This is a genomic window from Nocardia grenadensis (genome assembly GCF_050942415.1).
In the GTDB taxonomy this organism is placed as follows: domain Bacteria; phylum Actinomycetota; class Actinomycetes; order Mycobacteriales; family Mycobacteriaceae; genus Nocardia; species Nocardia grenadensis.
On the sequence record NZ_CP192054.1, the window covers coordinates 3,319,702 to 3,377,372 of the forward strand.

35 protein-coding genes and 4 pseudogenes (1 of these 39 running past the window's edge) are annotated in these 57,671 nt (G+C 69.7%); 17 read left to right on the plus strand and 22 right to left on the minus strand.

The annotated features are described in order from the left end of the window. Positions 1-25 precede the first annotated feature (25 nt). Positions 26-1,213, minus strand: a complete 1,188-nt coding sequence (locus tag ACQPYS_RS15180; RefSeq protein ID WP_157107088.1) for an alpha/beta hydrolase — start codon at positions 1,211-1,213, stop codon at positions 26-28. 207 nt (positions 1,214-1,420) lie between these two features. Here ACQPYS_RS15180 and ACQPYS_RS15185 point away from each other — a divergent pair, with 207 nt between their 5' ends. The 3 genes from ACQPYS_RS15185 (at position 1,421) to ACQPYS_RS15195 (ending at position 3,369) form a co-directional block, all read left to right on the plus strand. Beyond that, on the plus strand, positions 1,421-1,645 hold the full coding sequence (locus ACQPYS_RS15185; RefSeq protein WP_433489913.1) for a hypothetical protein: 225 nt from the start codon (positions 1,421-1,423) through the stop codon (positions 1,643-1,645). 71 nt (positions 1,646-1,716) lie between these two features. Beyond that, on the plus strand, positions 1,717-2,688 hold the full coding sequence (locus ACQPYS_RS15190) for a hypothetical protein (RefSeq protein ID WP_433489914.1): 972 nt from the start codon (positions 1,717-1,719) through the stop codon (positions 2,686-2,688). 288 nt (positions 2,689-2,976) lie between these two features. Further along, on the plus strand, positions 2,977-3,369 hold the full coding sequence (locus ACQPYS_RS15195; protein WP_431938092.1) for a hypothetical protein: 393 nt from the start codon (positions 2,977-2,979) through the stop codon (positions 3,367-3,369). 50 nt (positions 3,370-3,419) lie between these two features. Here ACQPYS_RS15195 and ACQPYS_RS15200 read toward each other — a convergent pair whose 3' ends face one another. Beyond that, positions 3,420-3,920 (minus strand): SRPBCC family protein, encoded by a 501-nt coding sequence (locus tag ACQPYS_RS15200; RefSeq protein ID WP_433493049.1) that lies wholly within the window; start codon positions 3,918-3,920, stop codon positions 3,420-3,422. Positions 3,921-4,044: 124 nt separating this feature from the next. Further along, positions 4,045-4,317: a hypothetical protein gene (locus ACQPYS_RS15205; protein WP_433489915.1), complete on the minus strand. Its 273-nt coding sequence runs from the start codon at positions 4,315-4,317 to the stop codon at positions 4,045-4,047. Between the two features lie 354 nt (positions 4,318-4,671). Here ACQPYS_RS15205 and ACQPYS_RS15210 point away from each other — a divergent pair, with 354 nt between their 5' ends. From ACQPYS_RS15210 to ACQPYS_RS15220, 3 genes are read left to right on the plus strand one after another with little or no spacing between them, the layout of a single operon-like run. Continuing rightward, the gene (locus ACQPYS_RS15210; RefSeq protein WP_433489916.1) at positions 4,672-5,544 is read left to right on the plus strand and encodes a MetQ/NlpA family ABC transporter substrate-binding protein; all 873 of its coding nucleotides are present in this window, start codon (positions 4,672-4,674) and stop codon (positions 5,542-5,544) included. Continuing rightward, complete coding sequence (locus ACQPYS_RS15215; protein WP_433489917.1) at positions 5,541-6,566, plus strand: methionine ABC transporter ATP-binding protein; 1,026 nt, start codon at positions 5,541-5,543, stop codon at positions 6,564-6,566. Before ACQPYS_RS15210 ends, ACQPYS_RS15215 begins: the two co-directional genes overlap by 4 nt. An 11-nt stretch (positions 6,567-6,577) precedes the next feature. After that, the gene (locus tag ACQPYS_RS15220; RefSeq protein WP_433489918.1) at positions 6,578-7,240 is read left to right on the plus strand and encodes a methionine ABC transporter permease; all 663 of its coding nucleotides are present in this window, start codon (positions 6,578-6,580) and stop codon (positions 7,238-7,240) included. A gap of 35 nt (positions 7,241-7,275) precedes the next feature. Here the strand turns inward: ACQPYS_RS15220 and ACQPYS_RS15225 are convergent, their stop codons facing one another. Together ACQPYS_RS15225 and ACQPYS_RS15230 are read right to left on the minus strand one after the other, a co-directional pair. After that, a complete protein-coding gene (locus ACQPYS_RS15225; RefSeq protein WP_433489919.1) occupies positions 7,276-7,650 on the minus strand; it encodes a hypothetical protein in 375 nt (124 codons plus the stop codon). Positions 7,651-7,829: 179 nt separating this feature from the next. Next, a complete protein-coding gene (locus tag ACQPYS_RS15230) occupies positions 7,830-8,249 on the minus strand; it encodes an ATP-binding protein (RefSeq protein ID WP_063034617.1) in 420 nt (139 codons plus the stop codon). A gap of 386 nt (positions 8,250-8,635) precedes the next feature. Here ACQPYS_RS15230 and ACQPYS_RS15235 point away from each other — a divergent pair, with 386 nt between their 5' ends. Then, positions 8,636-9,004, plus strand: coding sequence for an STAS domain-containing protein (locus tag ACQPYS_RS15235; protein WP_431938085.1), 369 nt, complete (start codon positions 8,636-8,638; stop codon positions 9,002-9,004). 22 nt (positions 9,005-9,026) lie between these two features. Here the strand turns inward: ACQPYS_RS15235 and ACQPYS_RS15240 are convergent, their stop codons facing one another. From ACQPYS_RS15240 to ACQPYS_RS15250, 3 genes are all read right to left on the minus strand, one after another. Continuing rightward, positions 9,027-9,470 carry a response regulator gene (locus tag ACQPYS_RS15240; protein WP_063034619.1) on the minus strand — a complete coding sequence of 148 codons (444 nt, stop codon included), beginning with the start codon at positions 9,468-9,470 and terminating at the stop codon, positions 9,027-9,029. Next, positions 9,467-11,035: a sensor histidine kinase gene (locus tag ACQPYS_RS15245; RefSeq protein ID WP_433493050.1), complete on the minus strand. Its 1,569-nt coding sequence runs from the start codon at positions 11,033-11,035 to the stop codon at positions 9,467-9,469. The genes ACQPYS_RS15240 and ACQPYS_RS15245 overlap by 4 nt, the downstream gene beginning before the upstream one ends. 68 nt (positions 11,036-11,103) lie before the next feature. Then, positions 11,104-12,345: a PP2C family protein-serine/threonine phosphatase gene (locus ACQPYS_RS15250; RefSeq protein WP_433489920.1), complete on the minus strand. Its 1,242-nt coding sequence runs from the start codon at positions 12,343-12,345 to the stop codon at positions 11,104-11,106. Positions 12,346-13,045: 700 nt separating this feature from the next. On the opposite strand from ACQPYS_RS15250, the pseudogene ACQPYS_RS15255 reads away from it, so the two are divergent. After that, positions 13,046-13,526 (plus strand): annotated as a pseudogene (locus ACQPYS_RS15255) (beta-class carbonic anhydrase). A 52-nt stretch (positions 13,527-13,578) separates the two neighbouring features. Here ACQPYS_RS15255 and ACQPYS_RS15260 read toward each other — a convergent pair. Continuing rightward, positions 13,579-14,493 carry a DUF5995 family protein gene (locus tag ACQPYS_RS15260; RefSeq protein ID WP_063034621.1) on the minus strand — a complete coding sequence of 305 codons (915 nt, stop codon included), beginning with the start codon at positions 14,491-14,493 and terminating at the stop codon, positions 13,579-13,581. A 216-nt stretch (positions 14,494-14,709) separates the two neighbouring features. On the opposite strand from ACQPYS_RS15260, the pseudogene ACQPYS_RS15265 reads away from it, so the two are divergent. Further along, a pseudogene (locus ACQPYS_RS15265) lies at positions 14,710-15,050 on the plus strand (cupin domain-containing protein). Positions 15,051-15,059: 9 nt separating this feature from the next. On the opposite strand, the gene ACQPYS_RS15270 reads toward ACQPYS_RS15265, so the two are convergent. Together ACQPYS_RS15270 and ACQPYS_RS15275 are read right to left on the minus strand one after the other, a co-directional pair. Then, entirely contained in the window at positions 15,060-15,941 is an 882-nt protein-coding gene (locus tag ACQPYS_RS15270) for an LLM class flavin-dependent oxidoreductase (protein WP_433489921.1), read from the minus strand. Between the two features lie 81 nt (positions 15,942-16,022). Beyond that, entirely contained in the window at positions 16,023-16,337 is a 315-nt protein-coding gene (locus ACQPYS_RS15275; protein ID WP_433489922.1) for a hypothetical protein, read from the minus strand. 325 nt (positions 16,338-16,662) lie between these two features. On the opposite strand from ACQPYS_RS15275, the gene ACQPYS_RS15280 reads away from it, so the two are divergent. Then, complete coding sequence (locus ACQPYS_RS15280; RefSeq protein ID WP_433489923.1) at positions 16,663-17,745, plus strand: fatty acid desaturase family protein; 1,083 nt, start codon at positions 16,663-16,665, stop codon at positions 17,743-17,745. Between the two features lie 42 nt (positions 17,746-17,787). Here ACQPYS_RS15280 and ACQPYS_RS15285 read toward each other — a convergent pair whose 3' ends face one another. From ACQPYS_RS15285 to ACQPYS_RS15300, 4 genes and pseudogenes are all read right to left on the minus strand, one after another. Next, complete coding sequence (locus tag ACQPYS_RS15285; protein ID WP_433489924.1) at positions 17,788-19,020, minus strand: cytochrome P450; 1,233 nt, start codon at positions 19,018-19,020, stop codon at positions 17,788-17,790. A gap of 96 nt (positions 19,021-19,116) precedes the next feature. Next, entirely contained in the window at positions 19,117-20,796 is a 1,680-nt protein-coding gene (ilvD, locus tag ACQPYS_RS15290; RefSeq protein WP_063034625.1) for a dihydroxy-acid dehydratase, read from the minus strand. A 125-nt stretch (positions 20,797-20,921) separates the two neighbouring features. Further along, positions 20,922-21,116, minus strand: a complete 195-nt coding sequence (locus tag ACQPYS_RS15295) for a hypothetical protein (RefSeq protein WP_433489925.1) — start codon at positions 21,114-21,116, stop codon at positions 20,922-20,924. 12 nt (positions 21,117-21,128) lie between these two features. Next, positions 21,129-21,248, minus strand: a pseudogene (locus ACQPYS_RS15300) (hypothetical protein); the annotation flags it as partial. A 156-nt stretch (positions 21,249-21,404) separates the two neighbouring features. Between ACQPYS_RS15300 and ACQPYS_RS15305 the strand changes: the two are divergent. Beyond that, positions 21,405-21,908 (plus strand): phosphotransferase-like protein, encoded by a 504-nt coding sequence (locus ACQPYS_RS15305; protein WP_433493051.1) that lies wholly within the window; start codon positions 21,405-21,407, stop codon positions 21,906-21,908. Positions 21,909-21,917: 9 nt separating this feature from the next. Here the strand turns inward: ACQPYS_RS15305 and ACQPYS_RS15310 are convergent, their stop codons facing one another. Together ACQPYS_RS15310 and ACQPYS_RS15315 are read right to left on the minus strand one after the other, a co-directional pair. Beyond that, positions 21,918-22,691 carry a thioesterase II family protein gene (locus tag ACQPYS_RS15310; protein ID WP_084480312.1) on the minus strand — a complete coding sequence of 258 codons (774 nt, stop codon included), beginning with the start codon at positions 22,689-22,691 and terminating at the stop codon, positions 21,918-21,920. Positions 22,692-22,867: 176 nt separating this feature from the next. After that, positions 22,868-23,407, minus strand: coding sequence for a YceI family protein (locus ACQPYS_RS15315; RefSeq protein ID WP_433489926.1), 540 nt, complete (start codon positions 23,405-23,407; stop codon positions 22,868-22,870). 101 nt (positions 23,408-23,508) lie between these two features. Between ACQPYS_RS15315 and ACQPYS_RS15320 the strand changes: the two genes are divergently transcribed. From ACQPYS_RS15320 to ACQPYS_RS15330, 3 genes and pseudogenes are all read left to right on the plus strand, one after another. After that, a complete protein-coding gene (locus ACQPYS_RS15320) occupies positions 23,509-24,345 on the plus strand; it encodes a helix-turn-helix transcriptional regulator (protein ID WP_433489927.1) in 837 nt (278 codons plus the stop codon). 191 nt (positions 24,346-24,536) lie between these two features. Continuing rightward, positions 24,537-24,947 (plus strand): annotated as a pseudogene (locus ACQPYS_RS15325) (helicase); the annotation flags it as partial. 219 nt (positions 24,948-25,166) lie between these two features. Continuing rightward, the gene (locus ACQPYS_RS15330; protein WP_433489928.1) at positions 25,167-25,805 is read left to right on the plus strand and encodes an HD domain-containing protein; all 639 of its coding nucleotides are present in this window, start codon (positions 25,167-25,169) and stop codon (positions 25,803-25,805) included. A gap of 12 nt (positions 25,806-25,817) precedes the next feature. Here the strand turns inward: ACQPYS_RS15330 and ACQPYS_RS15335 are convergent, their stop codons facing one another. After that, complete coding sequence (locus tag ACQPYS_RS15335) at positions 25,818-26,468, minus strand: class I SAM-dependent methyltransferase (protein ID WP_433489929.1); 651 nt, start codon at positions 26,466-26,468, stop codon at positions 25,818-25,820. A gap of 167 nt (positions 26,469-26,635) precedes the next feature. Here ACQPYS_RS15335 and ACQPYS_RS15340 point away from each other — a divergent pair, with 167 nt between their 5' ends. Continuing rightward, entirely contained in the window at positions 26,636-29,896 is a 3,261-nt protein-coding gene (locus ACQPYS_RS15340; protein WP_433493052.1) for an arabinosyltransferase domain-containing protein, read from the plus strand. Positions 29,897-30,326: 430 nt separating this feature from the next. On the opposite strand, the gene ACQPYS_RS15345 is transcribed toward ACQPYS_RS15340, so the two are convergent. The 3 genes from ACQPYS_RS15345 to ACQPYS_RS15355 are packed head-to-tail and all read right to left on the minus strand — an operon-like array spanning position 30,327 to position 55,835. Further along, a complete protein-coding gene (locus ACQPYS_RS15345) occupies positions 30,327-30,563 on the minus strand; it encodes an MbtH family protein (RefSeq protein ID WP_431938070.1) in 237 nt (78 codons plus the stop codon). Positions 30,564-30,615: 52 nt separating this feature from the next. Continuing rightward, positions 30,616-31,398, minus strand: coding sequence for an FkbM family methyltransferase (locus ACQPYS_RS15350; protein WP_431938069.1), 783 nt, complete (start codon positions 31,396-31,398; stop codon positions 30,616-30,618). Then, on the minus strand, positions 31,392-55,835 hold the full coding sequence (locus tag ACQPYS_RS15355; RefSeq protein WP_433489930.1) for a non-ribosomal peptide synthase/polyketide synthase: 24,444 nt from the start codon (positions 55,833-55,835) through the stop codon (positions 31,392-31,394). The genes ACQPYS_RS15350 and ACQPYS_RS15355 overlap by 7 nt, the downstream gene beginning before the upstream one ends. A gap of 525 nt (positions 55,836-56,360) precedes the next feature. Here ACQPYS_RS15355 and ACQPYS_RS15360 point away from each other — a divergent pair. Further along, positions 56,361-57,059: a YczE/YyaS/YitT family protein gene (locus tag ACQPYS_RS15360; protein WP_433493053.1), complete on the plus strand. Its 699-nt coding sequence runs from the start codon at positions 56,361-56,363 to the stop codon at positions 57,057-57,059. 26 nt (positions 57,060-57,085) lie between these two features. Here the strand turns inward: ACQPYS_RS15360 and ACQPYS_RS15365 are convergent, their stop codons facing one another. Continuing rightward, positions 57,086-57,259, minus strand: a complete 174-nt coding sequence (locus tag ACQPYS_RS15365; RefSeq protein ID WP_431938465.1) for a CsbD family protein — start codon at positions 57,257-57,259, stop codon at positions 57,086-57,088. A gap of 340 nt (positions 57,260-57,599) precedes the next feature. On the opposite strand from ACQPYS_RS15365, the gene ACQPYS_RS15370 reads away from it, so the two are divergent. Next, a protein-coding gene (locus tag ACQPYS_RS15370; RefSeq protein WP_433493054.1) for an acyl-CoA thioesterase crosses the window boundary here: on the plus strand, positions 57,600-57,671 show its 5' portion. The gene runs 903 nt beyond the window's last position; the window shows 72 of its 975 coding nt (coding positions 1-72); its start codon is at positions 57,600-57,602; the stop codon falls past the right edge of the window.

Here is a 57,671-nt window from a genome sequence, read left to right on the forward strand (position 1 = left end):
CACCGCCCGCCCCGAACCACCCGGTTCAGGCGGGCGGTTGCGTTTTCCGGAACCAGTCGAGAATCCGCGGGAGGGCCTCCCGGATGGTGGCGCCGTGGTCGATATCGCCGAGGTCGATCAGTTCGGCGGAGGCACCCAGTTCGGCTTTGGTACAGCGCAGTGAGTTCTCGAAGGGGACACTGCGGTCCCCGGGGGCGGCGAACAACCGGACCGGTACCTTCGCGGTCCAATCGCACACGGTATCGCTGTCGGCCATGGCTCGCAGGGCGGCGCCGGTGGGGTTACGTGCCAGTTCCAGGTATTGCGGGGTCAGCAATTTCTGCGGGGTGTCCGGAAGCCCGGAGGACACGGCCAGCAGATCATGACGGCCGTCGAAGAGTCCGTCGATCCGCTGCGCGTAGGGCTGCTGGAACACCTCGGCCGGATCGTCGTAGAGGTGGTAGATCCGGTTCATCGCGGTGATCCAGTAGCCCAGGTACAGCACCGCCCGCCGACCCTCCACCCGGCCGTCCAGCGCGGCCGGGGCCTGGACCTCCTGTACGGCGTAGGCGCCGCTCACCGCGGCGACCGCGGCCGGGGCGAAACCCTCGACCGCTCCGTCGTTCAGCTCCCGGGCGAGCGCCAGGGCAGCTTGGGCGCCCTGGGAGAACCCGGTTACCAGCACGCCCGGGTCCAGATCGCGGCCCTGGTCGGCGAGTAGCGAACGGGTCGCCGAGAGCAGATCCGCCGAGGCGGAGGCCTCGGTGGGGGCGTGAGCGTAGGGATGGAAACCGGGGCCCTCCCCGAGACCCAGATAGTCCGGGGCGACCGCCGCGTAGCCGGCGGCGGCGAACTGGACGGTGCGGGCCCGTTCGGTCTCGCCGTCCGCCGACGGTGCTTCGTCGCGGCGCACCGTGGTTCCGTGCGCGTAGGAAACCACACGCAACCGCCGCACACCGGTATCCGGGACCACCACCAGTCCGCTGGCGGTGATGGGCGTCCCGTCGGCCGCGACTGTTTCGTACACGACCCGGTGGGCACGGACACCGTTCGCCCCGGCCACCGGGTATTCCCACTCGGCGAGATAGTCATCGGTCTCGGCGGCGGTCATCTCGAAGACGGGCGCCACCGAGACGACGCGGCCGCGCTCGGGCCGGTCGGCATCGTCACGCGCGCCGCACGCGGCCACGAGCAGGCACAGCGCACTCGCCATCGACACAAGCGCCCGGCGCATCGTCACCTTCGTTCTCCCGGCTGTGGTCCCGACCCGATCGGGCCTCACCGTAGCCGATCATCCGGTGGCCGGCCCGAGGCCGGGCGAGCATCGCGGACCGGCCGGCCCGCGCTCGGCGGAGCCCTGCGGGTTCGTGCGCCGCGGACAACGGCCGGGCGCTCGGATCCGGGACGAAACAACTCCGGGACCACCGACGATGACAGAGACGTGAACCCCGAAGTACTACCGCCGGCCGAGCGGCGGGACATGGTGCGACGCCTGATCGCGCTCTGTCATACCGTCAACGATCTCGTCGAGATCACCGCAGCCCCGGCAGCCGACGGCGGGCCGGACCCGGTGGCGCTCCATGAGCACGCCCAGCTGATCCAGACCGTGGTCCGCGATGTCGTGGTCGATCTGGTGGCGAACGGCCGCCAGTCGGACGCCGCCTGAACAGAAATCGCACCGGCCACCGCCGATTCGCGGCATGTTCCCAGTGGTGGACGCAGAATTACACTGGGTTGATGGTCAAACCGAGCCCGTGGGGAGCGAGCGGAGGTGACGGCGACACCGCGTCGAATACGGTTCGCACCGCGACAGCGGAGCCGGGCCCGTCTGCATCCGCCGGTGCCCGATCGGAGGTCTGGGAACGACGCCGGACCCTCGCCCGGTCCGGACTGCGGCGCGTGGCCGAACACGCCGAGGATATCCGCACCGCGCCGGCGATGAGCGGCAAATGGGGATATGTGATCACCGCCCTGGGCGGCGTCATCGTCTTCATCCTCATGTTCAAGCACTGGATGGTCGCGCACGGACCGGACGGTATGGCCGCGGCGACGCCGTTCGGCCAAGTCGACTCGACCACTCGGTATCTGACGGTCTGGTCCGCGCAGGGCACACCACCCGCCGCGGATCTCACCGGTTCGTGGGCGGTCGCCTCGAGCAGCATGATCGCGCTGACCATCGCCGCGATCGCCATCCATATCGCGACCAACTCCGAACGTTTCGCCCGTATCGCCACCGGCGGGGCGGTGCTCACCGCGCTGCTGGTGATCGCGAACATGCTCTATCTGACCGCCCGGCAGAAACAGCTCAAGACTATGACGATCCGCCGCTGGGACCTCGGTGGTCAGGTGGGTTCCTGGATCAACTGGGCTGTCAACGACGGGTCGAAACCGGTCGCCGGTCTGAACGAAGTGGAGTACGTCGCCAGCGGTACCATCACCACCGCCGCCATCGCGGCGGTGATCATCGCGGTGGGATCGGCGGTGATCGCCGTCGCGACCATGCCGCGTACCGCCACCGGGCCGCGGATGCCCTGGCGGGTCACCGTATCCCGCGAGACGGCGTCGAATTATACGGCCGAGCCCGCGGCGACTCCCCCGGCCGCTCCGGCGGCGGAACCCGCCCCTGCGTCCCCTCCGGTCTCGAGTGCGGCCCCGGACATCGGGCCCGATCCGAGCACTGCCGCAGATCCCGGGCCCGCCAAGAGTTGACGCGGGTCCGGCGCCGGTCGGTCCTCGGCTCCGGATCGATGTGGCCGTCGGCGGTCCGGGTACGACCGGCGCGGCCGTCCTGGATGGCCGGGCGCCTCGGCCGTGTACAGCGCACGCATCGCCGTCTCCACTGCTCGTATCACGCAGGGCTGTCGATACCGCGGCAGCGAATGCCCCGAGACCGTGCGCCGTGTAGTGTCGCGCGCGGTGCCGGATCAGCTGCGGCACAGGGGAAACTCCTGAGTATTATCCGGCGGCCCCCAGTCGGCTCGAGCGATCGCGAGGCATATGTTCCCTGACCAGATCTCCACCCATTACCCCGTCTCCCCCATCCCCGACGACGTCTACGGCCGTGGGGCGCCCATTCCCGCGCCCCGGGAGCCCGATCTGGTGATCACGGCACTGCTGTGGTTCCTGCTCGCGACGCTGGCGATCGTCTCGGTGGTGATCTCCCCCTGGTTCCTGCTCGCCACTGGGGTGTGCGAAGGGCGTGCGGACTGCAGCGCCGATCCGAGCACGGGTAACTGGATCATCGTCCTCGGCGGCTGCTTCGGCTTCCTGATCGGCGCGGCCACCACTATCAATGCCGCGCGTAGCGGCCGGGCACTGTACCCCGGCGCACTGCTCGGTTTGGTCCTGGTACTCGCCGCCTGGCTGGCGGGTTCACTGTTGATGGGCTGAGCGGGCGCCGAGCCGCGGGCACCGGAAAGCGATGCCCGCGGCTCGACCGCTCACGATGGCGCGGTCGCGAAGCGCTGATCGGTATAGCGGCGCAGGTTCCCCAGGAAACGCCGGAACGCCAGATGCATCACCGGGGTGGCCAGGAACGCGGTGAACCGGGCGGGACCGGCCAGCCGCTGGGCCAGCGTCCAGGTGAGCCGGCAACCCTCGGGGGTCTCCACGATGCGGTAATCCTCGGCGAACGCCGCCAGCGTACCGGTGGAGCTGCTGTTGAAACGGAATGCCATCCGGGTGTTCGGCTCCCAGACCAGGAACTCCTCGTCGCCGACGATCCCGCCACGCATATCGACCACCCGGGTGGTACCGACGCCCCGGGGTTCGGGAGTGGTCCAGGTGACCTTGGTGATCACGCTCGCCCAGTGCGGCCAGGATTCGGCGTCGGCCAGCACCTCGAACAGTTGGGCCGGTGTGATCGCGAGATCCACACTGTTGCTGAACCGCAAGGGAGCGTTGTCGATGAATTCCAGACCGACGCGCTCACACGGATGCAGGGGGCTCATCGCCGGCCACCGCCGTTTCCACCCACCTGTTCCCGGTTGCTCATGCGCAGGATCCTCTCGTCGGTTGATACAGCCGCGCCCTCCCGGCTGTACACCGATGGTTACACCTGTCCAGTCATCTGTCCATAGCGTGGGGCTCGGAAGTGGCAATCGAACTTGCTATGACCACACCCCCGCCGGTGACCAGCTCCCGATCCACCTCCGCGGTGATCTCCGCGCTGAGCCGGGTGTTGTCGCCCGCGGCCGGGAAGCCCTGGAGCAGGACCCGGCCCGCGCCCACACCGACGAACGCCGGCTGAGCCGGATGCACCGAGGCCGATCCGGGTACCGCCACGACCTGTCCGGCCAGGCCGGCGGGCACCAGCGGCCCGGTCGGGAACTGTGCCATGGAGCCCGGCGTGACCCAAGAAATCGGTGGCGGCCAGATTCTCGAAACTCGCCCCTACCGCATCGACTTCCGGTGGTCACCCGCGGCGGGCCGCCGGTGGGTGGGCCGAAGAACTCGCCGCGGTCCGGGCCGTCCCGGAACGTGGCTTCCAGTTCGACGGGGGTGGCCCGCAGTACGGCCGAATCGTCGTACTCGAAGATTCGACGTCACGACCTCGCATCCTGTGCAGAACCTGGCGGTCACCGCCGGCTCCGGCCAGGATTTCGTTCAGCACAATCCCAACCGTTGCCGGGCCCGGGTACCCGCCGCTTGGATGGTCGAGTCCATACGGCCACGAGCATTCGGGAGCAGGCGTTGAAATTCCCACGAGTACTGGCGATACCGGCGTTGACCATCGCTGCGGCACTCGCCCTCACCGGCTGCGGTGGGGGTGATGCCGGCTCCGCGGGTGTGGTGCGGATCGGTACCACCGAGAGCACTCCGGAATGGGACGTGTTCGAGCGGAAGGCCCGGAATGCGGGCATCACCCTGCAGATCACCAACTACTCCGACTACGCCCAGCCCAATATCGCCCTCGCGCAGGGGCAGATCGACGTCAATCTCTTCCAGCACCTGCAGTTCCTCGGCGAATACAATGTCGCCAACAATGCGGACCTGACCCCGATCGGGGCCACTCAGATCGTCCCGCTGGGCCTGTACTCGAAGAAACACCAGTCGGTCGCCGATATCCCCGCCGGCGGCCAGATCGCCATTCCCAACGACCCCTCCAACCAGGCGCGCGCACTGTTCGTCCTGGAGGCCGCAGGTCTGGTGAAACTGTCCTCCGACACCCGGGCGCCCTCCCCCGCCGATATCGACCGGGGTGCGTCCAAGGTGAAGGTGACCCCCGTCGACGCGGCGCAGACCGCGCTGTCACTGGCCTCGGTGGACGGCTCCATCATCAACAACACCTATCTCGAACGCTCCGGCGTCGATCCGCTCTCGGCCCTGTACAAGGACGATCCGACAAGTCCCGGGGCCGAACCGTACATCAACGCATTCGTCACGCGGGCCGAGGACAAGTCCGACCCGACATACCAGCGGCTGGTCGAGATCTGGCACGATCCCGAGGTCCAGCGGGCGGTTTCCGAATCCTCCAAGAGCACCTCGGTGGAGGTCCGGCGCAGCGGTACCGAGCTCGAGCCCATTCTGCAGCGGGTCCAGCAGACGATCCGCGACGGGAAGTGAGCGAGGCGGCCGGTCCGGAGTCCGCGGTACCGGCGGTCGAATTCCGGTCGGTGACCAAGGTCTTCCGCACCGGCAAGCGCGCGGATACGGCACTGTCCGATATCGATCTCCGGATCGAGAAGGGCGAGATCTTCGGCGTAATCGGCTACTCGGGGGCCGGTAAAAGCACTCTCGTTCGGCTCATCAACGCCCTGGAGAAGCCCACCAGCGGCACCATCGAGATCTCCGGCACCCCGATCACCGGGGTGCCGGAGGCGCGGGTGCGGCAGCTCCGCCGCGATATCGGCATGGTCTTCCAGCAGTTCAATCTCTTCCGCTCCCGGACGGCGGCCGGGAACATCGAATACCCACTGAAGGTGGCGGGCTGGTCGCGCGCGAAACGCAAGGAGCGACTCGCCGAGCTGCTCGACTTCGTCGGATTGTCCGACAAGGCCCGCAGCTACCCCGACCAACTCTCGGGTGGACAGAAGCAGCGGGTGGGTATCGCACGGGCGCTGGCCACCTCGCCGTCGCTGTTGCTGGCGGACGAGGCCACCTCGGCGCTGGACCCGGAAACCACCGGTGAAGTGCTGCGCCTGCTGCGCAAGATCAACACCGAACTGGGGGTGACCATCGTGGTGATCACACACGAGATGGATGTGATCCGCGCGGTCGCCGATCGGGTCGCGGTGCTGGCCGAAGGCAGGATCGCGGAGCTGGCGAATACCTTCGACGTGTTCGCCGCCCCGCAGTCCGCGCCGACCCGATCGTTCGTCGACACGGTGTCGCACAATCGCCCCGCCCCCGACGAACTCCGCCGCCTCGACGAACTGCACCGGGGCCGGCTGGTGACCGTCGATATCGACGATGCGCGGGGTATCGGCCCCGCCCTCACCACCGCCGCGCAGGCGGGCGTGGGCTTCGAGGTGGTGTACGGCGGCGTGAGCACTCTCCAGGACAAGACCTTCGGCAGTATCACCCTCGCACTCGACGGCCCGGACGAAGCCGTCGACAAGGTGATCGCCCAACTCGACCAGCGGTAGCGAGGACCGATATGGACACCGATTGGGACAAACTGCGGCCGATCCTCACCGAGGCCGTGGGCACCACCCTCTACCTGGTGCTGCTCACCTTCGTGGTGGGCGGCTTCCTCGGGCTCATACTGGGCACCGCGCTGTACACCACCCGCAAGGGCGGACTGCTGGCCAACAGCCCGATCAACTGGGTCCTCAATGTGCTGGTCAATATCGTGCGCCCGATTCCGTTCATCATCCTGCTGGCCGCACTGGGCCCGGTCACGCTCGAAGTGGTGGGTACCACCATCGGCACCGAGGCGGCGGCCTTCGTGATGATCGTGGCCGCCTCTTTCGGGATCGCTCGGATTGTGGAACAGAACCTGGTCACGGTGGATCCCGGCGTGATCGAGGCGGCCCGCGCGATGGGCGCGGGACCACTGCGCATGATCCTTACGCTGCTCATTCCCGAAGCATTGGGCCCGCTGATCCTCGGCTACACCTTCGTCATCATCGCCATAGTGGACATGTCCGCCATGGCGGGCACGGTCGGTGGCGGCGGGCTCGGCGACTTCGCCCTGGTGTACGGATACCAGCGGTTCGACTGGGAGGTCACGTTGGTGGCGACCCTGATCATCATCGCCGGGGTGCAGGGCATCCAGTTCCTCGGCAATTGGACCGCCCGCAAGGTCCTGCGCCGCTGACCGGCTTCGACGCCCCGGTGCGCGCACGTCCGCACTCAGCGACGGACCGGCTGCGCACCGGCCGGGACGGTCTCCGCGACGGTGAGATCCGATGTATCGAGCCAGGTGCCCACTCGCGGCGTCGTCTCGCACAGCACGGTGTCGAGCCCGGAAACGGTGAACGCTCCATAGGCGTTCTCGGCCGGGCCCGCTTCCCGCGCGGCCACCGCGTCGGCCCGCGGTGCCGGCACGACGACATAGAGCGGATCGGTACGGATCCACCAGATCGTCCACGGCAGGAATTCGCCGAGTACGAAATCCTGGAGGCGCGCGGCGAACCCGGCACGGGTGTATTCATCGGAGGCGGCCGCCGCCGGACGGTGACGTAGCCGCAACTGGTCCAGGGTCTCCGATGTGGGATCGGCGGCCATCTCGGCGCGGCCAACCGACGGAAAGCGTCACCGCGGACGTGCGCCGAGCGCGGTAGCCGTCCGGCGAGCGCCTGGGTGACCGTGGACCCACCCGCGGCCTGGATACCGGTGATCGGATAGACGGCAGGCGAGTGGAGACCACGATCGCAGAGCGGCCGTCTCGACCGAGGTGGCCGGGTTCACCGGGGTAAGGGGATCCGCATCTCGACGGTCGTGCCGCTGGCGGAGATGATGACCTCCACCTCCGGAACCAGGGCGCGGATGATCGCCATCCCCCGGCCCCGGACCTGATCCGGGCCGGGATCGGGACTCTTCCAGCAGCCGTGATCGGCCACCGTGATGTGCAGGCTGCCGGCCTCCAGCTCGAAACGCAACCGGATGGTGCCGCCATCACCGCGGTGGCCGTGCTCGACCGCGTTCGCGCAGGCCTCCCCCACGGCGAGCAGCACATCATAGGTCTGATCTTCGCCGAGCGGGCAGTGCGCCAGCCACTCCTGTGTCCGGTGCCTGACCTCGGCCAACCTGTCGGCTTTCGCCGGAAACTGCAATTCCCATCGGGTCGGCGGACTGTCCAGCCCGGACGGGCGGGTCGTCGTCACCTGATCGCCTCCTGTAGGTCTCGCCGGACGGACGGCGTAGGCGGTACCGGGTCCGTGGCGTTCGGCTTGCTGTCCTGTCGGGACTCTGTGCTCACTGCTAGCCATACCCATTCGTCCCCGGAGCATTCGACCGGTCCCGCGGAGGGTTCACGAGCCCGACGCGGCAGCCGGTGCGTTGTGGATCATGCCCGGTGGTCACCCCTCCGCTCGGCTCAAACGTGGCATGGATTACGCAGTCGACGGTCCGGCCGGCGCCGGTGACTACTATTTCGCGATCGGGTAGATTTCGTTACGAAGTCTGTGCCGGCCCCGGTCGCGTTCCGCGCGGCGGGGCCTCGATACTGCAGAGGTGGAAAAGTGACGAAGTGCGAGCCGGAGGAGCAGCGATGAGCGGCGACAGCGCGCCCCGCCTGCTCGATGTAGCGGTGCGAGCGGAGGCCGGAACCGCGGTCGTCACGGTGCAGGGTGAGGTCGATATGGCGTCGGCGCCCCAGCTGCAGGCCGCTCTCGAAGACGCCCAGCGCGGCGGGGACCCACTGGTCGTGGACATGTCGGAGGTCGGTTTCCTCGGATCGGCCGGGTTGAGCGTACTGCTGGTGATCTCCGAGGCGGCCGAGCCCGGGGCCGGCCTGCGCGTGGTCGTCTCCGACGCCGTCCGCCGTCCCGTCGAACTCACCGGTCTCGACAAATTACTGTCGGTGCACGACTCGCTGGCGGACGCGCTCGCCGCGGGCACGAACCCCGCGGCGTCCTGAACCGCGGCCGGCTGCCCCGCGACTAACGGGCGCGGGGCAACCGGACCACCTGGACGAAGAAGTCGTCGATCTGCTTGATCGCCGCCACGAACTGGTCGAGATCGACCGGTTTGGTGACATAGGCGTTGGCGTGCAGCTTGTAGCTGCGCAGGATGTCCTCTTCGGCGGCGGAGGTCGTCAGGACGACCACCGGGATATGCGACAGGTCGGGATCGGCCTTGATCTTCTCCAGCACCTGCCGGCCATCGTATTTGGGCAGGTTCAGGTCGAGCAGGATCAGATCGGGGCGGGGAGCGTCGGTGTAGGGGCCGGCGCGATACAGGAAGTCCAGCGCCTCCTGCCCGTCGTGGGCCACGTGCAGCGTATTCCCGATCTTGTTGTCCTCGAATGCTTCCCTTGTCATCAGCTCGTCACCCGGGTCGTCCTCGACGAGGAGGATATCGATCGGCTGGCCGGGTACGGTCATACGGTTTCTCCTTCGGGTACGGGTTCCGTCGCAGCGGCGGGCACGGCCGGGGCTTCGGCGCCCGGATCGGTCTCGACGGTACGGAGGGTGAAGCAGATCCGGGTCCCCGCCGTGTTCTCGGTGTCGAGCCAGATGGTGCCGCCGTGGTATTCGACGATCTTCTTGCAGACCGCCAGACCGATACCGGTACCGCTGTATTCGTCGCGGGCGTGCAACCGCTGGAAGATGACGAACACCTTCTCCGCGAATTCGGGTGCGACGCCGATACCGTTGTCGGTGACCGAGAACAGCCCTAGCGCCGGATCGTCGGCGTAATTCCCGGCCTCGATGCGCACGACCGGTGCGTGGTCGGGCCGCCGGAACTTGACCGCATTGCTGATGAGGTTCTGCCACAGCATGGTCAGCAGGGTCGGCTCGCCCATGATCTCGGGAAGCTCGTCCGGACGCTCGACCACGGCGTCGGTCTCCTCGAGGGCGCCCGACAGATTGGCGAGTGCCTTGTCCAGCGGAACACCGAGCCGCACCGGCTGCGCACCCTCGCTGACCCGGCCCACCCGGGAGAAGGTGAGCAGGTCGTTGATGAGCACCTGCATCCGTTTGGCACCGTCGACGGCGAAGTCGATGTACTGCTTACCGCGCTCGTCGAGCTGGGAACCGTAACGTTTCTCCAGCAGCTGGCAGAACGAGGCGACCTTGCGCAGCGGCTCCTGCAGATCATGGGAGGCCACATAGGCGAACTGCTCCAGTTCGGCATTGGACCGGCGTAGTTCGTCGGCCTGCAGATCCAGTTCCGCCTTCTGCCGGCGCAGCAGGGTGCTCTGTGACTGCGAAGACCCCAGTTCGGCCACGATCCGGGTGCGCATATCCTCCACGGCCGCGGCGACCTGCACGATATCGGCCGGGCCGCGGCTGTCGATGTGACGGTCGAACTCGCCGTCGGCCACCCGCAGCGACGATTCGGTGAGGGCGGCCAGCGGGCGTACCACGAGTCGGCGCAGCAGCGCGGTCATCACGATCCCGGTCAACAGGAGGACGGTCACCATGCCGATCAGTACCACGTCGCGAATGGTGCGGGCGTGTTCCAGCGCTCGGGTGTCCGCGGCGACGGCGGCGGCCAGTCCGTCGTTCTGCACCGAGAACGCGATACGCAACCGATCGAAGACTCCTTTGGCGCGTACGGCCGTCTTCGCGGCCAGCGCCCTGGCCTTCTCCGGCGACGTACTGGCCGCGAGCGGGCCGGCGTACTCGCCGCGCCACTGCTGCGCTCCGCGTTCGATCACGTCGAGATCGGCGGTCAGGTCGGGCCGGTCGGCCAGCAGTTCACGCAGCCGCGCGGCCGCCCGGTCCTGCTCCCGGGCGCCCTCGACATAGGGCTCCAGGAACTGGGGGTCGGCGGAGATCGCATAACCACGCAGACCGGTTTCCTGGTTGATCAGCGCACTCTGCAACCGGTACGCCTCCGCGGACGCGGGCAGGGTCTGCCGGGCCAGCCGGTCGGTGGCATCGTTGGTGTTGGAGATGACCTGGGCACCCGCCACCGCACCGATCAGGACCACCAGGATCATCAATGCGAAGACCAGCTGAAACCACGCCTGCGCGGTCAGCCGGCCCACCACCCGGGAGTCGGCGTTCGTCACCGGAGTCCACCCTTTCGCCCATCGTTCCAGCACACATGAATGATGGCCAGGTCGTCGTCCAGACCGCCCGCCGGCCCGGCCAGTTCCTCGACCCGCCCGATCAGCTCGTCGACGAACGACTCGGGACGGCCCACCGGGACGGTCCGCGCGACCTCCAGCAGACCGGATTCCCCGAGCCGGGCGCCGTCGAGGCCGACCCGGCCCTCGAACAGACCGTCGGTGAACAGCATGAGTCCGGCGCCGACAGCCAACTCGATCTCCGTAGCCGGCCATTCGGCCCGGCCGGGCATAAAGCCCAGCGCAGCGCCGCCGGGAACCTCGAGCCAGCACAGGCCCCCCTCGCGGTGATGCAGCATGCCCGGATGCCCGGCGCGCCGCACCAGGACCCGCTTCGTCGACGGATCGAGCGTGAGACCGGTCGCGGTGGCGAAGGTCTGGCGGTCCGTCCGTTCGGCCAGCAGTACCTGCTCCAGTAGCCGCAACTGCCGCGAACCGGTCACACCGGACAGGACCAGGGTCCGCCAGGCCAGCCGCAGCGCGACACCGGTCGCGGCGGCGTCGGGTCCATGGCCGGAGACATCGCCGATGATGACGTGCACAATCCCGCCGGGATCCTGGACGACATCGTAGAAATCGCCGCCGAGCAGCGAATGGTCCCGGCCCGGGCGGTACCGCGCCACCACGTCCACCGCGCGGTCGGCACCGAGCAGCGGCGTCGGCAGCAGCCCTCGTTCGAGGCGGGCGTTCTCCTGGGCCCGCATCTGGCTGGCCTGCAGAGCCGCGCTGGTGCGTTCGGCCTGTTTACGTTGAATGGCATAGCGCACCGCGCGAGCGAACAATTCCGGCTCGACCCGGCCCTTGACCAGATAGTCCTGCGCTCCCGAGGCCAGGGCCGCCAGTCCCGTACTCTCCTCGTCGAGCCCGGTCATCACCACCACAGCGACGCGGTCGTTGTGCGCGCGGATCCGGGCCACCGCTTCCAGCCCCTGGGCGTCGGGCAGCCGCAGATCGAGCAGGACACAGTCGGGCACCTCGACGCTGAGCCGCGCGGCCGCCTCGGACAGAGTGCGCACCCATTCCAGGCGCATCCCGCGTTCGGCGTCGGCCACCAACTCCTCGACCAGCAGGGCGTCCCCGGGGTCGTCTTCCACCAGCAGCACGAGGGGTTCTCGCTCGAACCAGCCCGCATTGTCGGCCGGACCGAGATCCGCTCCGGCAATATCACCGCGCAAGGTCACCGCCGAACTCGCCAGCAGGCATCGACACCCAGCCTCCGATCACACAGGAAACGACGGCGACACAGCGCACGCTCGCAGACTCAGCGGCCGGTTGCTGGACCGAGAGGCAGTCACGATCGTAACGGATTGCCGTCCACCCCGGTAAACGGGCGGTGTCCGACGCCGCTCGTCCGGCCGGTGTCACCGGGCCCGGCCGGGGTGCGGGGTCCGCGGCCGCGGACCCCGGATACGGCGTCCTCCGCATGGAGGCGTGGGCACCCCAGAGATACCCGAGATTGCTTGCACGACAGTCTTTTACGGGCATGCGAAGCTTCGAAGGAGACCGCGGGACGAATCGGCATCGGCCTGCCCTCGGCGATACCCGGGGTGACCCGGGGCAATCGGGACCTGGGCCGCGCAGGGTGGATGCGCCCGGGTTCGCCGCACTCGGAGCCACCGATCGGCTCGTTTACGACAGCCGCGACCCACTGGTGACACCGGCGGTCGCCGCCGCGCACACCACCACCGCCGATCCGGGCGCGGCCACGTCGTTGTATGCCGGGCGCGCGGCACGAGTTCGGATCCGATGATCGGCGCCGCGCCAGGAGGTCGGGTGTGGCGCTGTAGCCGCCGGGCAGACCGCCGCCCGAGCGCGTTCAGCGCACCCGGCCGAGCGGGCATGCGGGGTGCGGTGAGCGGGCCGGGCACCGGTGGCCACGTACTGACGGTGACCGATGACTACCTGGCCAACAACGCGCGTTACGCGCAACAGTTCAGCGGTTCGCCCCCGCCGCCCAGTAAGCACGTCGCGGTGGTCGCCTGCATGGATGCCCGGCTGGACGTCTACCGGATTCTCGGCCTCCAGGAGGGCGAGGCGCATGTCATGTGGGCGGGGTGGTGACCGATGACGAGATACGCTCGCCGGCGATCAGTCAGCGGCTGCTGGGCACCACCGAAATCATCCTGATCCACCACACCGATTGCGGCATGCTCACCTTCACCGATGACGATTCACACGCGGCATCCAGGATGAGACCGGTATCAAACCCGCCTGGCCGGCCGAGGCCTTCTCCGATCTGAACGAGGATGTGCGGCAGTCGCTCCGGCGAATCGAGACCGGTCCGTTCATCACCAGGACCTCGTCACTGCGTGGTTTCGTCTTCGGTGTCGGCACCGGACGGCTCGACGAAGTCGGCGCCTGACCGCTACCGCTCCCGGCCGTGCCGCGTACCGATGATGTGCGCGGCACGGGCGTCACAAGGCGCCGTTCGCGGCGAGCACCTCGAACGCGGCGTCGGCGCTGCGCCACAACACGTCCATCTCCGCGCGTACCGCGGGTGCGGCCGCCGGATCCTGCAGCGCCAGACCGTTGCCGAAGATCACCACATTGGCGCCCAGATCGGCCAGCCGCAACAGCGGGCCGGTGGCCACGCCCGCGCCCAGTACGGCGTCGAGCCCCTCCCCCAGGAAGTAGAACCGCCACAGCGGACCCAGATCGCCGCCATATAGCTCTCGGGTGAGATCGACGATGAGCGACCCGTGGCTCGCGATCGCGTCGACGATCCGGAAGTAATCGGGCGCGTCGGTGGGGGTCGCACCGGTGGCGGCGACGGCATGGGACAGGTCGACGGTGAGGTGGGCGTTGTAGCCCGCCATCGCGACCCGGGCCGGCGACAGCTCGCAGCGGTGGGCGAGCCGGAAATAGTGGTTCCACTGGGGTTCGGTGGGTGCTCCGGTGAATTCCGCGTGCACATTGCGCAGGAATCGCAGCAGCAGATCGAGACTGATGCGATGCGCCCACTCCGGGTCGTCGAACGCGGCCGGATCACGTTGCAGCGGCATCACCGCGGCCTGTTCGACCGCGTCGAGCCCGAGGGCCAGCAGGCCCCGCCGATCCCGGTGCGCCACCAGGATCTCGGTGATCCGCCGGTGCCGCTCGACCGCCCGTTCCAGCCGGTCCAGCGACGAACCGGAGCTTTCGCCGTAATCCGTGGAGGTATCGGACAGTTCGACGATCTCGGTGAGTTCCGCGGCCGACAGCGCGGTACCACAGGCGGTATCGAGCTCGGATGCCGTGGCAGGCCCTCCACCGGCCAGCACGGCCACCTCCACCAGGAACACCGTAGCGAGGACGAGGTATCTCGACCGCACCCGACGCTGGCTGGGCATAGCTGCTTCGCTTTCGTTCGACGGACGATCGGGCCGTGAAATCCGGCAATCTGCGGTGGATCCGGAACAGCGGTGTTTCGGGTGAGCCGCCCTGCCGGGCGCGCGCTCGAGCCTAGCCCAGCCGCCGCCCCGATCCGCCCTCCCGCCCGTGGGAGCGGCCGGTCGGCCCGGCACCTGGCGTGTCAGCCGCGGAACGCGCGCCGGTAGGCCGCGGGCGTGGTGCCGAGTAGCGTGTGGAAGCGGCGCCGCAGGTACGCCTGGTCCACCCTGGCCGACGCACCCGTCCGGGAGCTGTTCCCGGTATCCGCCTGCGCTCACTGCGGGCCGGCCGCGACGGTGCCTCGGCCCATGTTCTCGAGATGGCACCCGGCCGCCGGTGGGAGTGCGTCGACGTGCACCGGCCCGGGCCGGAAGAAGTGTTCGTGGTGTCCGGCACCGCCAACGACGGAGTCCGTGACAACCCGGCCGGGTCGTTCATCCACGCACCGGCCGGGTCCTGGCATATATCGCAGCCCGTGACGGGTTGTGCGCTGTTCGTTCTCTGGCCCGAAGGCTGATGCGCCGCGTCAGCGGGAGGAGATCAGGTTCAGCGTCTCCTCCAGAACGGAGAGCGGAACCGCGCTCGGAACCAGGATGAACTCGTCCAACCCGGCTTCCTCGGCGGCGTCCAGCGTGCGGTGCAGTGCCGCGGCGTCGTAGGTCTTCATCGAGGACGCTGCTCCCGCGGCCGCCTCGCCGCCCAGGAAGCCCAGGTATTCCGCGGTGAAATCGCGGAGCACCTCGTCGGGTTCGGGCACACCGAGCGCGTAGAAGCATCCACTCACCAGACGCGGCGCGTTCCGGCCCGCCTCGGCCCAGGCGCGGCGCGCGGCCTCGGCGGACCAGCGGACCTCCGCGGGCACTCCGCCCACGCTGAACGCCACGACTCCGTCGGCCCACCGGGCGGCGCGCGCGAGCGATTTCGGGCCGAGGGCGCCGGCGAGCACGGGCGGTCCGCCGGTTTGCACGCACGGCGGCCCGAGCCGATCGCCTCCGGCGACGGCCGGTTCCCCGGCCCACAGCGCGCGCAACTCCGCGACCGCGCGATCCAGCCGATCGTGGCGGCGTTCGAAACCCGAGCCGAGGCTGCGATAGTCGTCGCCGCGGCCACCGACTCCCACGCCCAGGGCGAAGCGTCCCGCGGAGAGCACATCGATCGTCGCCGCCTGTTTGGCGACCAATGCCACCGGATGAGCCGGCAGCACCGACAGGTTGGCGAAGATCCGCACCCGTTCGGTGACCGCGGCGGCCGCGGCGAGAGTCGTCCACATCTCCTGATTGTGAAAGGTCATCCGCTCGCCGCACGAGATACTGGCGACGGGGCCTTGCTCGGCGAGCCGGCACCAATCGACGGTGGCCGCCCGGTCGTACCCGCGACACATGGTGGGTAGTGCGATCCCGATATCCATCGCCCCAGCATCGGGCAACCGAGCCCGCTTAGCAAGAACAGGTTCTAGTTTTTCCCGAGCCGGCGCCGAAGCCGGCCAGGGTCAGCCCCCACCGCCACCACAACCGCCACCTCCGCCACCGCCGCAGCCGCCGCCCCCACCGCAACCGCTGTCTCCGCCGCTGCCGCCGTCACCGCCACCACTGCCGAGGTACCACCCACCGGCCGCGGCCGTGCCGGTGACACCACGTCGGCGGGAGGAACGTAGCGGAGCCCGGCTCCGCCGGAACCTGCGCGCCGCGGACGTGATGGTGAGCACCACACCGACGGCGATGAACCAACCGCCGACCCCGAATCCGAAGAGGTCGGTCAGTACGAGGCCCACGAGAACCGTCGCGGCAGCCGATAAGAACAGCACAGTACCTCCCCGAGTGGTCGATCCACCTCAGAAGAGGCTACCCCGCAACAGCTCTCGGTGAACGTCTCCGGTGACCCGGAATTCCGTGGCGGCTTCCAGGCGAGCCGCCGGTGACCAGCACATCGGCCCGTCCGCCGGGCACCGGGCCGCCCCGGAGATACCCTCCTCCGCCCCGGCCGCGGACATCCCCACCCGATTACGCCCGCCGGACAACCGGACGCCCGGGACGCAGGTAGGGTGAACGCGACAGTCGGCAAGGACGGCGGGCTCGCGGTGCCGGTCCGTCGACCGGTGAAGCGACACCCGTGCACAGATCGGTGAGTACATGACGGCAAATGCCGCCACACATGTTGTTCCTGTCGACCGGATCGAGGTCTCCGCACCTCCCGAGGCGCCGGCCCGCCCCGCACGCCACAGCGATTACGCGGTACTGCTGCGGCAGGTGCGCGACGCAGGCCTGCTGGACCGGCACCCCCGCTACTACCTCTGGAAGGGCGGGGCCGCACTGCTGGCACTGGTCGGCGGGTGGACCGCGTTCGTCCTGGTCGGTGATTCGTGGTGGCAGCTGGCCACGGCCGCCTTCCTCGCCGCGCTCTTCGCTCAGTTCGCCTTCCTCGGCCACGATGCGGGGCATCGGCAGATCGCCGGCAGCCGCCGCGCCGACTACCTGCTCGGCGCGCTTTTCGGCAATCTCGCCATCGGCGTGAGCATCGGCTGGTGGACGAGCAATCACAACCGGCACCACGCGCATCCCAATACCGAAGACGCCGATCCCGACATCATGGGTGTGCTGGCCCATTCGACCGTCCGGGCGCGCGCCGGGCGCGGCCTGCGCCGGCTGATTTTCCGCTACCAGGGGTGGCTCTTCTTCCCGATGCTGCTCCTGGAAGGGCTCAGCCTGCACTTCTCGAGTGTCCGGGCGATCGTACGGCGCGATATCCCCCGGCGCGGCCTGGAGGCCGCGCTTCTGGCCGCGCACGCCGTGGGGTACCTGACCGTCGTCTTCCTGGTGCTCCCGCCACTGCACGCACTCGGTTTCATCGCCGTACAGCAGGGCCTGTTCGGGCTCTACATGGGCACCACGTTCGCACCCAACCACAAGGGTATGGCGGTACTCCCGGCCGGCGACACCACCGACTACCTGCGGCGCCAGGTTCTCACCTCTCGTAACGTCCGCGGCGGGGTCGTGATCGATACCGCCTTCGGCGGTCTCAACTACCAGATCGAACACCATCTGTTTCCCTCGATGCCGCGGCCGAACCTGCGGCGTGCCCAGCCGATCGTCGCGAAATACTGCGCGGATATCGGCGTGCCCTACTGCGAGACAGGTCTGTTCGATTCCTATGCCCGGGCTCTCGGGCATTTGCACACCGTCGGCCGGGCGGCCGGACCCGAGCGGTCCGGGTAGCCGGATCTCCCAGACGCGGCCGCTTCCGGCTCGTGGCGATCTTCAGCGAGACCGTGGTCCGGCGGTGACAGGCAGGGCGGTCAGGCCGTGTAGGGCGAGTCCTTTCCGCGCCACCGCCGGCCCCGCCTGGGTCAGCGCCGGAAACGCGCGCAGCAGCGCGGGGAAAGCGAGCTGGGCTTCCAGCCGGGCCAGCGGCGCCCCCAGGCAGTAGTGCACACCGCCGCCGAACGACAGCGGCGGTTCGCCCGCCCGGTCCAGGCGCAGTACGTCCGGTTCGGCGAAGACCTCGGGATCCCGATTGGCCGCGCCCAGCAGCAGGACGACCCGCTGTCCGGCGGGCAGTGTGAGACCACCGCTGTGCAGTTCCTCCGGCGCGGTGCGGGAGGTGAGCAGCTGCACCGGCGAGTCGTAGCGCAACAACTCCTCGGTCGCCGGACCGGCCAGCTCGGGGTTCTCCCGCAGCAATGCCGCCTGGTCCGGGTGTTCGAGCAGCGCGACCAGGCCGTTGGCGAGCAACCCGGTGGTGGTCTCGAACCCCGCGGCGAACAGCAGGGCCGCCATGGTGCTCAGTTCGTCGTCGTCCAAGCGCGCACCGTCGGCAGCCGGTACGGCCAGGGCCGACAGTAGATCGTCGCGTGGCTCCCGGCGCCGCCGCGCTGCCAGATCGCGCAGATAGTCACTGATTTCGGCGGCCGCGTCGTCGGCTCTGGCAACGCCCGGGCCGTCCAGTACATCGAGCACCCCCGTCCAGTCCCGCACCAGCGGCTGGAAGCGGAGCCGGTCGGCTTCGGGCACCCCGAGCAACTCACCGATCACCGTGACCGGCAACGGGAACGCGAAAGCGTCCACGAAATCCACCGCGCCGGGCCCGGCCAGATCGCCGAGCAACCGGTCGACGGTACGGGTGATCGCCCGGCGCAGCCCGGCCACTCGCCGCGCGGTGAAAGCGCCGGAGACCAATCTGCGCAGCCGGGTGTGATCGGGCGGATTGCGGACCAGCATGCTGGTGAACATCAGTCGCAGGCCCGGGTGTTCGCGCCAGTCGGCGAACCCGGCGGCGGCGAGTCCGTGTTCCGGCCGCTTCAGCAGCCGATGATCGCGCGCCAGGGTGGTGGCGAGCCGGTAACCGCTGACCACGAGTGTCCCGTCCGGAGTGTGGGCGGCGGGACCGAGTTCGCGCAGCTTCCGGTACAGCGGATACGGGTCGGCCTGTCCGGCCGGTGCGGTGAGCGCGGATATCAGTTCGCCTACTGTGCTCGCGATCTTCGTCGTCATGGTCACCCCCGGTTCGTGGTGTCTCGGAGCGTCCACGACGAGCCTACTCCCGAACGTGCTCCCCACACCCCGTCCACGGCCGAATCCCCCACGGAATCAATCGCATACGGCACCGTTCGAGGCCGAGCCCACCAGTCGCGCATACTTGGCGAGCACCCCCCGGGTGTAACGGGGTGGCAGTGGCGCCCAGCCTTCACCGCGGCCGGTGAGCGTCGCCGGATCCACGAGCAGGTCCAGGGTTCCCGCCCCGACGTCGAGCCGGATCCGGTCACCGTCCCGGACGAACGCGATCGGGCCGCCGTCGACCGCCTCCGGGGCGACATGGCCGACACACAGACCGGTGGTACCGCCGGAGAACCGTCCGTCGGTCAGCAGCAGGACATCCTTGCCGAGTCCGGCACCTTTGATCGCCGCCGTGATGGCCAGCATCTCCCGCATCCCGGGGCCGCCCTTGGGCCCCTCGTAGCGGATGACCACCACATCGCCGGCCGAGATGGTCCCGTCTTCCAGGGCGTCCATCGCGGCCCGTTCCCGGTCGAAAACCCGTGCGGTGCCCTCGAAGACATCGGATTCGAATCCTGCCGATTTGACCACGGCACCGCCGGGCGCGAGCGAACCCCGCAGGATCGTGATACCGCCGGTCGGATGGATGGGCGCCGACAGCGCGCGCACCACCTTGCCGTCCGGATCGGGCGGCGCGATATCGGCCAGGTTCTCAGCCACCGTCCGGCCCGTGACGGTGAGACAGTCACCGTGCAGGAGTCCGGCATCCAGTAGGGCTTTCATGAGCACGGGCACGCCGCCCACCCGGTCGATATCGGTCATCACATGCCGGCCGAACGGTTTCACATCGGCCAGATGCGGGACGCGGCGGCCGACCCGGGCGAAATCGTCGAGGCTCAGTGCCACGCCGGCCTCATGCGCGATCGCCAGCAGATGCAGTACGGCATTGGTGGATCCACCGAAGGCCATCACCACCGCGATGGCGTTCTCGAACGCCTCCTGGGTCAGGATATCGGAGGTGGTGATGCCGCGCCGGATCAGTTCGATCACGGCCTGCCCGCTGCGCCGGGCGTAGCCGTCACGCCGGCGGTCGGTGGCCGGCGGCGCCGCGCTGCCGGGCAGCGACATCCCCAGCGCTTCCGCCGCGCTGGCCATCGTATTCGCGGTGTACATTCCCCCGCAGGCGCCCTCACCGGGGCAGATGGCCCGCTCGATCGCGTCCACATCGGCCCGGCTCATGAGGCCGCGTGAACAGGCGCCCACCGCCTCGAAGGCGTCGATGATGGTCACCTCGCGTTCGCTACCGTCGGACAGTTTCGCGACACCGGGCAGGATGGAACCGGCATAGAGGAACACGCTCGCCAGGTTCAGCCGGGCCGCGGCCATGAGCATGCCGGGCAGCGATTTGTCGCAGCCGGCGAGCAGCACCGACCCGTCGAGCCGTTCGGCCTGCATCACGGTCTCCACGCTGTCGGCGATCACCTCTCGCGAGACCAGGGAGAAATGCATTCCCTCGTGCCCCATGGAGATACCGTCGGAGACCGAGATGGTGCCGAACTGCATCGGGAAACCACCCGCGGCGAATACGCCGTCCTTACATCCACCGGCGAGCCGGTCGAGCGACAGATTGCACGGCGTGATCTCGTTCCACGAGGAGGCCACGCCGATCTGGGCTTTGCCCCAGTCGTCGTCGCCCATACCGACCGCGCGCAGCATGCCGCGGGCCGCGGTCTTCTCCAGCCCGTCGGTGACATCGCGGCTGCGCGGTTTCATTTCGGGAGTATTCGGTTCGGAAGCCACGGGGCCATCATCCTCCTCCACCCCCGCAACACCGCCGGACCACGCCCGGCGACGGTCCGTCTTCCCCGCGCGGACGGCGTGGCGGCGCCCGACCGTCCTCATTCCGCGCCGGTGGCGGCAGTCGTCCCGGGCACGTTGATCAGGTCCGCGAACTCGTCGAGCAACTCGACCATCCGGCGGCGCCGATCCAGCGACAGGTGGGGTAGTTCGCTGTCCAGCGCGTGATCGATCGGCGCCCGCCCCCGGGCCCGGAAATCTTCTTCCACGCCCCCCGGCTCGACGGTGACCAGCACGCGCCGACCGTCGCGGGGGCCCGGCGCCGTGCTCAGTAGGCGCTGCTCACGGAACCGGGCGACGATCCGCGAGACCAGGCTCTGCGCAATGGCCGTCCGCTCGGTGATATCGCGGAAGTATCGCTTTCGGCCCGGAGACCGGGCCGCGAACTCTTCCGGAAGCCCCGCGGCCGCACGGTTACCGTTGTCCGGTGCACAGTCCCGAACTCCCCTGCCGGGTCATCTTCCTCAACGGAACATCGAGCCGGTAAGACGACGCTGGCCCAGGCCATCCAGGACGAGAGCCATATTCCGTTCGTCTACTGGGGAATCGACACCCTGTTCGGGTTGGTGCCGCCGAACTGGGGTGGTGGGCGGGACGGCCCGCGCAGCCGCGACGGATTCTGGTACGACCGCACGGGACACGACGCGCAGGGCCGGCCGGCGGTGGTCATCCGCTACGGCGACGTCGGACGCCGGATGTTGCGCTCGGCATGTGCCGCGGCCGCCGCGTTCGCCCACGGCGGTGACCATCTCGTCGTCGACGAGATGGTGCTGACCCCGGATCTGCTGTCGATATGGCTGGATGCCCTGTCCGGCTTGGATGTCCAGCTGGTCCGGGTCACCTGTCCGCCGGCTGTCGCCGACCGGCGGGAGCTGGCGCGCGGCCACCCGGCCGGATTGGCGCGGGGCCACCTGCCGACCGTCCATCAGCACGGCCACCCCTACGACACGGTGGTGGATACCACCGCGGGGACCCCCGCCGAACTGGCCCGGGCCGTGCTGCGCCGGGAGCGGACAGTACTCGGGTGACGCCGGTCCTCAGCTCGTCGGTGAGCCGCCGGACACGAGGACCGGGGTGATCAGGTCCGCTATCTCGCGTGCGTGCTCGTCGAGATAGAAATGGCCGCCCGGGAACAGCCGGACCGCGAAATCACCGCTCGTGTGCTCGCGCCACCGCGCCAGTTGCTCCGGGGTCGTCGTCGGATCGGAGCGCCCGAGCAGGGCGACGATATCGCAGCGCAGCCGCTCACCTTCCCGATACCGGTACGTTTCGACCGCTCGATAGTCGTTGCGCACCGCAGGCAGCACCATTTCGGCGAGCGCGGGCTCGTCGCGCAGGATGGTGACCGTGGCCGGGTCGTTCGCGAGGCGCTCGAGCTCGGCGATAAGTTCGGTATCGGTCCCGCGATGCAGGGTGCCCTGGTCGACGAACGCCGGGTCCGGGCGCCCGGAGACGAACAGCGCGGCAACCGGCCGCCCGCGCGCCTCCAGTCGCCGGGCCGTTTCGAACGCGACAGTGGCACCCATACTGTGTCCGAACAGCACCGGGCCCCCGGGCACGAGGGACTCGGTGGCCGCGGCGAGATGATCGGCCAGATCGCTGATCGAGGAAACGAACCCCTCACCGATCCGGTTCTGACGCCCCGGATACTGCGCCGCGTAGACCGACGGGCCGGGTCCGAAGCTCGCCGCGAGGTCACGGTAGCTCGTGGCCGAACCACCGCCCGGTGGGAAACAGACCAGCGCGGAATATCCGGTGCGGCCAGGCTTCAGTTCGCGCAGCCAGCGCTGCTGCTCGACATCATTCGGCACAGATATCTTCCTCCCGCTCGCCACCGCTGCCCGCCGACCTCGTCGACCCGGTCCGGTGTCGAGCGTCCCATAGTGGAAGAAATACGGGCACCGGCGGTGCGGAAGTCGTGACAGGGCCGGACGCCCGCTACGTCCGGCCCCACCGGCAGCGAATCGATACCGCGGCGGTGTCCGGCCTAGTTCGGCTCGATGAGCTGGATCTCGAGCTCGATCTTGACCGCATCGCTCAGCAGTCCGGGCGCCGGTTGCCCGACACCGAACTCGGTGCGCTTGATGGTGCCGGTCGCGGAGAAACCGGCGTGGCGTTCGCCGCCGGGACCGAAATCGCCGATCCCGCCCCACTCGACGTCCAGGGTGACCGGCCGGGTGACATCACCCAGAGTGACCTCGCCCACCATAGTGAACGATTCGGCGATACGGACCGGTTCGACGGCTCGGAAGGTCAGGGTCGGACGGTTGGCGAGATCGAGGAAATCGGCGGCGCGCACATGGGCGTCCCGGTCGGGGTTGCCGGTATCGAACGAGTCGAGGTGCACCGTCGCGCCGAGGGTCGCGGCGCCGGAGTCGTCCACGACGAACTCGGTCTCGAAGCGGGTGAAGCCTCCGCGCACCTTGGCGATACCGAGATGCCGCACGGTGAAGGCGACCGAGGAGTGCGCGGTGTCGAGCGCCCAGGCGCCGGGACGCAGCGTGGTGGTTTCCGGTGGTGTGGTCATACCATCGACCATCGCCGGACCGAGGTCCGGTTACCAGACCCCCGTTATCCTGGACCTGGCGCGGCGCGGCTACGCGGCCCGGAACAGGGCACGATGGTCCTATGACCCGAAGCGCATTCGCCGAGTTCCTGGCCAGACGCCGCGCGGAGCTGCGACCCAGCGATATCGGACTGCCCGCGGGCGGGCGCCGCCGTACCCCGGGGTTGCGGCGTGAGGAGGTGGCCGTCCGGGCGGGTGTCAGTGCCGACTACCTGGCCCGGCTCGAACAGGGCCGGGACACCAATCCCTCGATAGCGGTCGTGGAAGCGCTGGCCACCGCCCTGCTGCTCGACGAGCGGGAGCACAGCACCTTCGCCTGGCTCGCATTGACCAGCAGCAACGAGTCGCGCTGTCCGGAGCCCACGGATGAGCAGGACCGGGTACCCGAGACGATCGAGGCAGTGTTGCGGGCTCTGGCACCCACCGCGGCATTCGTCCTGGGCAGACGTCTCAATGTGCTGAGCTGGAACGCGGCCTGGGAGGACTTCGTCACTCCGCTGGGCCTGCTGGACGACCGGGGCGCGGTAAACCTCGCCCGTTACGTCTACGAGCATCCGATGGCACGAAGAACACTGCGCAACTGGGCCGAGGCCGCCGATACCTTCGCCGAGACGCTGCGCCGCTCGAGCCTGCGCTGGCCCGGCGATGTCGGCCTGCGGGAGACGATCGACATCCTGCACACAATTCCCGAGTTTGCGGCCCGCTGGCGTCCGCAAGGACCAGGGCATCCGGTGACGTCGACCCTGCGCTTCGACCACCCGCAACTGGGTGCGGTCGACGCACCATTCGAGACACTGGAGAGTGGCCAGGAGCAGAGCGTGGTGGTCTGGCTCGTGGCCCGCGTCCCCGTCGCCGATCGAACGCTGCGCCTGGTGCCACCGCAGGCCGCCGGGCAGTAGACCGCGGGGCGAGCGCACTCGGGCAGCCGGAAGCCGACCCCCGCGGAACGGCGAGGCGTGCGATATCGCCGGTACGTTCCCGATGCGGCGGATTCGATATTCGCCGCGCGGCCGGCGCTTCGGGGCCGCACCGTGGAAATCACCGATGACGTCGGCCACCGTAGGAGACGATATCGCACAGCTGGACCGAGCCACCGGAGTCGGTGCGCGCCTGTGGTGTCCGGCCGTGGTCCAGGCAGGTGACCGAGGAGGAGTTGCCGGACGCCGTGGCCGAGTTCACCGCAGCCGAAGCGGGCCGTGAAGGCACCAGCGTGGTGATCGGCCCGCCGGATGTGCCGGGTGCGGTCGCGGCGTCGGAAACCAAAGGCCTCGAGTTCGACGCCGTCCTGGTGGTGGAGCCGGAACGGATCCTCGCCGACGGACCGCGGGGCGCGGCCGAACTGTATGTGGCCCTCACCCGGGCCACCCAACGGCTCGGTGTCCTGCACCGGCAGCCGCTGCCGGCGGCGCTGCACGGGCTCACCGACGCCGGGACACCGGCCCCGGCCGGGGGACGGCCGGACGGTGCCCGGCGGTATCTCGACCCCGGAATTGAAATATAGTTCTCGCGAACTTCCGGCCACGCCGATCGGTCACAACTGCCCCGCCCCGCTCGCGATCTATGCTCGGTCCGCCCAGCGACCTGCCTCTTCTCCGAGAGCCGGGCAGTACGCACCCGCCGCGCGGAACCCCCGGTGGACCGAGGGACCGCCGGTGGCGCCGGCCTTCTCGACGCGTTCCGGGCAACGACAGCGATCACCTCGTGTACAGGAAGGATCGGAATGACCGAGTCCATCGCGGGAGTTGTGATACCCGACAGCCGGATGGTGGCCGAGGCCACCGAACTGGTGCGCGACAGCGCCCCGCCGCTACTGTTCCACCACTCCCGGCGCGTGTACCTGTTCGGAATGCTGTGGGGCCGTCGGCGCGGCCTCGATCCCGATCCCGAACTGCTCTACGTCGGCGCCCTCTTCCACGATCTGGGATTGACCGACGCCTATCGCACCACCCATCAGCGCTTCGAAGTCGACGGCGCGGACGAAGCGCGCCGTTTCCTCACCGCCCACGGCCTGGACACCGCAGCGGCTCAGCGGGTGTGGACGGCCATCGCCCTGCACACCACCCCCGGTATCCCCGAACATATGGAACCCGAGATCGCGCTGGTGAGCGCCGGTGTCGCCACCGATGTCCTCGGTATCGGCTACCACGACCTGGACCCCGACGAGATCCGCGCGGTGGTCGCGGCTCATCCACGGCCCGATTTCAAGAAGCAGATCCTGGCCGCCTTCGCCCATGGCTTCGCCGATCGACCCGACACCACCTTCGGCACCGTAAATGCCGATGTTCTCGCCCGTTTCCAGCCGGGCTTCACCCGCACCGATTTCGTGGACGTCATCGAAAACGGCCCCTGGGCCGAATAGCCGCCGCGTCGCTCATTCGCGGGCGGGGGCGTCGTAGACCAGACTGTAGCGCCAGAACAGGCGGCGCCTGATCCGCGCCCCGGGCAGTTCGGCGGCGACGGCGGCACGGATCTCGGCCAGGGTCTCCCGTGGATCGGCGGCAGGTGCCGACATATGCGGGGGCGGCGCCGTGGCGGGCGCCGGGTGCCGCATCATGCCCACCACGGGATTGGCCGCCACGGCAGGCAGGGCGGCGAAGCCGTCGACGAGACCCGCCGCGCGGAAACAGCCGACGACGACCAACCGCCCGCCCGGGGCGAGGCTCTCCCGCACCTCCCGCAGAGTGGGTGCCAGCGGAAGGTGGTGCAGCACAGCCACCAGGGTGACCGCGTCCCAGCGGCGACCCGGTTCACGCTCGGCGAAACCGGCTCGGACCACCCGCACCGCCGGGTCGCCGGCGAACCGGCGCGCCGCGATTTCGGCTGTCGCGGTATCGGGTTCGAGCGCGGTGACCGTGAGACCCCGATCCCGCAACCGGGCGGCGAGATTGCCGGTACCGCAGCCGATATCGAGCACCGTACGGGCTTTCGACGCGACCACCCGGTCGACGACCCAGCGGCCGTAATGGTCGTTGTGGCTCCACGGATGACGCCGGTTGAACCGGTCGAGTCGCGATATCGGCATTCCCGCATTCTGCCGCCCACGCTCGACCCGACACAGCCCGGAATCGCCGTCCTCGCTGTTCACACGGTCGCGAGAATTTCTCCACCTGAGCACGGGCTGAGAATCCCGCGCCCGATTCCTCCGGTTACGAATGCGTCACGATACGATCGCGCCCCGTGACGGACACCATGGTGCGGGCGGACGAGGCGCCCACGGGCGAGCAACCACCACCACCGCGGCCGGCACACGATAGACGGGCCAAGTGGATCGCCGTCATCGCCGGCCTGTTCGCGACAGTGCTCGCGGTGGCGGTACCGCTGCTGCCGGTACACGTGAACAAGACGACCATCGGCTGGCCGCAGCAGGGGTCGGCCCGCAGTATCACCGCGCCCCTGGTGTCCTACGCTCCGGTCACCTTCGATGTCACCGTGCCCGGCACGGCACTGGACCAGTTGGCCGATACCGGCGGGCTGGTCGCGGCGACCATGCCCGCGGGGGCACCCGACCTCGAGAAGTACGGATTCGTCGCGCGGGTACAACCGGCACGGGACGGCGAGCCGGCCCACCTCGAGGTGGTACTGCGCAGTCAGTCCATGTTCAGCGTGCCGCTCGACCGACTCCGCGACGCCACGCTCACGGTCCGATCCGACAGCGTCGCGACAACCGCCGAGCTCACCGGCACCGATACCGAACCGCTCCTCCTGGCCGGGGACTTCCGGCCGCAGGTGGTCGGCGTGTTCAGTGATCTGGTCACCCCGGCCGGTGCCGTGGTCGAGGTGGAGGTCGACAGCCGGTTCTCGGTCACCCCGACATTCACCAAACGCGCCGCGACCGTGCTGGCGGTGGTGCTGGCGGCGGTCGCCCTGGTCGCGCTGCTGAGGCTCGACCGGTCCGACGGACGCCGGATCCGCCGACTCGTGCCGCAGCGCTGGCGCACCTTCACCGGTATCGACGCGGGTGTCCTCACGACACTGGCGCTGTGGCATTTCATCGGCTCCACCACTTCCGACGACGGCTACCAATTCGGCATGGCCCGCACCTCGCTGGTCTCCGGCTATATGGCCAACTATTTCCGGTTCTTCGGCGTGCCGGAGAATCCGGTCGGTACGCCGCCCTACGACGTGATCGCGCAGCTGACCGAGATCAGTATCGCCAGTCCGTGGGTGCGCCTGCCCACCCTGCTGGCCGGGATCCTCGCGTGGCTCACCCTGAGCCGTGAGGTGATTCCCCGGCTCGGTGCCGGGCTGCGCCGCGACCGCATTGTGGTCGGCACCGGCGCGCTGGGCTTCCTCGCCATCTGGCTGCCCTACAACAACGGGCTGCGACCGGAACCGGTGATCGCGGTCGCCGTCCTGCTCACCTGGGTTTTCGTCGAACACGCCATCGCGAGCAGACGCCTGCTCCCGTATGCGATCGCGATCATGATCGCGGCGTTCAGTCTCACTGCCGCGCCATCGGGGGTGATCTGTTTCGCACCGCTGGCGGCCGGTGCGCGCTCGATGGTGCGATTCGGGATCCGGCGGGCCCGCGCACTGGCGGTGACCACCGCACGTCGCGGCCGGGATATCAATTGGCCCGCGCGCATTTCGGCCTACGGTGCGCTACTGGCCCCGCTGGCCGCGGCCGGCACCCTGGTACTCGTCTTCGCCTTCGGTGTCCAACCGCTGTCGGCGATGTTCGAGATGACCCGGGTGCACAACGCGGTCGGCCCGTCGGTGCCCTGGTTCGACGACTACCAGGCCTATCAGCGGCTGTTCACCGCCACCGCCGACGGCTCGATCGGACGCCGTTTCGGGGTCGTCGCGATGTGGCTCGGCCTGCTGGTGTGCGCCTTCGTGCTGCTGCGCAAGGGCGGGCGTATCCCATTCATCACCTCCGGCCCGACGAAACGCCTGCTCGGCATCACCTTCGGCGCGATGCTGCTGATGGCGACCGTACCCACGAAGTTCACCCACCACAACGGCGTGTTCGCCGGTCTCGCCGGCGCCGTCGCGGTGGTCACCGCGGTGGCGGTGGGCCCGAGAGTGATGCGGGCGCCGCGGTATCGTGCTCTCTTCGCCGCCATCGTGGCGGTAACGCTCGCGCAGATCTTCACCGGCGTCAACAAATGGTTCTACGCCTCCGGGCACGGTATTCCGTGGTGGGATACGGCTCCGGCGATCGGCGGCGTCGGGATGAGCGAGATATTCCTGATCGTCGCCGTGCTGTGCCTGGCACTCGCCGGGTGGTGGCATCTGCGGTCCCCGGAACCGGGTACTCCGCACCGGGTTTCGCCGCGGGCCTGGCGGTTGGTGAAGATCCCGCCGCTGACGGTGGCGGCGGCCGTGATCGTGATCTTCCAGGTGGGTTCATTCGCCACCGCCGCGGCCACCCAGTATCCGGCGTTCTCGCTGGCCCGCTCGAATGTCGATGCCGTACTGGGGAAGCCGTGCGGACTGGCCGACGATGTCTTGGTCGAATCCGACCCGAACACCTCGATGCTCCCGCCACTGACCGGTGACGCGGCCACGACGTTCGCGGCGGACGCCGAGGGCTTCGTTCCCGGCGGGGTCGCCGATGTCACGTCCGACGACGATCAACCCGCGGACGACAACAGCCTCGCCGCTGCCCTGAACGATACCTCCGACGGCACCTCGGTCACCCAGACCGGCGGCGCACCACTGCCGTTCGGCCTGGCGAACACCACCCCCGTACTCGGTACCGCCGGACAGCGGGCATCGGCCGAACTGACCACCGGCTGGTACCGTTTGCCCGACCCGGCCGACCGCGCCGGGATCATGGCGATCACCGCGGCGGGCCGCTTCCGGGCGATCACCCAGGACGGCGAGGTCATGCCGGGACAGCCCGTCGATATCGAGTACGGTGTCACCGATCCGGTGTCCGGAGCGCGTTCGCTCGGACAGGTGATGCCCATCGATATCGGACCGACTCCCTCGTGGCGTAATCTGCGCGTTCCGCTGGACGAGATCCCGGACCGGGCGGATGTGGTCCGGATCGTCGCCCAGGACCGGACACTCGATCCCGACCAGTGGATCGCGTTGACCCCGCCGCGGATTCCGCAGACACGCACGCTCGACGAGCTGATCGGCTCCGACCAGCCGGTGCTGCTCGACTGGGCGGTGGGATTGCAGTTTCCGTGCCAGCGTCCGTTCGATCACAAGAACGGTATCGCCCAGGCTCCCGGCTGGCGCATCCTGCCCGACCGTCCCGCCGCGAACACCACCAACCTCTGGCAGCGCCACGACGGTGGCGGACCGCTGGGCTGGAGTCGCCAGTTGCTGCGCTCACAGACCCTGGCCACCTATCTGAAAGACGACTGGAGTCACGATTGGGGGCAGTTACAGCGGCTCACGCCTGTGGACGCCTCGGCCCGTCCGGCCGCGCCGAGCGTGACCCGGCGAGAACATTCCGGGTTGTGGAGCCCCGGCCCCATCAACGTCACCTGGTAACCGGAGTCGCCGCGCCCAACGCGCGGGTCCGGCGCCGGCCGCCGGTATTCCCGGTGACGCTCCCCTGGTTATCGGAAGAAAACGCTTTGAACGAACCAGCGTTACTGCGCGGCCGGTGTACCACTGCAAGCCGAACTCACCGTCTCGCCGGAACATCTGTCCGCGGCGGTACTCGGCATACCGGCCGTCATGACATGGCTCGAGGCCGTTTCCGCGGCGACCCGGCACCGTCGAACTGCTGAATACGGCTCCGCCCGGCCCGATGTTCCGGGACTCGTTCACCGGACCCGGTTTCCGGCCGACCCGCCCCTCGGGTGGCGGCCGGAAACCGCGTCCCTGACGATCGACCGGCGGGGATTCGCGGGCGCGTCGCGCCGCCGGCTCTACGACCGGGGGTTCGGTGCCACGCGGTACGCCGGACCGGGCAGATTCACCGAACGGCGGCCGGTCCCTGATCGGCGGTGGCCGCCTCGCGCAAACTGCTGGGCCGCATATCCGTCCAGTTCCGCTCGACGTAGTCGATACAGGCCGACCGGCCGGCGTCGCCGAAGGCGATCCGCCACCCGTGCGGCACCTCGGCGAAAGCCGGCCACAGGGAATGCTGGTTCTCGTCGTTGACCAATACGAAGAAGCGGCCGTCCACGTCGTCGAACGGGTTCGCGCTCATATTCATTTCTCCCGGATCGTCGTTGTTGTCCTGCCGGCACCCCACGTGGGGATTACGCGGCTCGGCTCGCGTAGACCTCGTACAGATCGGTGCCGCGCAGGCTCGGATCCTGCCGGATCCAGGTGGTCAGCCCGTGAATACTCAGCAGCTCGCGGAACTCTGTCAGGCGCCCGGCGGTGTCGTGCACCTCCGCCACCACCGTGCGTATCCGCGGCCAGTCCCGCGCGGCGACGCCCCGCAGCACATCGAGTTCCGCTCGTTCCACATCGACCTTCAGCACCCCGATCTCGGCATCCGGCCCGTGTTCGTCCAGGATCGCCGATACCGTCGTCACTTCGACCTCGATCTGTTCGCCCTGATGCAGTCCGGCGGTGATGAGTTCGATCGCCTCGTCGTCGAGACCGCTGTTGCGCAGGAATACCCGGGTGGCCTCGTCGTCCTCGGCGCGATCGGCATACAGGCCCGAGTTGGCCGGAGCCTGCGGATACCAGGTGAGTGGAAGGATACCGGGCGCGGCGCCGACCGCGGTCCGCACGGCTACGGCGTGCGGGACATGGGCATTCAGATTGCTCTGCAAGCAGCGGAACGTCGCCGGTACGGGTTCGGCCGCGAGCACCCGGGCGCCGGGACAGATATCGGCGAACAGCATCGCGGCCAGCCCGATGTTCGCGCCGATATCGAGGACGAGGTCCCCCGGTCGTAGCCGGGCGGCGGCCTGCCGGTAGAAACCGGTCGCCGAGGTGATCTCACCCCAGAGGAATCGCGCCTCCGCCGGGCTCGGGCAGTCGACCACTCTGCCGTCGTCGAGTTTCAGCGTCTGTTGCGTGTTCAGCATTGCGCTACGGCCCTTTCTATTACCGCACCGACAACGGTCAGTGCCTCGGGATGGCTCAGCTCGAGGTGCCGGACATCGACCACCCGGTTGTGGATCTCCCCGGTCACATAGCGTCGCCACGAGCGGGCCAGCGCGTCGTGATCGGAGTGGTCCTTTCCGGCGGTGAAGAAGTACAGGTCGCCGTCGAAGACCCCCGGCCGGTACCGGTCGGCGATCCCTGCGGCGGTCTCGAAACTCGTCATGACGCGGTCCACCTGTTCGGCGGTGAACATCGCGGTGCCGAGTACTTGCTCTCGGACGACCGCCCAGGCCTGCTCGTGGGTGTCGGCACGGACGTCGTCGCCGAGATCGAACAGCTCACGCCAGCCGCCGAGCAGATCCGCCATCAACCGTCCCGGTGGCCCATCGCCGGCCGCCTCCGGCGCCGCGGCATCACCGGACAGCTCCACGGCGCTGTCCAGCAGCGCCAGCAGCCCGACTTCCGCGCCCGCGCGCCGGAGCCGGACCGCCACGGCATGCGCGATCTGCCCGCCGAGCGACCAGCCGAGCAGGTGGTATGGCCCGTCCGGCTGAACCCGGCGGATTTCGCTCACATAGCGGCCGGCCAGCTCGTCCACCGATTCCGCCGGCGGCTCACCGGCCACCACATGCGGATCCTGCAGACCGTAGACCGGACGCTCCGCGTGCACGTGCTCGACGAGACCGCCGTAGAACCAGGCCAGCCCACCCGCCGGATGCACACAGAACAGCGGCGGCTCGGAACCGCTCGCCCGCAGCGGCAGCAGCACCTGCAGACCCGATCCGCCCTCGGCCTCGTCGGCCCGGCGGGCCAAGGCCTCCGGTGTGGCGTCGTCGAACATCCACGGCAGCGCGATCGTCACCCCGCGCGCCTTCAGTTCGCGCACCACCATGGTGGCCAGCAGCGAGTTGCCGCCCAGATCGAAGAACCCGTCCGAGACTCCGACGGGCCCGACGCCCAGTACCTCGGCGTACACCTCGCTGATCGCCTTCTCCGTGCCCGTCCGGGGGGCGACGAATTCGCTCGCGGCATTGCCGGGATCCGGTGCGGGCAGAGCCGTGCGGTCGAGTTTGCCGTTGACCGTCAACGGCAGATCGGGCAGCACCGTGATGGCCGCGGGCACCATATAGCCGGTCAGCACCTCGGCGGCCGTCGCCCGGATCGCGGCCGGATCGAGCTGCGCGTCCTCGGCGGCCACCACGTAACCGATCAGCTGGTCTATCCCGTGCCCGGGCCGGTGCACGGCGGCCGCGGCGCGCACGACACCGGGATGCCGGAGCAGCGCCGTTTCGACCTCGCCCAATTCGATGCGGTAGCCGCGCAGCTGGATCTGGGCGTCGACGCGGCCGAGATAGCGCAGTGCGAGTCCGTGCTCGCCGTCCTGCCACCGGCCGATATCGCCGGACCGGTAGAGCCGGGCCCCGGCCGGCCCGTACGGGTTCGCCACGAACCGGCCCGCCGTCGTCGCGGGAGCGCCCAGGTAGCCCCGCGCGAGCTGTCCTCCGGCCACATAGATCTCACCGGGCACGCCGACGGGCACCGGGCGCAGGCGCTCGTCGAGTACATAGACCCGCATACCCGGCAGCGGCGTACCGATCCCCGCGCTCTCGGGTCCGGTGACCTCACCGAATGTCACATGCACGGTGGTCTCGGTGATCCCGTACATATTGATCAGCCGGGGCGATCCGGGCGCGTGGGCCGCGAACCAGCCGGCCAGCCGGCCAGCGTCCAACGCCTCACCGCCGAACACCACATACCGCAGCGCGAGTTCGGGCCCGCCCCGACCGGCGGCCCGGCGCTCCCGGTCCGCCTCGGCGAATCCGTAGAACGCCGACGGTGTCTGGCTCAGGACCGTCACCCCTTCTCGGGCGACCAGGTCGGCGAAGGCCTCCGGCGAACGGGACACCTCGTAGTCGACCACGACCAGCCGGCCACCGGTCAGCAGCGCGCCCCACATCTCCCAGACCGCGAAATCGAAAGCGTAGGAATGGAACAGGGTCCACACATCGCCGGGACCGAAATCGAAACGGCCGGGCACCTCGGTGAACAGGGTGACGGCTTCGCGGTGGCTCACCGTCACGCCTTTGGGGCGGCCCGTGGAGCCCGACGTGTAGATCACGTACGCCGTGTTGTCCGGCCGGGCGACCGACAACACCGGAGCCGGCACCGCGGCGGCTGTCGCGCAGTCCTCCACGAGCAGCACCGGAGCCGGGACCTCGGGCACCGCCGATACCGTCCGCGCCGAGGCGAGCACCGCCACCGGGCGGGCATCGTCGAGCACGAACCGCAACCGTTGCTCCGGATAGGCCACATCCAGCGGCAGATATCCGGCACCGGTGCGCACCACGGCCAGCAGGGCGGCGACCAGATCCACCGAACGGGACAGAGCCACGGCCACCAGCGTTTCCGGACCCGCCCCGCATTCGGCCAATCGGGCGGCGATCAGACCGGCGCGCCGATCCAGCTCCGCGTAGGTCAGCGCCGAGCGGCCGTCGGTCACCGCGACGGAATCGGGCCGCTCCGTGACCCGCGCCGCGAACAGGTGCGCCAGAGTCGTCTCGGGGACCGCGGTACCGGTGGGGCCGGCCGCGTCCAGCAGCGCGCGCCGCTGCGCGGTGTCGAGGAGGTCGATAACACCGACGACGACCTTCGGATCCGCCGTCACCTCCGCGAGGATCCGCATATAGGCCCGCGCGAACCGGTGCATCGTCGCCGCGACGAACAGGTCCGTCGCGAAGGTGAGCCGGCCCACGAGACCGCCCGGACGGCCCGCCTCGTCGAACCGTTCCGCGAGCTTCACGTTCAGATCCGCCTGTGCCTGTTCGAAACCGTCCTCGACCGGTTCGACGGTGAGACCGGGCAGCCGGACCGCGGCCCGGCTCAGGTTCTGGACATCCAGTGTCACCTGGTAGAGCGGGAGATGCGCGGTAGACCGCGGGGGGTTCAGCGCCTCCACGACCTGTTCGAACGGTACGTCCGCATGTGCCAGCGCGGCGAGATCGGTTTCCCGGATATCGGCGAGCAGTTCGGCGAACGTCTGCCGCGACGCGACTCGCGACCGCAGCACCAGCGTATTGACGAACATGCCGATCAGGTCGTCGAGTTCCCGCACCCCACGACCGGCCACCGGGGTTCCGATCGCGATATCGCCGACTCCGGACAGCCGCGCCAGCAGGATCGACAGCGCGGCGTGCAACACCATGAAAACTGTCGCGTTACCGGCGCGGGCCGCCGCGACGATCCGGGCGTGCAACTCCGCGGAGATCTCGAACTCGACGGCGCGCCCGCGCAGCGACGCCACCGGTGGCCGGGGCAGATCGGTGGGCAACTCGAGCAGTTCGGGCATTCCGCCGAGTGTCTGCTTCCAGAATCGCAGTTGCCGCGATACCAGCGAGTCCGGATCGTGCTCGGCACCGAGGATCTCGTGCTGCCACAGCGCGTAGTCGGCGTACTGGACCGGCAGCGGCGGCCAGTGCGGTGCACTGCCCTGCCTGCTCGTCTCGTACGCCACCGCCACGTCACGGGCGAGCGGCAGCATGGACTGCCCGTCCGCGCAGATGTGGTGGACGGTGATCATCAGCACGTGGTCGCGCTCGCCCAGTTCGAACAGCTCGATCCGCAGCGGCGGTGCCTGGGTCACGTCGAAACCGGTGGTGAACGCGGCGACGGCCCGCCGCATCAGCTGATCCTCGGCCACCGGTACCGGCCGCAGCTCCGGCACGGCCTCGGCGGCCGGGACCACCAGTTGATACGGGACACCCTCGGCCATGGGGAACGCGGTGCGCAGTGCTTCGTGGCGTTCGACGACCAGGGCGCAGGCCCGGCGCAGCGCGTCGATATCGAGCTCCCCGGTCAGCCTGATCACCAGGGGGATGTTGTAGGCGCCCACCGAGGTGTCGAACTGGTTGAGGAACCACATCCGCTGCTGGGCCGGGGACAGCGGTACCCGCGCGGGCCGGGCCCGCGCCACCAGCGGTGCCCGGTGCGCGCGGTCGAGACCGGTCAGCTGCGCGGCCAGCTCGGCTACCGTCGGCGCCTCGAACAGCTCGCGGACACCGACCCGTGCCCCGGTGGCGGCGCTCAACTGGGCCGCTGCCCGGGTCGCCGACAGCGAGTTACCGCCCAGCTCGAAGAAACTGTCCGCGGCCCCCACCTCGTCGAGGTCCAGGACGCGGGCGAAGACGTCCGCCACCGCCCGCTCGGCGTCGGTACCCGGAGCGACCCACGCGCGGCGGGCGCCGAATTCGGGTGCCGGGAGAGCGAGGCGGTCGAGTTTGCCGCTCGTGGTGAGCGGCAGCGCGGGCAGCAGGGTCAGCGCCTCGGGCACCATATGCGCCGGCAACCGGTCGCGCACGGCCGCCCGCACCGCCGCGAGGTCCACCGAGGCGGCACCGGCGAGATATCCGGCGAGGCGCTCACGCCCCCGCTCGTCGGGCCGCAGGACGACGACGGCCCGGTCGACACCGGGACAGCCGGCGAGGACACTTTCGATCTCGCCGAGTTCGATGCGCTGGCCACGGATCTTGACCTGGAAATCCCGGCGGCCGAGGTACTCCAGCGTGCGTTCGTGGGTCCAGCGCACGAGGTCACCGGTGCGGTACATACGTGTTCCCGGCGCCCCGAACGGGTTCGCCACGAACGCTCCGGCCGTGGTCACCGGCCGGCTCGGATATCCGCGCGCCAGTTGTACGCCCGCGAGATACAGCTCTCCTGTCACACCGGGTGGTACCGGTCGCAACCAGGCATCCAGCACGACCGCGTCCACCCCGCGCAGCGGCGCGCCGATCGTCACCGCGGCGCCGGGGCGCAGCGGTCCGCTCATACAGGCCAGAATCGTGGTCTCGGTGGGTCCGTACACGTTCAGCAGGCGTCTGCCCGGCGCCCAGACGGCCACCGTCTCCGGCGGCACCACCTCACCACCCGCCAGCAGCACCCGCAGGGAATTTAGGCCTTCCGGGGACAGTGTCGCCAGCACACTCGGGGTCAGGAAGGCGTGCGATATTCGCTGTGTACGGATCAGTTCGGCCAGTTCGGCGCCCGCGTACACCTCCGGCGGCGGCAGCACCAGCACCGCGCCGTTGCTGTGCGCCAGCAATATTTCGAGGATCAGGGCGTCGAACCCGGGCGCGGAACCCTGCAACACCCGCGACCCGCTGTCGGCGGCGAGTCGTTTCCGCTGCTCGGCAGCGAAATTCGCCAGGCCCTCGTGCGTCACCGCCACGCCCTTGGGCACGCCGGTGGAGCCCGATGTGTAGATCACATACGCCGTATCCCGGAGATGCGGTGTGCGCACAAGGTCCGCGTCGAGTATCCGACCGGACGGGTATTCCGCGAGGGAAGCCCAGGTCTCCGGGTCGTCGAGGACCATCGGCCACACCGAATCCGGCAGCGACCCGCGCGCGGATCCGCTCGTCAGCGCGATCCGGATATTCGCGTGTTCGACCATGAGCGCTATCCGTTCCGCAGGGTTGCGGGTATCGACCGGTACGAGCGCGGCACCCGTTTTCGTCACCGCCCACAGGCCGACCACGAACTCCACCGACCGGGGCAGCGCCAGCGCCACCCGGTCGCCCGGGCCGACGCCCCGGTCGATCAACTTCCGTGCCAAGCGGTCGGACCGGTCCGCCAGTTCGGCGTAGGAGACCGTCTGCCCGTCCGAGATCAGCGCCGCCGCCGCGGGGTCGCGGGCCGCCCCCGCCGCGAGCAGTTCCGACAGCGAACGCGGTGCCTCGGCGCTGCCGCCCGAGGCCGGCACCAGATCCGCCCGTTCGCCGGCCGACAGCAGATCGATCGCCCCGAGCGGTCTGTCCGCAGCACCGGCGATCGCGTGCAGCACGCGGGCCAGCCGGGCCGCGATATCGGCCGCCGTCCGAGCGTCGACCCGGGCGCGCTGATAGCGGACCCGGACATGCAGTTCGTCGGTCTGGTGTGCCTGGACCAGCAGCGGATAGTGCGCGGCGTCGCGGCCCTCCGCCGAGAGCACCCGCATCCCGTCGATATCGGTATCGCCCAGCCCCCTGCTGTCGACCGGATAGGACTCGAAGACCACCAGGGTGTCGAACAGATGCGGACTGTTCGCGGCGGCGGTGATCGCGGACAGTTCGAGATAGTGGTGGTCGAGCAGCCGGGTGTTGTCGGCCTGCAGGCGGGCCAGCAGCTCGGCGACGGTCCGCGTGCGGGTCACGTCCACCGATACCGGGATCGTATTGATGAACAGCCCGATCATCGACTCCACACCGGGCAGGTCGGCGGGACGGCCGGAGACGGTGCTGCCGAAGACCACGCGTTCGGTGCCCAGCAGGTTGCCCAACACCACCGCCCAGGAGAACTGGACGATAGTGGCCATCGTGACCGCGTGCTCCCGGACGAACTCGGTCAGCCGCGCGGTGGTGGCGTGTTCGAGAACGACCCGCAGATCGACCGGTACATCGGCGACGGTCGCGGTATGCGGGTCGGTGATCAGGGTGGGTTCGACCGACTCACCGAGAGCCGCACGCCACACCTGAATACCGGCCTCGTGATCGCGTTCCGCCAGCCACACCAGATAGTCGCGGTAGGACGCTGCGGCCGGCAGCAGATCGGTCCGGTCGTCCACCGCGTAGAGACCGATCAGCTCCCGGCACAGCAGCGGCAGCGACCAGCCGTCGAGCAGCAGGTGGTGCGCCGTCAGCACCAGCCGGACATCCCCCGGGCCCACCGTGACCGCGAGAAAACGCAGCAGCGGCGGATCCGCGGGGTCGAACACCACGGCCCGTTCGGCTTCGATCAACCGGTCGAGTTCGGCGGTGTCCCCGCCGGTCTCGGCGCGGTGCCAGCGCAGCGCCACGGCGGCGGGAACGACCTGTGCTGCCACGCCCTCGGCCGTTCGGGTGAAGGCCGCGCGCAGGTTCGGATGCCGGTCGAGCAGCGCTCGCGCGGCCCGTTCGAGCCGGTCCTGGTCGACCGTGCCCGCCAGGGTCAGCACCGATTGGGCGGTGTAGACGTCCAGTTCACCGGCGGCGAATTCGGCGTGGAAGAGCAGGCCCGCCTGGAGCGGCGCCAGCGACCACACATCGGTGAGCGGGCCGTAGCGGTCGGCGAAGACGTCCAGATCGGTCCGCCCGACCGCGACGAGCGGAACATCGGCGGGGCACAGGCCCCAGTCGTCGTCGCTACGTGCCGCGGCGGCGATCTCGCGGACGGCATCCAACCAGTCCTCGGCCAGTTCGGCGACCTCCGCGCGGTCCAGCAACCGCGCGGCGTAGCCGATCTGCGCCGACAGCACGGGGCCCGCCGCGGTCTCGGCCGTGTGCACATCGATCGTGATTACCGCCGCCGCGGGCATATCCGGATCGAACGCGCCGCGCCGGTCGAACTCCTCCCCTGTCGGCACCCAGGGCAGTCCCGACAGGGCGGCGAGATCGACACCGGCCCGGCCGAGATTGTTGAAGGCGATCTGCGGCTCCGGTGCGCCTGCCAGCCGCTCCCCGGCGACCGGGTCGAGGTAGCGCAGCAGGCCGTAGCCGATCCCCTTGTCCGGGATAGCCCGCAACTGTTGCTTGACCGCTTTCACCGCGGTACGCAGATCACCGGCGTCGACCGGATCCAGCGCGACCGGGTAGGCGCTGGTGAACCAGCCCACGGTACGGGACAGGTCGGCACCGGGGACCAGCTGCTCCTCGCGGCCGTGGCCCTCGAGCAGGATTTTCGCACCGCGGTGGGTGCTGCCGCGGCGTGCGCGCCAGCGAGCCAGGGCGACCGTCAGTCCCGCGAGCAGTGCGTCGTCCACCGTGGCGCGGGCGGCTCCGGGCACTACCTCGAGCAGCACTCTGGTGATCTCGGCCGGCAGGGATACCTCCAGCTGCCGGACCGTCGCCTGGGTGTCCACGGCCGGATCGAGCGCCGCCCGGCCCAGTAGCGGGTCGGGGGCCGCGCTCATCCGCTGCCACAGGTCGAATTCACCGGTCCGATCCGCCGCCGCTTCGGTCAGGGCGTGTGCCCAGCGGCGCATGGAGGTGCCCGGGGCGGGCAGGTCCACCGCCCGGCCCGCGACGATCTGCTGCCAGGCGGTCGCGAAATCGGGGAGCAGGATGCGCCACGAGACGCCGTCCACGGCCAGGTGGTGGATGACGACAAGGGCCCGGCCCTCCGCTTCGACTCCCGCCGCGGGCACCAGGCAGACCACCTGCACGACCCGTCCGGCGTCCGGATCGAGACGTGCGGTGGCCGCGGCCAGCGCGGCCTCGGCCACCGCGGTGAAACCGGCACCACCCGGCGCCTCCTCGGCCCGGAAAGTCTGCACGAGAACGGTTTCCGCGGCCTCGATCGAACCGGCCGGCAGCACCCGCAGACAGCCGTCGCGCAGTCGGCAGCGGAGCATATCGTGCCGGTCCAGCAGCGCCTGCACCGTCGCGGTGACCTCGGCGATGCCGGCGTCGCCGGGCAGCCGCACCAGCATCGACTGGGCGAATCCCCGGGCCGCGCCGAGGCGTGCACCGAACCAGGCCACGATCGGCGTACTCGGGATATCTCCTACGCCGCCGCCGGGCAGTTCGGCGAGCGTCGCCCGGCTCGTGGTCGCGGCGGCCTGCGCGAGGGCCCGGACGGTTCGGCGTTCGAAGATATCCCGGGCCCGGAGGACCACCCCCGCGGCCTGCAGCCGCGCGGCCAACTGGATCGACATGATGGAATCGCCGCCCAACGCGAAGAACGACGTGGTCGCCCCCACCGACGGCACCCCGAGCACCTCCGCGAACGCCGCCGCGACAGTGCGTTCCATATCGGTGGCCGGTGCGACCGTGTCCGCCTCACGCACCTCGAGTACGGGTTCGGGCAGCGCCTTACGGTCCACCTTGCCGGTCGGGGCGAGCGGCATCCGGTCCAGGACGGTGATCGTCGCGGGCAGCATATGGGCCGGCAGCACACCCGCGAGCCGGTCCAGCACCGCGGTCGCAGTGAGTTCCGTGCCGGGCTCACCCACGAGATAGGCAGCGAGCAGCGACCGGCCTTCCGGGCCCGGCCGGGCGACCGTGACGGCCGAGGCGACACCGGGCTGCGCGAGCAACGCGGCATCGATCTCGCCGAGTTCGATGCGCTGGCCGCGGATCTTGATCTGGAAATCGCTGCGGCCGACATATTCCAGCGTATGGTCCGCAGTCCAGCGCACGATATCGCCGGTCCGATACATGCGCGTTCCCGGGCCGCCGTATGGATTCGCCACGAACGCGTGCGCGGTCGGCGTCGGTCGATTCAGATATCCCCGCGCCAGCCCCGGGCCCGCCACATACAACTCACCCGCCACCCCGACCGGCACCGGCCGCAACCGGGCGTCCAGAACGACGGCCTGCGCGCCGTGGATCGGGCCACCGATATCGATCGGGCCACCGGCACGCACCGGCGCGCTCGTGGTGATGACGATCGTCGCCTCGGTCGGACCGTAGATATTGTGCAGCCGGCGCCCCGGCGCCCAGGTCGCGACCAGCTCCGCCGGCACCCGCTCACCGCCGACCGCCAGCACCCGCACCGATTCCAGATCGGCGGGCGATACCGTCGCCAGCACACTCGGCGTCAGGAATGCATGCGATACCCGGTGGTCGCGGATGAGCCGGCCCAGTTCCGCGCCACCGAAGACATCCGGCGGCGAGATCACCAGCGCGGCGCCCGCCGCACAGGCCATCAGTGCCTCGAGCAGTACCGCGTCGAATGCCGGTGCCGCGACGTGCAGCACCCGTGCGGTCCGGTCCACCCGGTAACGCATCCGCTGGGCGGTGGCGAAGTTCGCGAGCCCCTCATGGGTGACCACCACCCCCTTCGGCGTGCCGGTGGAACCGGAGGTGTAGATCAGATACGCCGTATCCCCGATCCGGGCCCGCCGCGGCACGACCGAACTCGCGGAAGGACCCTGCCGACCAGCGATTTCGGCGGCTGTGGCCGGATCGTCGAGTACCGACCACTCGACCCCGTCCGGCAGCGCACCGACCGCGGCCGCGACCGTGAGTCCGAAGGCGATACCGGCGTCGGCGATCAGCTGGGCCATCCGCTCCCGCGGGTACCGCAGATCCACCGGAACGAAGGCGGCGCCGGTCCGGGAGATCGCCCACATGGCGATCTGGTAGTCCACCGAACGAGGTACCGCCAGCGCGATATGGACGCCGGGACCCGCGCCGCGCGCCACCAGATGGCCGGCCAGCAGGTCGGCGCGCCGGTAGAGTTCGGCGTAGGTCAGGGTTTCGCTCTCGCCGATCAGCGCGACCTGCGCGGGGTGCGCGGCGACCGCCGCGGCCAGCAGATCCGGCAGCAGGCACGGGATTTCGGTCGCGGGGCCCACCGCCGGTACCAGCTCTTCGGCTTCCGTCGCGGTGAGCAGATCGATATCACCGACCGCCCGGGCCGGGTCGCCGGTGACCGATTCGAGGATCCGCACGAACCGGTCGGCGAGCGCCTGCGCGGTGCGGTCCGCGAAAAGATCGGTGGCGTAGACGATCTCCCCGTCGATACCCTCGGGCCGATCGCCGTCGACCCGCTCGTCCAGCAGTACGGTGAGATCGGTTTTGGCCTGCGCGATCCCGGGGTCGAGCAGTGTGACGTCCACATCCGGCAGCTCGAACCGCGCCGGCCCGGTGTTCTGCAGTCCGAACATCACCTGGTACAGCGGTGTGTACGCGGTGGACCGGGGACGATCGAGCACATCGACGAGCCGTTCATAGGCGATATCGGCATGCGCGAGGGCGGCCGCGTCGATATCGCGCACCTCCGCGAGCAGTGCGCGGAACGACCGGTCCTCGTCGATCCGGGTGCGCAGCACCACGGTGTTGACGAACATGCCGACCAGGTCGTCGAGCGCCTCGTGGCCCCGGCCCGCGACCGGCGTACCGACCGAGATATCGTCGGTGTGCGCCGTCCGGGCGAGCAGGATCGCCAGCGCCGCGTGCAGTACCACGAAGGTCGTCACGCCCTCCGCCCGCGCCAATCGCACGATGGCGTCGTGCAGCCGCGGCGGGATACCGAAGCGCACGCTGCCACCGGCCGTGGTGATCGTGGCCGGGCGCGGGCGGTCGGTCGGCAGATTCAGCAGTTCCGGGCTGTCGCCGAGCACGCCCGTCCAGTAGGCGATCTGCCGGGAGATCAGTGAATCGGGGTCGTTCTCGGCGCCCAGGCGCTCGCGCTGCCACAGCGCGTAGTCGCCGTACTGGACCGCTATCGGTTCCCACTGCGGCGGCTGCCGGCGCGTCCGGGCCGTATAAGCGGTGAACACGTCCCGGGCCAGCACCGGCATCGAGGCACCGTCGGCGGCGATATGGTGCGCGACCAGGACCAGTGCGTATTCCCCGGCCGCGGTGCGGTACAACCCGGCCCGGACGGGCACCGAAACCGCGACATCGAAGCCGGTTTCGGCGATCCGCCGGATCCGGTCGGCCAGTGCGCTGTCGTCGGCGACCGACTCGGCCTCCGGCAGCAGCGCGGACCCGGCGGCCGCGGTATCCAGGACGACCTGGCACGGTTCGCCGTCCACCAGGGGGTAGATCGTCCGCAACGGCTCGTGTCGCAGGGTCACGTCCCGGAAAGCGGCCCGCAGCGCGGCGAAATCGAGCGTACCGCCGAGCCGGGCCGCGAAACAGATGTTGTACGCGGCGGACCCGGTGTCGTACTGGTTGAGGAACCACATCCGGCGCTGCGCCGCCGCCAGCGGGACGGCGTCCGGGCGCTCGCGCGCCGTGAGCGGGAGGGCGGTGCCGCGGGTGCGGGTGGTGAGCCGTTGCGCCAGGCCGGCGATCGTCGGCTCGTCGAAGATATCGCGGATACCGACCTCGACACCCAGTGCCGCTTCGGCACGGGCGGCGATCCGCGCGGCCGACAGTGAGTCGACACCGATCTCGAACAGATCGGCTGTCACGCTCACCTGCTCGGTTCTGGTCAGGCCGGCGACGATCCGCGCCAGCGCGGTTTCCCGCTCGGTACGCGGGGCCACGTATTCGGCCCGGTCCTCGAATACCGGCCGGGGCAGCGCCACCCGGTCCACCTTGCCGTTGGCGGTGAGCGGGATCGCCGCCAGGATCTGTACGGCGGCCGGCACCAGGTAGGCCGGCAGCGTCCGCGCGAGCCGGTCGCGCAGCTCGCGGCCCGTGGGCTCGGCGCCGGGGACGAGCGTCACGTAGCCGGCGATCCGGTCCGTCGTGGCGACGACGACCGCCCGGGCGACTTCCGGCAGCGCGCACAGCGCGGCCTCGATCTCGCCGGGTTCCACCCGCTGCCCGCGCACCTTCACCTGGAAATCGCCGCGCCCCGCGAACTCCAGATCACCGGACCTCGTCCAGCGGACCAGGTCGCCGGTGCGGTACAGCCGCTCCCCCGGGGCGCCGAATGGGTGCGCGACGAACGCGGCGCAGGTGAGGCCGGGGCGGCCGTGGTACCCGCGGGCCGTCTGCACGCCCGAGACGTAGAGTTCGCCGGTCACGCCGAATGGAACAGGTCGCAGCCGGGAATCCAGGACGTACCCGCGCATACCGGCGACCGGCCGCCCGATCGGGACGGTCGCGCGGGGGCTATCCCCGGGCACGCACGGATGGCTGGTGACGACCTCGGCCTCGGCCGGCCCGTACCAGTTCACAACCTCGGCATTGCCGAATACGCGCGCAGACTCGTCGACGGTGCGCTGGGCCAGTGCTTCACCGGCGACGAAGACCCGGCGGACCGACGGCAAGGGCGCCGCGGTGGTGTCGAGCAGGACATCGAGCATCGACGGAACGAAATGCGCTGTGCTGATCCCGTATTCGTCGATGATCTTCGCCAGGTAGGCCGGGTCGCGGTGGCCGTCCGGAGCGGCGATCACGAGCTGCGCGCCGGTCTGCAACGGCCAGAACAGTTCCCACACCGCGATATCGAAGGTGATCGGTGTCTTGTACAGGACCACATCGGATCCGTCGTGCGGCCACTGCCGCTGCGCCCAGGCCAGCTGCGCCACGGTCGCGGCGTGGGTCAGGGCGACCCCCTTCGGGAGGCCGGTGGAACCGGAGGTGAACAGCACATAGGCCGTGTTGTCCGGGCGCAGCGGCGCCCGGCGGTCCGCGTCGGTGAGCGGGGTGTCGCCGTAACCGGACAGGTCGGTCCGGTCGATCACCTCGGTGGCGCACTCCGCCGGCAGCTCCGCTGCGTCCGCGGAGGTGGTCACCACCAGGACGGGCCGGGCCGCGGCGAGCACACGGCCGATCCGCGCGGCCGGATGGTCCGGGTCGATCGGGAGGAACGCGGCCCCGGTCTTGAGCACCGCGTAGAGCGCGGTGACGAGGTCGACCGACCGGCGGATCGCTACGGCCACAACGGCTTCCGGGGCGGCGCCGCGGTCGGTCAGCCGGCGGGAGAGCCGGTTCACCCGGCGGTCGAAATCCCGGTAGGTCGATACGGCACCGGCCGGATCGCGCAGCGCCGGCGCGGCCGGGGTGCGGGCCACCTGGTCGTCGAAGAGATCGACCAGGGTCCGGCCGGCGACGACGGGCCCGCCGGTGGCGTTCCACCGGTGCAGCAGCACGGTCCGATCGGCCTCGTCGAGCAGGTCGATATCGCCGACCGCCAGGAGCGGATCGGCCGCCGCTGCTTCGAGCACGCGGACGAACTGGGCGGCGAACCGCGCGGCGGTGTCCGCGTCGAACAGGTCGGTGGCGTAGGTGAGGCGCAGCGTCATACCGACCGGCTCGTGGTGGGGGCCGTGGCCCTCCGACATCATCAGCAGCAGATCGTAGATCGCGGCCTCGTCGCCGGGATCGAGATCGTCCACGGTGAGATCCGGCAGTTCGACATGGGCCCGGTCCATGTTCTGATAGGCGAGCATCACCTGGAACAGCGGCGTATGCGCGGCCGAACGCACCGGATTCAACGCTTCCACCAGCTGCTCGAACGGCACGGTGGCGTGGTCGTAGGCCTCGATATCGGCCCGCCGAACCTCTTCCAGGAGCTCCCGGAAGCTCCGGTCCGGCGTGACCCGGGTCCGCATCACCAGGGTGTTGACGAACATACCCACCAGACCGTCGAGCGCGCGGTGACCGCGGCCCGCGTGCGGCACTCCGAGGGTGATGTCGTCGCCACCGGAGAGCCGGGCCAGCAGGACCGCCAGCGCCGTATGCGCCACCATGAACGTCGTGGCGCCGCTGCGACGCGCCAGCGTCTGCACCCGCCGGTGCAGGTCACCGGGGATCGTGACCTGCACGAACGCGCCGCGCTGGGTTCGGCGCGGCGGCCGCGGCCGATCGGTCGGCAGATCCAGGACATCGGGGATTCCGGCGAGCCGGGTGCGCCAGTAGGCGATCTCACGTGCACCGCGCGACCGTGGATCGTCCGGCGCTCCGAGCACCTCACGCTGCCAGAGCGCGAAATCGGCGAACTGGACCGGCAGCGGCGCCCACTCCGGCCGGCCACCCAGGGAACGCGCCCGGTAGGCGGTCATCAGATCGGCGGCCAGCGGGGCCACCGAGAAACCGTCACAGCTGATGTGATGCGCGGACAGCGCGAGCACCCATACCGATTCGGAGAGCTGGAAGAGCGCGACCCGCAGGGGCACAGCCGCGGCCACATCGAAGGTACGGCCGAAGAACTCCGCCAGCCGCCGCGGCAGTTCGCATGCGGCGATCGGTTCCGGGACGAGATCCCCCGGCGCGGCGGCCTCCTCGACCGGGAGCACCACCTGGGCCGGAACACCGTCCACGGCCGGGTAGACGGTCCGCAGACTCTCGTGCCGCTCGACCACATCGCCGACGGCCGCCGTGAGCGCCCCGACATCGAGGACCCCGTCGAGCCGGATCGCCAGCGGGACGATATATCCGGCGGCCGCCGGATCGAATTGGTTGAGGAACCACATCCGGGTCTGCGCCGGCGAGAGCGGTACCCGCTCCGGGCGCGGACGGGGCGCGGGCGCCGGGAGGCCGGGTACCTCGCGCAACCGGGTGATGCGCGCGGCGAGGTCGGCAACGGTGGGCGCCTCGAAGATCACCCGGACCGCGACGGTGACCTCGAGGATATCGCCGATCCGGCTCAGCGCCCGCGTCGCGAGCAGCGAATTACCGCCCAGTTCGAAGAAATCGTCCAGGGCGCCGATCTCCGGCAGAGCGAGCAACTCGCCGAAGACATCCGCCACCGTCCGCTCGACCAGGCCGCGCGGCTCCCGGAACTCGGCCGCGCGCAGGGCCGGGTCCGGGGCCGGCAGCGCCCGATGGTCGACCTTGCCGTTCGCGGTGAGCGGAATCGAATCGATCCGGACCACGGTGGCCGGAACCATATAGGCGGGCAGCCGTTCCCGCAGCGACGCGCGGATCTCCTGGGTGTCACAGGACGGTGGCGCGACCACATGGGCGACCAGGCGCTGTTCGCCGTGCTCGGTACGTACCTGTACCACCGCGGCATCCACCGCGGCGTGGGCCACCAGCGCGGCCTCGATCTCGCCCGGTTCGATCCGCAGACCGCGCAGCTTCACCTGGGTATCGGCTCGGCCCACGTAGCACAGGCTGCCGGTGGTATCCCAGCGCACCAGGTCACCGGTGCGATACAACCTGGCGCCGGTGCCCGAGGGGTCGGCGACGAAGGTGGCCGAGGTCAGGGCCGGCCGTTCGTGATACCCGCGGGCCAGCTGCACCCCACCCAGGTACAGCTCGCCCGTGACACCGTCCGGGACCGGACGCAGCCGGGTGTCCAGCACCCGGACCACCACATTCGCCTCGGGTACGCCGATCGGCACGGCGGCGCCGGAGACCTCTTCGACACGGTGGGAGGTGACGCTGACCGCGGCCTCGGTCGGCCCGTACAGATTGTCGATCCGCGCGGTACCGAACTCGGTGCAGCGCCGGACGGTCTCGGCCGGCAGCGCCTCACCGATGCACAGGATGCGCCGCAGGTCCGGGAGTTCGCGGCCCTGCGCGGTGGCCAGGAACGCGGCGAGCAGCGACGGTACGAAATCGACCGTCGTGACCCGGTGTTCGGTTAGCAACCGGCCCAGCACCCTGGGGTCACGGTGCGCGTCGGCGTCCGCGACCACCAGCGCGGCACCACATGCGGCCGCGGCGAACAGTTCCCACACCGACAGGTCGAAGGTCACCGGCGTACGCCAGATCAGTACATCGGAATCGTCGAGGCCGTAGTGGTCGCGCAGCCAGCACAGCTGGTTCACCACCGCGCGGTGCGGGATGGCGACGCCCTTGGGCATACCGGTCGAGCCGGAGGTGTAGACGACGTAGGCCAGATCGTCGGGATGCAGTGGCCGGGTGCGGTCCGCGTCGGTGATCGGTGCCGGATCGAGGGTGGCCGAGAGCGATTCCGAGATCGGCCACCGCGGCACCTCCGGCGGCAGGTCCACGTCGTCGTCCCGGGTGAGTACGGCGATCGGCCGGGCGGTCGCGCAGACCGAGCGGAGCCGGTCGACCGGGTGTTCCGGATCCAGGGGCAGGTACGCAGCCCCGGCGGCGTGGATCGCGTACAGGCCGGTGAGCAGGTCGACGCTGCGGTGCATGGCGACCGCCACCACCGTACCCGGCCCCACGCCACGGCCGATGAGAGCGCGGGCCAGCCGGTTCACCCGCTGTCCGAAGTCTGCGTAGTCCAGTCGTTCGCCGGTCGCGGCGTCGATGACAGCCGGATGCCGCGGGGTGGCGGTGACCTGGGCCGTGAACAGCTCCGCTACCGTCGCCGGGCCGGTGACGGTGCGCGGGCCGGCCGACCGCTCGGCCAGCGCCTGCCGTTCGGTCGCGGTCAGCAGGTCTATATCGCCGACGGGCGCGGCGGGATCGGCGAGTACCGCGCGCAACAGCGACTGGTAGCGGTCGAATATCGACCGGATCGACGACTCGTCGAACAGGTCGGTGGCATACCCGAATTCGACCGCCATTCCGGCGGTGCCACCGCCGGTGGACAAAGTGTCGACCAGGTTCAGGTGCAGATCGTATTTGGCCACGGCCGGATCGATCATCCGGGTCGTGACCGTGAGCCCGTCGATCCGCACGGCCGGAATCTCGATGTTCTGGAACGAGAACCCCACCTGGGTCAACGGCGCATGTGCCGTCGATCGCGGTGGATTGAGCACCTCGACCAGCCGTTCGAACGGGATATCGGCATTCTCGAACGCGGCCAGATCCGCGGCACGGACCCGGTCGAGAACCGCGGCGAACGAGGCACCGGGCGCGACCCGGGTCCGCAGCACCAGCGTATTGACGAACATACCGACCAGGCCGTCGAGGCCGGGTTCACCGCGTCCGGCGATCGGTGTCCCGACGGCGATATCACCGGTCCTGGACAGCCGGGCCAGCAGGACAGCGTAGGCGGCGTGCATCACCATGAACACGGTCGTGTCGTGGCGGCGGGCCAGCGCGACCACCTCGCGATGGAGATCCGCGGACAGCGTGGTGGAGTACGTGGCGCCGCGGAAGCTCTGCCGGGCCGGGCGCGGCCGGTCGGTGGGCAGGTCGAGCACCTCGGGCAGTTCGGCGAGGGCCGAGCGCCAGTACTCGGTCTGCGCGACCGTGGGGCTGTGCGGATCGTTCTCGGTGCCGAGCAGTTCCCGTTGCCACAGCGTGTAATCGGCGTACTGCACGGGCAACGGTGCCCACTGCAGCTCGTGACCACTGCGCCGGGCCCGGTAGGCGGTCATCAGATCCGCGGCGAGCGGGGCGAGCGACGAGCCGTCGAAGCTTATGTGGTGGACGACCAGGACCAGGGTGTGGTCGTCGGCCGCACTGCGCAGCAGCGTGATCCGGAAGGGGACCTCCCGGGTGACGTCGAAGCCGACCGCGGTCGCCGCGGCGATCCGCGCCTCGACCATGTCGGCCGCCACCGGTACCGGTTCCAGCGGCGGGCAGGCGTCCGCCACCGGCACGATCACCTGGTGGGGTCCGCTGTCGCTGTCCGGGTAGCGGGTGCGCAGCGCTTCGTGCCGGGCGAGCACATCGGCGACCGCCTTCTGTACGGTCGCCACCTCGAGGTCGCCCGACAGGCGCAGCACCAGCGGAATGTTGTACAGCGGCGACGCCGTGTCGAAACGATTGAGGAACCACATCCGGGTCTGAGCCGGCGACAGCGGGATCCGCTCCGGACGGTGCTGCGGGACCAGTGGTGGCCGGCCGGCGGGGGCGCTCGTACGCAACCGGTCGGCCAGGGCCGCGACGGTCGGTGCGTCGAACACCGTGCGCAGTGCGATATCCACACCGAATTCGGCGCTCAACCGGCCGGCGACCCGGGTGGCCGACAGCGAGTTTCCGCCCAGGTCGAAGAAGCTGTCGAACGCGCCCACACGCTCGATACCGAGTACCTCCGCGCACACCCGCGCCACGGTCTGTTCCACGCTGTCCCGCGGCGCGACGAATTCCGTGGTCGCCACACCGAACACCGGCTCGGGCAGCGCGGCGCGATCGATCTTGCCGACCGGTGAAAGCGGCAGTCGGTCGAGTACCAGTACGGATTCCGGGACCATATGTGCCGGCAGTCGCTGCGCGGTGTACGCCAGCAGTTCGGCGGTATCCACCCCATCGCCCGCGGGTACCACGTAGGCGGCCAGCCGGGCACCGTGTTCGCCGCCGACACCCACCACATGCGCGACCGATATCGCCGGGTGCGCCGCGAGGGCGGCCTCGATCTCGCCCAGTTCGATGCGCTGGCCGCGGATCTTGACCTGGAAGTCGGTGCGGCCGGCGTATTCCAGCGTCCCCTCGGCGGTCCAGCGCACCAGGTCACCGGTGCGGTACATCCGAGTACCGGACGGCCCGAAGGGCGCGGCCACGAACGCGGCGGCCGTGGCCGCGGGCCGCCGCAGGTATCCGCGGGCCAGTTGGACACCGGAGACGAACAGCTGCCCCGTCACGCCGACCGGAACCGGCCGTAATCCCGCATCGAGGACCACGGCGTCGATCCCGCGGATCGGTCCGCCGATCGTCACCCGGTCGCCCACCGACAAGGGATCGCTGATCGCGACCATGATGGTGGTCTCGGTCGGACCGTATCCGTTGAACAATTCGCGACCGGGCGCCCACGTCGCCACCGTCTCGGCCGGGACCGCCTCACCACCGGCCACCAGCACCCGCAGGGAGTCCAGACCCGCCGGTGACATCGTCGCCAGCACACTCGGTGTCACGAACGCGTGCGAGACCTGCCGGGCACGGATGAGTTCCGCCAGTTCCGCGCCGGCGAAGACATCCGGCGGTGCGACGACGAGCGCGGCACCGTTGGCATGCGCCATCAGCAGTTCCAGCACGACCGCGTCGAACCCGGGCGCCGACAGCTGCAAGATCCGCGCGGACGGGTCCACCCGGTAGCGCTCGCGCTGTTCGGCGGCGAAGTTCGCCAGACCCTCGTGCGTCACCGCGACGCCCTTGGGCGTACCGGTCGATCCCGAGGTGTACAGCACATACGCCGTATCGAGCACCCGGCCGCGCCGAATCCGTTCCCGGTCGGTCACCGGTGCCGTCGATCGGGCGTCGAGCGCGGCCGCGGTGTCCGGATCGTCGAGTACCAGCTGTCCAATGGACTCGGGCAACAGTGCCCGGGTGGATTCGACCGTCACCGCCATCCGGACCGCGGCGTCGCCGAGCATCAGGGCGATCCGTTCGACCGGATTCCGCGGGTCCATCGGGACGAACGCCGCGCCGGTCGCTGCCACCGCACGGATACCTGCCACGAATTCCACCGAACGTCCCAGCACGAGCGCGACGTGGTCACCGGGACCCACACCACGCGCGATGAGCTCACGGGCCACCCGGTTCGACCACGCCTCCAGTTCGCCGTAGGTCACCGTCCGGTCGTCCGCGATCACCGCCACCGCGTCGCTGTCCGTTACCGCCAGTATCTCGGCCAGAAGTCGCGGCGCCGTCGCCGGCGCGCCCACGGCCGGGACCAGCCCGTCCCGTTCGGCGCCGGAGAGCACATCCACCGCCCCGACCCGGATGCCCGGATCCGCCACGACCGCGTCGAGTACCCGGTTCAGCCGGGCCGCGAATTCCGCGACCGTGCGCCGGTCGAACAGATCGGTCGCGTAGTCGACGCGCAAGGCGACATCGCCACCGGCGGAGGCGTTTTCCGCCACAGTGACCACGAGGTCCACCTTCGCCGTCGCCGCCCCCGGGTCCAGGACCTCCACGGTGAGACCGGGCAGTTCCAGAGCAGGCCGGTCCATGTTCTCGAAGGCCAGATACACCTGGCACAACGGGGCGTACGCGGCCGACCAGCGGGGGTCGACCTCCTCCACGATCCGCTCGTAGGGCAGATCGCTGTTGGCGAAACCGTCCACATCGACAGCCCGCACCCGCGCCAGGAAGTCGGTGAACGATTCGCCCGGACGGACCTCGGTACGCAACGGCACGGTATTGACGAACATCCCGATGAGCGGCTCCAGCGTGGGCTCGCCGCGGCCGGCCACGGCGGTGCCGACGGTGATGTCGCCGGAGCCCGACAGCCGGGCGAGCAGTACGGCGAGCGCGGCGTGCACGACCATGAAGGGGGTGACGTTCGCCGACCGGGCCAGCCCCTCGATCCCGCGGAATACCTCGGCCGGGATCACCGTCTCGGTGCGGTCGCCGCGTAGCGACCGCTGGGCCGGCCGGGGCCGGTCGGCGGGCAGCTCCAGCACCGGCGGCTCACCGGCCAATTGCGCTGTCCAGTAGTTCAGCCGGCGGGCTGCCTGCGACTCCGGATCCGCCTCGTCCCCGAGCAGTTCGCGATGCCAGAGGCTGTAATCGGCGTACTGCACCCGCAACGGCTGCCAGTCCGGCGTCTTGCCCTGCACCCTGGCCTCGTAGGCGGTCGCGAGATCGGCCGACAGCGGCCGCAGCGACGACCCGTCACAGCAGATGTGATGCAGGACGACGGCCAGGACGTGCCGGCGCCGGTCGGCGGAAGCGAACAGGGCGCTGCGCAGCGGCGGCCGTACGCTCACATCGAAACCCCGTGCCGCGAGTTCCCGGATCCGTTGCGCGAGCACCTTCTCGTCGGCGGTCTCGGGACGCAGGTCCAGTCCGGCGATCACCTCCTCGGCCGGCCGGACGACCTGGGACCCCGCACCCTCGACGGCCGGGAACACGGTGCGCAGTGCCTCGTGCCGCTCCAGGACATCGGTGAGCGCGGTCCGCAGCGCCGCCACATCGAGGTGGCCGGTCAGCTGCACCACCAGCGGGATGTTGTACGCCGCCGAATCCGGGTCGACCTGGTTGAGCAGCCACATCCGGTTCTGGGCGGGGGACAGCGGAAGCGGGTCCACCCGCGGCCGGGCGCGCAGGGCGGGCCGGGCCGGGCGGTGTGCGGCCGCGATACGCGCCGCGAGTCCGGCGACGGTCGGTGCACCGAACAGGTCACGCACCGAGACCTCGCAGCGGGTCAGTTCGCCGATCCGGACAGCGGCGCCGGTCGCGGTGAGCGAATTACCACCCAGCGCGAAGAAATCGTCCAGGACGCCGACGCGTTCGATGCCGAGGACATCGGCGAACACGTCGGCGATGGTTTCCTCGATCACCGTGCCCGGCGCGACATAGGCGGCGGCCGAATCGAATACCGGCTCGGGCAGGGCCCGGTGATCGATCTTGCCGTTCGCGGTCAACGGTAGTTCGGGCAGCACCACGACACTCGCCGGCACCATGTACTCCGGCAGAACACCGGCCACCCGCTCGCGCAGGGCATCGCCGATACCGGCGCCCGGATCGCCCACCGGCACCACATAGGCCACCAGGCGCGCCGCCTCCGTACCGGGCCGATGGACGACCGCGACCGCTGACGCCACCGTACTGTCGGCCAGCAGCACATTACGGATCTCGTCGAGTTCGATCCGGAACCCGCGCAATTGGACCTGCTGATCGGCCCGGCCGCGATACTCCAATTCGCCCCGATGGTTCCAGCGGGCGACATCCCCACTGCGATAGAGTCGCGCCCCCGGTGCGCCGAACGGGTCGGCCACGAAACGGGCCGCGCTCAGCGCGGGCCGGCCGAGATATCCGCGCGCGAGCTGCGCCCCCGCAATATAGATCTCACCCCAGGCCCCCAGCGGTGCCGGGCGCAACCGCTCGTCCAGTACGTAGGTGCGCAAACCCGGCAGGGCCGTGCCGATCGCGCTCGCGGCACCAGGCACCGCGATATCCGGGGTCAGCGGCAGGTAGGTGACGAACACGGTGGTCTCGGTGATCCCGTAGCTGTTGGCCACGACCGGCACCTGCGGATCGTGCTCGTACCAGGCGGCCAGCCCCGCCGGATCCAGACGTTCCCCGGACAGGATCACCGACCGCAACACCAACGGCCCCTCGGCTTCCCCACCGGCCGCGTACCGCTCCCGTGCGGCCGCGAACTGCTGGAAGGCCGAAGGGGTTTGGTTGAAAACGGTCACCTGCTCACGCGCCACCAGGCGTACGACCTCGTCGGGCGCCCGGGTGGTCGCGGTGTCCACCACGACAAGACGGCCCCCGGAGACCAGCGGTCCGAAGATCTCCCACACCGAATAGTCGAACGCGAAGGAGTGGAACAGCGTCCACACATCGCCCGGCCGGACCCCGATCTCGGCGCAGGCGTTGATCAGGTAGGACGCCACCGCGCGGTGGCCGATCGGCACGCCTTTCGGGCGACCGGTCGAGCCGGAGGTGTAGATGACGTAGGCGATATTGTCCGGCCGCAGCGGGCCGGACCGTTCGGCATCGGTGACCGGCGAACTGTCGCCGTCGAATCCGGTACGGTCGCCGAACACGATGATCCGGTGGGGATCGCCCGGAACACTCTCGCGCAGTTCGGGCTTCGTGACAACCAGTACCGGCCCGGCATCGGCGAGCACGTACTCGAGCCGGTCGGCGGGGTGGGCGATATCCAGGGGCAGATACCCGGCCCCCGATTTCAGCACGGCCAGGGTGGCGACGATCAGATCCACGTCCCGCGGCATCGCGACGGCAACCAGGGTTTCCGGCCCCGCGCCGCGCGCGATGAGGGTGCGGGCGAACCGATTGGACCGTTCGTCCAGCTCTCGATAGGTCAGGGCGGTCGAACCGCAGGTCACGGCGACCGCGGCGGGGGTTACCGCGGCCCGGGCGGTCAGCAGGCCGACCAATGTCGTTTCCGCGACCGCGCCGTCACGGCCCGCCAGGTCGCCGACAACACGCTGCTCTTCGGCCGAATCGACGAGCGGAATATCCAGGACGGGGGTGTCCAGGGGCGATTCCAGCAATCGTTGCAGGAATTCGACGAACCGCGAGGTGTGCAGTTCGAGTTCGTCCCGGCTGTACAGATTCGGATTACCGTGCAGTTCGAGCAGGAGGGGCCCGTCGGCACCGGGACGGTAGAGGTTCAGTTGCAGATCGTCGAGCGCGCCGGAAGTGAGAGCGCGATAACGCCCGACGGCGGATCCGAGGCGGATCTCGCTGTCGAAGAACAAGATATTGACGACCGGACCGAACGAATTGGCCGCCGTATCGGCGATATTCGTATCGCGGCGCATATCTTCGAAACGGTAGAGCTGATGCCGGATCGCGGAAACGAGCTCGGATACCGCCGCACCGACCACCTCCGCGACTGTGGTCCGCGGGGTCAGCGCGAACCGGATCGGCACCATATTCGCCAGCATGGCGGCGGCGTGCCGCAGGCGGCGGGTCACCCGGCTGCTCACCGGCATCGACAGCACCACATCGTCGGAACCGGTCATCCTGGCCAGGAACGCGGCGAACGCCGCGACGACCACCTGCGCGGGCGAGGCGCGCTGGTGCTCGGCGAACCGCTCCAGCAGTTCGGACAGCCGGTCCGGCAGCTGCCGACCGGCCACCTCATCGTTATCGCTCCAGCGCGCGGCGCGCCCCGAAAGACTCACCGGTGCCGGGAGACCGGAGATCTTCTCGCGCCAGTACGCCCGATCGGATTCGAAGCGCGGACTCGCGTGGTACGCGCGATCGGCCTCGGCGATCTCCCGCAGGTCCGCCGCTATCAGCGGCGGGGGCTGTCTCCCCTCGATGATCGCGTTGTAGTGCTCGCTGACCCGGCCCATGACATTGAACGCGCCGTATCCGTCGATGATCAGATGGTGTGCGCGCGCGTACCACAGGTACCGCTGCTCGCCGATTTTGATGAGTTTGCCGACGGCCAGCCGGTCCCGGCCGAGATCGACGGCTTTGGTGCCGTAGTCGCGGCGCATCCACTCCATGGCCGCGGCGTATGGGTCGTCGGCGTGGGACAGATCCAGCAGGGCATCGGCATAGGTGATAGTGCGATCCACGAATTGGTAGGGACGACCGTCGTATTCGACCACCCGCACGACGAGCGATTCGGTTTCCCGCCCAGCGATATTGACCGCCTCGGTGAACAGGTCGATATCGATATCACCCTCGATATCGACGTAATGCGCGATATTGACGTTCGGCCTGCCCGGAAGATTGTCGGCCAGCCACATGCTGTACTGCGCCCGGGACAACGGGATGAGATCCGGTTCGTGGTCGACAGCCGTGGCCGATCTCGAATTCATCTTCCGACCTTCCGCTCAGACTCGGAGGCACCGGAGCGCGGCAGAAAACGCCCCCTGCTGCGCTCGAAGCCTGGATACGACTTCGTCGTGACGAAGCGGTGTCCACGCCCCTGCCACGCGAACACCTTTTAAGAGCAAACAGCTATCAGATCGTGCGACGGACAATCTATGCACACGTCCGCGCGCTGCGCAACCGGCTCCGGCGTTTTGCCCGTTGACGCGCCGACCACCCGCGATCCCGATCCATAAACCTCGGCTGCGCATCCGCGCGCCGCGGTCCGACTCCAGTTCGCCGGGAGACAGATTCGGCGATGGTCCTCCGCGACCGGGTCGAATATCCGGCGCGCGAGCCGCCCGCGCCGGATCTCCCCCAGAAATAGATGGCCACCGGCCGCTCCACTGGCCAGGCGAGTATCCAGTTGTGCGTAGGTGGCTCTGTACCACGGGGCCAGATCCGGGGAAGCTCGTCCCGTGACCGGTCGTCTCACCGCCCTGTTCGCCGGGCTCTGGCTGTACGGGTTCTCGATGGCCGTGATGATCCGCGCCGCAGTCGGTTTGGACCCGTGGGACGTCTTCCACCAGGGCGTCACCCGGCAGCTGCCGATGAGCTTCGGCACCGTGACCGTGGTGGCCGGCGCGGTCGTCCTACTGGCCTGGATTCCGCTGCGCCAGTGGCCCGGTGTGGGCACGGTAAGCAATGTGGTGCTCGTCGGCGTTTCGGTCGATACGGGACTCTGGCTGCTGCCGCACTGGGAGTCGATGCCGGTCCGGCTCGGGGCGATGGTCTTCGCGGTCGTGCTCAACGCACTGGCCAGTGTGCTGTACATCGGCGCGGGGCTGGGCCCCGGCCCGCGCGACGGTCTGATGACGGGGCTGGCCCGCCGGACCGGATGGCCCATCCGCCGGGTCCGGACGGTCCTCGAGGTGACGGTCCTGACCAGCGGCTGGCTACTGGGCGGCAGCGTCGGTTTCGGCACCGTGGTCTACGCGGTCGCTATCGGACCGCTGATCCAGCTGATGATCCCGCTCGCCGCCGGCCGGCTACCCGGATTCGGTGCCCCCACAACCCGGCGAACGCGGGCCGCGGACGTGGTCCCCGGACCCGTCGGCGGCGAGGACGGGCCGGCCCCCTCCGGCCCTTGCCCCCGGGCGGCCCGCCACGGGTCCGCGCGCCGGATCCGCGTCGTCGGGCCGATCCGGACACCGAACGGGCGACACCGGTAACCGGTGTCGCCCGTTCGACGGCTCGATCAGTCGCGGAAGGCGTCCTTCACCTTCTCGCCCGCGTCCTTCAGGTTGGACTTGGTCTGGTCGGCCTTGCCTTCGTTCTCCGTCTTCTCGTCGCCGGTGGCCTTCCCGAGCTTTTCCTTGGCCTGACCGGCGAGTTCTTCGGCTTTGTTTTCGAACTTGTCCTTCGCACCCATCGCCTGTCCCCTCTCTTCGGATGTAACCGGCCGGCGGTCCGGCCGATCGTCGGCCGAATAACCACCGCGCGCCCCCTCAAACACCCCACTTCGTGCCGCTGCCGGACCACCGCGGCGCATCCGCGACCCGACCGAGACCTGCCTACACCGCGCGATTCGCCGGGTTCCCGGCCGCGGGCGGCGTCCTACTCGCCCGTAGCGCCGCACCTGCCTATTCTGCTCCGACGACAACGGAGTCGGGACCCGTACCTCCACCACCGAGCAGATCGGCAGGCCCGTGAACGCCACAACCATCGACCCCCTCCCGACCCCGGCCGCGTCCGGTAGACGGCCCGAGGCGATCCACCGCTTCCTCGTCAAACCCGCCGATGCGGGTATCGCGGGCGCGGTGGACGGCGGCAAGCTCCTCGAA

Coding starts and splice junctions, on each gene's coding strand:
- ACQPYS_RS15180 (WP_157107088.1), bottom strand. CDS start 1,213: ATGCGCCGGGCGCTTGTGTCGATGGCGAGTGCGCTGTGCCTGCTCGTG.
- ACQPYS_RS15190 (WP_433489914.1), top strand. CDS start 1,717: ATGGTCAAACCGAGCCCGTGGGGAGCGAGCGGAGGTGACGGCGACACC.
- ACQPYS_RS15195 (WP_431938092.1), top strand. CDS start 2,977: ATGTTCCCTGACCAGATCTCCACCCATTACCCCGTCTCCCCCATCCCC.
- ACQPYS_RS15205 (WP_433489915.1), bottom strand. CDS start 4,317: ATGGCACAGTTCCCGACCGGGCCGCTGGTGCCCGCCGGCCTGGCCGGA.
- ACQPYS_RS15220 (WP_433489918.1), top strand. CDS start 6,578: ATGGACACCGATTGGGACAAACTGCGGCCGATCCTCACCGAGGCCGTG.
- ACQPYS_RS15225 (WP_433489919.1), bottom strand. CDS start 7,650: ATGGCCGCCGATCCCACATCGGAGACCCTGGACCAGTTGCGGCTACGT.
- ACQPYS_RS15235 (WP_431938085.1), top strand. CDS start 8,636: ATGAGCGGCGACAGCGCGCCCCGCCTGCTCGATGTAGCGGTGCGAGCG.
- ACQPYS_RS15240 (WP_063034619.1), bottom strand. CDS start 9,470: ATGACCGTACCCGGCCAGCCGATCGATATCCTCCTCGTCGAGGACGAC.
- ACQPYS_RS15245 (WP_433493050.1), bottom strand. CDS start 11,035: ATGATCCTGGTGGTCCTGATCGGTGCGGTGGCGGGTGCCCAGGTCATC.
- ACQPYS_RS15260 (WP_063034621.1), bottom strand. CDS start 14,493: ATGCCCAGCCAGCGTCGGGTGCGGTCGAGATACCTCGTCCTCGCTACG.
- ACQPYS_RS15270 (WP_433489921.1), bottom strand. CDS start 15,941: ATGGATATCGGGATCGCACTACCCACCATGTGTCGCGGGTACGACCGG.
- ACQPYS_RS15280 (WP_433489923.1), top strand. CDS start 16,663: ATGACGGCAAATGCCGCCACACATGTTGTTCCTGTCGACCGGATCGAG.
- ACQPYS_RS15285 (WP_433489924.1), bottom strand. CDS start 19,020: ATGACGACGAAGATCGCGAGCACAGTAGGCGAACTGATATCCGCGCTC.
- ilvD (WP_063034625.1), bottom strand. CDS start 20,796: ATGAAACCGCGCAGCCGCGATGTCACCGACGGGCTGGAGAAGACCGCG.
- ACQPYS_RS15315 (WP_433489926.1), bottom strand. CDS start 23,407: ATGACCACACCACCGGAAACCACCACGCTGCGTCCCGGCGCCTGGGCG.
- ACQPYS_RS15320 (WP_433489927.1), top strand. CDS start 23,509: ATGACCCGAAGCGCATTCGCCGAGTTCCTGGCCAGACGCCGCGCGGAG.
- ACQPYS_RS15330 (WP_433489928.1), top strand. CDS start 25,167: ATGACCGAGTCCATCGCGGGAGTTGTGATACCCGACAGCCGGATGGTG.
- ACQPYS_RS15335 (WP_433489929.1), bottom strand. CDS start 26,468: ATGCCGATATCGCGACTCGACCGGTTCAACCGGCGTCATCCGTGGAGC.
- ACQPYS_RS15340 (WP_433493052.1), top strand. CDS start 26,636: ATGGTGCGGGCGGACGAGGCGCCCACGGGCGAGCAACCACCACCACCG.
- ACQPYS_RS15345 (WP_431938070.1), bottom strand. CDS start 30,563: ATGAGCGCGAACCCGTTCGACGACGTGGACGGCCGCTTCTTCGTATTG.
- ACQPYS_RS15350 (WP_431938069.1), bottom strand. CDS start 31,398: ATGCTGAACACGCAACAGACGCTGAAACTCGACGACGGCAGAGTGGTC.
- ACQPYS_RS15355 (WP_433489930.1), bottom strand. CDS start 55,835: ATGAATTCGAGATCGGCCACGGCTGTCGACCACGAACCGGATCTCATC.
- ACQPYS_RS15360 (WP_433493053.1), top strand. CDS start 56,361: ATGGCCGTGATGATCCGCGCCGCAGTCGGTTTGGACCCGTGGGACGTC.
- ACQPYS_RS15365 (WP_431938465.1), bottom strand. CDS start 57,259: ATGGGTGCGAAGGACAAGTTCGAAAACAAAGCCGAAGAACTCGCCGGT.